The sequence below is a fragment of the Streptomyces sp. NPDC004051 genome, assembly GCF_053604275.1.
Genome location: NZ_JBSGHG010000001.1, coordinates 1 through 54,846, shown reverse-complemented (window position 1 = coordinate 54,846; position 54,846 = coordinate 1). Strand labels below are relative to the sequence as shown.

The following is a 54,846-nucleotide window of genomic DNA, read 5'->3' as shown; positions in this document are numbered from 1 at the left end:
CACCACCGCGCGGGCGATCCCGTCGGCGTCCAGCGCCTGCGGGTCCCGCCCGCACAGGTGCGGCAGCCGTGCCCGCGCGGCCTGGACGTCCCCGGCCGTCAGCGCCCGCCCGATGGCACGGGCCTCCCGGGCCAGCGACGTCCCGCCGACGACGGCCCAGGTGGCGGCGCCGGTCAGGGCGACCGAGGCGGCGGGGGAGGACTGTACGCACCGGGAGGCAAGGCTGCCCAGGGCGACGGCCCCGCCGACGCAGACGGCGGTGTGCAACGCGCCCCGGCCGCGGTCGTCCCGCCACAGCATCTGTTCCACGGCAGCCGCGGCCCGCCCGAAAGCGGCGACCGGATGCCCTCGGCGGGGATCGCCGAGGAGCAGGTCGCCGAGGAGGCCGGCGGCGGCGCCGTACGCGAACTCGCGATCGGCACCCACGGGTTCAGCCGGTGGGGGATCCGGTGGGAACGCCCGCCCCGAGCCGGGACGGGGCGTTGCTGGTCGACCTCGACGGGCAGCCGGGCATGGCGATATGTCCTCACTCAGGGTGTCCACGCCCTGGTTCGACGAGACCGGCGGTGAGAGTTCCTGGCTCCCGGGGTGTGCACCCCGGTGACAGTGGCGGGACCGCGCCGGACTTCCACCGGCTTCCTCTCCTGCCGCCGCATTGGCATCCGGCAGTTCACCACGGCCCGGAAGAACCGTCAACCTGCCTTTGACCTGCGAGGCTGAAGTGTGCTGAGGCCCACAGAGGGGCTCCGGTGGGGGGAACGCGAACGGGCGGTGCGGGGCTTCACACCCCGCACCGCCCGTCGGACGGAGACGACCTCGGTCAGGCCACGATCAGGTAGATCCCGTACGCCACCGCCGCCGTGCAGGCCGCGAAGCAGGCGTAGGCGCCGGCGACCGCCAGGGCCGCGGACTGGCCCTGGGCCACGGCCCGCTCATGGCGGGACAGGCCGACGATGCCGAGGGTGAACAGGGCCACCAGGGCCACGGTGACCACGAGGCTGACGCCGAAGACGGAACCGAGGGCCGCCCAGTCGATCTGCATGGTGCTCTTCTTCCTTCGTCTCTTCCTTCGTGCCGGGACGCGGTCAGACGGTGGTCTTGGCGGGCGGGTCGGCGGGGGCCGGGGCCGGGATGGTGGCCGAGAGATCGCCGGCCGGAGGCGGGGTCACCGCGGCCATGGCGACGGTCACCACGCCGGCGGGCTCCTCGGCGGCGGCGGCCGGGACGTCGGCGTCGTCGTGGTCGTTGACGTTGGTGTGGTCGACGACCTCCCGCCGGGAGATCTTCCAGATCGCCGCGCTGGAGACGACCAGGAAGACGGCGACGACGGCGGTGCCCCAGCTGCCGGCTCGGCAGACCAGTTCGGCGATGGCTCCGACCAGGGCCGCCGCCGGCAGCGTCAGGCCCCAGGCGACGAACATCCGGGTGGCCGTCGACCAGCGGACGACACCGCCCTTGCGGCCCAGGCCCGCACCCATCACGGCACCGGAGACCGAGTGCGTGGTGGAGAGGGAGAAGCCGAGGTGGGAGGAGGCCAGGATGACCGTCGCGGCGCTGGTCTGGGCGGCGAAGCCCTGCTGCGGCTGGAGGTCCGTCAGGCCCTTGCCCATCGTGCGGATGATGCGCCAGCCGCCGAGGTAGGTGCCGAGCGCGATGGCGACGCCCGCGGAGACGATGACCCACATGGGCGGGTCGGAGTCCGGGGCGAGGGCGCCGCCGGCGACCAGGGCCAGGGTGATGATGCCCATCGTCTTCTGCGCGTCGTTGGTGCCGTGGGCCACGGAGACGAGGCCGGCGGAGGCGATCTGACCCGCCCGGTAGCCCTTCTCGGACGCCTTGCCGTCGGCCTTCTTGCCCAGGCGGTAGGTCAGCCGCGTGGCGAACATCGCGGCGACGCCGGCCACCAGCGGCGCGGCGATCGCGGGGATCAGCACCTTGGTGACCAGGACGTCACCGTGCACCGCGCCGAAGCCCGCCGAGGCGACGGTGGCGCCGATCAGGCCGCCCATCAGGGCGTGCGAGGAGCTGGACGGCAGGCCGACCAGCCAGGTCAGGAGGTTCCAGAGGATCGCGCCGACCAGTGCGGCGAAGATGACCTCGGGCCGGATGCCGGCCTCGTCGACGAGGCCTTTGGAGATCGTGTTGGCGACCTCCACGGAGAGGAAGGCGCCCACCAGGTTCAGCACGGCGGACATGGCCACCGCGACCTTGGGCTTGAGAGCACCGGTCGAAATGGTTGTCGCCATCGCGTTCGCGGTGTCGTGGAAACCGTTCGTGAAATCGAACGCGAGTGCGGTTACCACCACAATCGCGAGGATCAGCGAGAAGCTTTCCATTTACCCAGGCAATCGTTCGAAGTCATTGGCGCGTTGAACGTAGGTAACCTGAGTGAACAGAAGATGAACTGGGATGGGCGACGGGATGACCTTGAGGGGTGTGAACGCCCCCTCGGACGGCCCCGCATCCACCATGCCCCACCCGCGGCGGTGCGGCTGAAGGGCTGTGACCCCGTCGGCGGACGTCCACGGCCGGCCGTGGATCCGTTGAAGAGACCTTCGTCACCCGGCAGGATCACGGCATGACCGAACAGCGACGCCGTGCGAGCGAGGAGAAGGCGCGCGCCTGGACCGGCCTCGTCGAGGCCGCCCGCCGGACCGTCTCCGACGGGCTCGTCGTCGGTACCTCCGGAAACGTCTCGGTACGGGTCGGTCCGACCGTACTGGTCACACCGTCGGGGGTGCCCTACGACCGCCTGACCCCGCACGACGTGACCGGTGTCGACCTCACCGGCCGCCAGGTCCTCGGCACCCTGGTCCCGACCAGCGAGCTGCCCATGCACCTCGCGGTGTACCGCGCGACCGGCGCCCGCGCCGTGGTGCACACACACGCCGTGCACGCGACGGCGGTCTCCACGCTCGTCGACGAACTCCCGCTCGTCCACTACATGGCCGCCGCGCTCGGCGGGCCCGTCCGGGTCGCCCCGTACGCGACCTACGGCACCGAGGAGTTGGCCGGACACGTGCTGCGCGCCCTCGACGGCCGCACCGGCTGCCTCCTGAGGAACCACGGCACCCTCACCCACGGCGCCACCCTCGACCAGGCCTACGACCGCACCGCCCAGCTGGAGTGGATGTGCAGGCTCTGGCTGACCGCCTCGTCCGTCCCGGGCCGCTCCCCGGCCCTCCTGTCGGCCGACCAGCTGGCGGAGGTCGCGGACCGCCTGCGGGGCTACGGGCAGCGCGACTGAGAGGTCACCCGGGCAAGACGTCCACTGGCCGGGGGGCCGGTCCGCCGGGACACTGGGTTCCGTGCGCACTGTCAGAGCGACGGCCGCTGCCGTCACCGCCGTGATAGGTGCCGGAGCCGCCGCGGTGGCGGCCGGCCGGCTCGCCAGCGACGCGGCACTCAAGGCGCCGCCGGGCAGACCGCTGCCCACCGAGCCCCGGCTCACCGTGCACGGCACCGCCGCCGGCCAGATCAGCCTCACCCGGGACCTCGCCGCCCTGCGCCCCGGCCGCTACGGCCTCACCGGTGACGACTCCCACGCGGTCGTCGGACCCGTACTGGAAGGCATGTCGGACTCCGCCGACACCGTCGTACGCCGTCTCGAACGCGTCGTGCGGGGCACCCTGAAGCCCGGCGACCGGGCGTGGCTCACCCCGAACCTGTACATAGGCGACCCGGGTGCCGCACTGGGCCTGGACCACACCGACGTCCTCGTCCCCGGCGAACTCGGCCCCCTTCCCGCCTGGTTCGTGCCGGGCGTCCGGGAGACCTGGGTGATCGCGGTGCACGGCCTCGGCACCACCCGGGAACACCCCATGAACCTCATGGAGTTCCTGCACCGCCACCACTTCCCGATGCTCATCCCCTCGTACCGGGGCGATCCGGGCGCGCCGCGCTCGCCCGACGGCCTCAACCACTTCGGCGAGACCGAGTGGCGCGACCTCGACGCGGCGATCCGCCACGCGCTGGACGCCGGTGCCCGACAGGTCGTCCTGCTCGGCTGGTCCACCGGCGCGACCATGGCGCTGCGTGCCGCGGCCCGTTCCACCCTGCGCGACCGCATCGCCGGACTCGTCCTCGACTCCCCGGTGCTCAGCTGGGAATCGACCCTGCGCGCCCTCGCCGCCGCCCGCCGCACCCCGGGCGTGCTGCTGCCGCTGGCGGTCCGCGCCGCCCAGGGCCGCACCGGCCGCTACGGCGACCACCACCCCGGCACGACGGAGGCGGAGCACATCGACGTCCCCACCCTGATCGTCCACGGCCCCGGCGACGTGGTGGCCCCCTGGCGGCTCTCCCACCGCCTGGCCGCATCCCAGCCCAACACAATCACCCTGCTCACGGTCGCAGACGCTCCGCACGGCGCCATGTGGAACGCCGACCAGGACACCTACGAAGAGGCCCTGCGCCGCTTCCTCACCCCGCTCATGTGACCTCCGCACCTCCCGCGGGTGACCCCCGTGCCGGCTCGGCGGTCCCCTCCGGCTCCTCCGGCCGCTCCGGCTCCTCCGGCTTCTCCGCCCCGGCGGGTGGCGGGGGCCGGGCGGACGGGGGAGCGGGGGCCTCGCCGGGGATTCCGCTCGGGGCCGCGGCGCCGGCCTGCCACCGCCCCTCGACCGCCCGTGCGACCCGCTGCGCCGGCCCTCTCCGTCGCCGCCCGTGACATTCCGTTTGGGTTTTCGGACCGTCAACCGCAAGACTGCACCCGTGACGTCCCGTATCCCGCGCGACTCCAGGCTTCGACTTGTCCGCCCGCGACCCCTGGCCGCCGCCCCCAGGGCGATGAACCAGCAGCGCTCGCGCCGTCCTGCGCCGCGCCCTCCGGAAGGCACACCGGCCCCCGCGGAGCTGGCCAGGACGGCACGCTCCGGTCTGGCCGGAGCGGCCCGCGTCGCCCGCTGGGCCGACGCCGCCCTCGGACCCGGCCGGAGCAGCAGCGCCACCGCCGCCGGCAAGGCCATCCTCTCCGACGCGACCGCGCGATGGGCGGCCGACGACCTGGGCCTGACCCCGGCTCAGGTCCGGGCCGACTGGGACACGGCCCGGCTCGCCGGTCTGGTCGAGGTGCACGGCGACACGGCCCGCCCCGGCTGGCGGCTGCGCGCCTGGGACCGCGACGACAGCGCCGTGCTGCGCGGCTGGGTCGCCCTCTTCGACGCCTGGTCGCTGGCCCACCCGGAACCCGAGGGCCACGAATCCGCCACCGTCGGCGAGGTCGTCTCGGCCATGCCGCAGGTGCTCTCCTTCCTCCAGCTCTCGGCCGGGCCCGTCCCCGTGCCCCAGCTCCTCGACCTGCTGCAGCAACGGGTCACCGAACTGCGCACGGAGCGCTGCGAGGTCGACTACACGTCCCCCTCCGCCGACACCGCCCGGCCCACGCCCGTCGAACCGGGCGCCGCCGACGCCCCGCTCGCCCCGCTTCTCGAATGGGCCCTGCGCGCCCTCGCCGCGGTGGGCGCCCTCACCTACGGCGAGGGGCAGGCCACGCTCACCCCGCTCGGCAGCTGGGCGGTCTGGGTCAAGCTGGAGCAGATCTGCGTCGCCGCCCAGAGCCCCGCCGGGAACATCGAGCAGAGCGCCGAGGACATGCTCCGCGGCTGCGCCCAGCTGCGCCCCAACGCGGCCCGCGCCGAGTACCGCGCCTGGCTCGCCGCCCGCCCGGTCGCCGGCGCCGTCGCCGAACTGCTCGCCGCCGCCCGGGGTGAGGACGCCCTGCTGCGCGGCCTCGCCTTCGAGGCGCTGCGCGTGGTCGGCGCCCCCGCCGAACCCGAGGTCCGCGCCGTGCACGACGAGCCGACACTGCGGCCCTACGCCCTGCTGTGGCTGGCCGAGCACGAGGGCGCCGACCCCGAGGACGCCCACCAGGTCCTCACCCGGGAGGAGGCCACCTGGCTGTGGGTGGACACCGCCGCCGCGGTCGCCGACCACGGTGAGGCCCCGCTGCTGGTACGGCACCTGGAGTCCGCGGTCCAGCCGACCGTCCCCGCGCTGCTGGACGAGGTGCGTGCGGTCGGACACCCGCGCACCGTGCAGGTGCTGGTCGCGCTCGCCGCCGCGCACCCCGACCCGGCTCTGGCCAAAGCCGTCCGGCGGGCGGCCTTCCAGGTGCACACCGGAGGCTGACGCCACCGCCACCGCCGCCACCGCCGCCACCACCGTCCCGCGAGATCCCACCGGCCCGGGGCCGGGCTCAGGCCCCGGCCTCGGGCGCGTACGTACCGAAGCTCCAGACGTTGCCCTCGAGGTCCCGGGCCGTGTAGTCCCGCGAGCCGTAGTCCTGGTCGGCCGGGGGCGCCAGGATCTCCGCGCCCTGGGCCACCGCCCGCCGGTGGTGTGCGTCCACGTCGTCCACGACGACGTACACCCCGGCCGGCCCCGCACCCTTCATCGCCGTGTCGAAGACGCCGCCGCGGCCCCGGGAACCCAGCATCACCGCGCCGTTGCCCTGGACCAGCTCGGCGTGCACCACCGAGCCGTCCTCGCCCTCGTACACCGACAGCTCCGTGAAGCCGAAGGCCTCCGTGAGCTGCCGGATCGCCGCCTTCGCGTCCGCGTACAACAGCGTCGGGAAGACGCTCGGACGTCCGCCGCCCGTACCTGCCACGGCCCACTCCTCACCTCCCGCAGCCCAAAACCCGGCAACGGGAAAACCACCGGAAAAACGACCTTCCGGCAGTCTGGCACCGACCACCGACAACGCTCCGTGACCCGGCCGGGAGAGGGGCATCGCACACCCGCACACCGGAAAAGTGGTTGCGCGACCCCGTTAGAATGGCCCGCATGGCCATTCTCCTTGTGCATTAGACGGCGGGAACGCCCTCAGCCGCCCACCGCCGACTTCCCCAGGCTCCGTTCGAGCAGGGGACCCCCAACGCCTGGAGTCTGACCAGTGATCTCCGCCTCCGGCATCGAGCTGCGCGCCGGTGCCCGTGTCCTCATCGAAAGCGCCACCTTCCGCGTCACCAAGGGCGACCGCATCGGCCTGGTCGGCCGCAACGGCGCCGGCAAGACCACGCTCACCAAAGTCCTCGCCGGCCAGGGCATCCCCGCCGCGGGCAGCGTCACCCGCTCCGGCGAGGTCGGCTACCTCCCCCAGGACCCCCGCACCGGCGACCTCGACGTGCTCGCCCGCGACCGCATCCTCTCCGCCCGCGGACTGGACGTCCTGATCCGCAAGATGCGCGAGAACGAGCAGCGCATCGCGAACGGCCAGGGCGCCACCCGGGAGAAGGCGCTCCGGCAGTACGAGCGCCAGGAGACGGAGTTCCTCACCAAGGGCGGATACGCCGCCGAGGCCGAGGCCGCCACCATCGCCGCCGCGCTGAACCTGCCCGACCGGGTCCTGGGCCAGCCGCTGCACACGCTCTCCGGCGGTCAGCGCCGCCGCGTCGAACTGGCCCGCATCCTGTTCTCCGACGCGGACACCCTGCTGCTCGACGAGCCCACCAACCACCTCGACGCCGACTCGATCGTCTGGCTGCGCGACTACCTCAAGACCTACCGCGGCGGCTTCATCGTCATCTCCCACGACGTCGACCTGGTCGAGACGGTCGTCAACAAGGTGTTCTACCTGGACGCCAACCGCTCCACCATCGACATCTACAACATGGGCTGGAAGCTCTACCAGCAGCAGCGCGAGGCCGACGAGAAGCGCCGCAGGCGCGAGCGGCAGAACGCCGAGAAGAAGGCCGCCGCCCTCAACGCCCAGGCCGACAAGATGCGCGCCAAGGCCACCAAGACGGTCGCCGCGCAGAACATGGCCCGCCGCGCGGAGCGCCTGCTGTCCGGCCTCGAGGAGGCCCGCCAGTCGGACAAGGTCGCCAAGCTGCGCTTCCCCGACCCGGCGCCCTGCGGCAAGACCCCGCTGACCGCCGAGGGCCTGTCGAAGTCGTACGGCTCCCTCGAGATCTTCACCGACGTGGGCCTGGCCATCGACAAGGGCTCCCGGGTCGTCATCCTCGGTCTCAACGGCGCGGGCAAGACCACCCTGCTGCGCCTCCTCGCCGGAGTGGAACAGCCCGACACCGGCATGGTCGTGCCCGGCCACGGGCTCAAGGTCGGCTACTACGCCCAGGAGCACGAGACCCTCGACCAGGACCGCACGGTGCTGGAGAACATGCGCTCCGCCGCGCCCGACATGGACCTCGTCGAGGTCCGCAAGGTGCTCGGCTCGTTCCTGTTCTCCGGCGACGACGTGGACAAGCCCGCCGGCGTCCTCTCCGGCGGCGAGAAGACCCGTCTCGCGCTCGCGACCCTCGTGGTCTCCTCGGCGAACGTGCTCCTCCTCGACGAGCCCACCAACAACCTCGACCCGGCCAGCCGCGAGGAGATCCTCGGCGCGCTGCGCACCTACAAGGGCGCGGTCGTCCTGGTCACCCACGACGAGGGCGCCGTCGAGGCGCTCCAGCCGGAGCGGATCATCCTGCTGCCGGACGGGGTCGAGGACCTGTGGGGCGCCGACTACGCGGACCTCGTCGCCCTCGCCTGAGCAGCCCCGGGGCCCCTCGCCCGAGCGGCCCCGGTCCGCCGCGCGCGTGACGGCAGGTGCGACCGCGCAGGTGACTCCTGACATGACCGGCGGCGTGATCCACCGCGTATGGATCATTCGGCCCATCGGTGATCCATCATTCGTGTGAGATCTCCTCGTACCGAGGTGTGTCCTCCACGCGTTTCGCGGCCGAGCCCCTGATCCACCGGGGCTCGGCCGCGACACCTTTCTGACCTGGGACTTCGCGGGGCAACCCGTTCGGGGGTGTCCTCGGCATCCGGTGGAATTCCTTACTCCGTTTGTGGGGACGGGCTCCTGTCGTCACAACCTTGTCGCACGGACCTTGCCGAATGGGTGGCCATCGGGCCCGGGAGGGGTGATCATGAGGAGACCAGAGCGCACTTCCCATGAGGAGGCACGGGTGGCCGAGACTCTGAAGAAGGGCAGCCGGGTGACCGGCGCCGCGCGCGACAAGCTCGCGGCAGACCTGAAGAAAAAGTACGACGCCGGTGCGAGCATCCGGGCGTTGGCCGAGGAAACCGGCCGCTCGTATGGCTTTGTGCACCGCATGCTCAGCGAGTCGGGCGTCACGCTCCGAGGGCGTGGCGGGGCGACACGAGGCAAGAAGGCCCCTTCGGCCTGATTCCGGGCGCCGCCCCTCGATCCCGATGGTGGCCACCCGGTCGGCCGACTGACCGACCGGGTGGTTACTGTGCAGTCACTTGGCTGTGTCGCGGTACGGCTCGACGCCGTCGCGCGGCGCGGAAGACGACCGCACCCATCGGAGGCGCCCCATGGCTTCGTCCGCCCAGGACCTCGGTCCGGTACTCGACAAGGACGGCGTACGGCTCACCGTCGACGACGCGATCGCCACGGTGACGCTGACCAACCCGGCCAAGCGCAACGCGCAGAGCCCCGCTCTGTGGCGCGCGCTGACCGAGGCGGGCCGGCTGCTGCCGGGCTCCGTCCGGGTCGTGGTGCTCCGGGGCGAGGGCAAGTCCTTCTCCGCCGGGCTCGACCGGCAGATGCTCACGCCCGAGGGGATCGAGGGCGAGACCTCCTTCGTCGAGCTCGCACGCAGCGGGGAGGCCGAGCTCGACGCGACCATCGCCGAGTACCAGGAGGCGTTCACCTGGTGGCGGCGCAGCGACCTCGTCTCCGTCGCGGCCGTGCAGGGGCACGCCATCGGAGCCGGTTTCCAGCTGGCCCTCGCCTGTGACCTGCGGATCGTCGCGGACGACGTCCAGTTCGCCATGCGCGAGACCAGCCTGGGGCTGGTACCGGACCTGACCGGCACGCATCCGCTGGTCGGGCTCGTCGGATACGCCCGCGCGCTGGAGATCTGTGCGACCGGGCGGTTCGTCACGGCCGAGGAGGCCGTGCGCACGGGCCTGGCCAACCTCGCCGTGCCGGGCGACGAACTGGATTCGGCGGTGCGCGACCTCGCGGCGGCGCTGCTGGCCGCGCCCCGGGACGCCGTGATCGAGACGAAGGCGCTCCTGAGGGGCGCCCAGGAGCGTACGTACGAGGAGCAGCGGATCGCCGAGCGCGCGGCCCAGGGCCGCAGGCTGCGGGATCTGGCCGGTCTCGGCGAGTGAGGAACCGGCGCCCCGCCGGGGTGAGGAACCGGTGGGGCGCGGGGGAGCCGCGGGAGGGCGTCAGTCGAGCGCCGTGACCAGTACCGCCACCGTCGGGCGGTCCGGCAGGGCGGCCGACACCGCCGTGCGGACCGCCCGGGCCACGTCCACCGTTCGGTGGTCCGCCAGGGCGGCGAGGTCCACGCGCGCGTGACGGCGGGCCAGAGAGGCTCCGTCGGGCTGCCGGTGGGCCGTCAGGTGCACCGGGTGGCCCAGGGTGCCCGTCAGCCGGGACACCCCCGGGACGGCGAGCGCCGCGGCGGCCACCCGGTTCCCGTCGGAGTCACCGGGCTCCGGCGCGCCGGCCGACCCGTCCGTGGGCCCGCCCACCGCGTCCGCCGCCGGAGCCGCGTCCGCCGCCGGACCCGCGGGCGGTCCGGCCTGCGGGTCCAGCAGTTCGGTCACCCGCAGGTCCACCTCCGCCACCACCAGCCCGATCCGCTCCGCCGCGGCCCGCGACAGCACCGCCCGCAGACGGTCCGCCGTCACCGGCAGCGGCTCCGCCGCCGTGGCCGCGAACCCGACCGTCACCCGCAGCGCCCCCGGGGGCAGGGCGCTCGGCGGGGGCGGCACCACCGGCTCGCCGACGTCCTGCGGGTCGGCGAGCGCGATGCGCAGTCCGTCCACGCGCACGCCCGGTTCGTCCCGCACCACCGCGCGCCGCAGCACCTCCCCGGCGGCGGCTTCGGAGATCCACGCGCCGTCCCGCGGTCCGCCCAGAGGCAGAAGTCTGCCCAGTCCCAACTGCTGTCGCACTGCCCGAGTCCACCGGTCCGCCGTCATTCCTCCAGCCTGCCGCATCCACGGCGCGTCATCACGCAACCGCGCATACGGTGGGCATGTGGACGACGACCGGAAGGGACGTGCACCCATGACCGACATGCCGGAGGGCGGCTCGACGAGGGCCACCGACCTCGAGAAGACCGTGCCGGACACCTCTGCGCGCAAGGGGCCGGGCACCCGGCGCGGCGGAGGCGAACCCGCCACCCGCGGCCGCACCACGATCGCCGACGGCGTCGTGGAGAAGATCGCCGGTCTCGCCGCGCGGGACGTGCTCGGCGTGCACACCATGGGCAGCGGCCTGTCCCGGACCTTCGGGGCCGTGCGCGACCGGGTGCCGGGCGGGTCGAAATCGGTGACGCGTGGGGTGAAGGCCGAGGTCGGTGAGGTACAGACCGCGCTGGATCTGGAGATCGTCGTCGAATACGGCGTGTCCATCAGCGAGGTCGCCAAGGACGTGCGGGAGAACGTCGTGGCGGCGGTCGAGCGGATGACCGGCCTCGAGGTGGTCGAGGTCAACATCGCGGTCAGCGACGTGAAGCTGCCCGACGAGGAGGACGAGGAGTCGGAGAGCCGTCTCCAGTGAGGCGTCCCCCGAAGAGCTGACGAGCTGATGAGCTGACGGGCCGAGGAGCCGAGGAGCTGAGGAGCGCATCATGAACATGGCAGTGGTCGGCATGATCGCCGGCATGGCGCTGGGCTTCGCCGGATACTTCGGCGGATTCGGGGCCTTCCTGCTGGTGGCCGCGTTGGGGGCGGTGGGTTTCGTCGCCGGGCGGTTCCTCCAGGGGGACCTGGAGCCCGGTGACTTCTTCCGTCCCCGTGACGATCGTCGGAGGTGACGCCGGTGAGCACGGGGGAAGACGGGGCCGACGGCGTCCGCGTCGTCGTGCCGCCGCGCGAGCGCGGTGCGACCAGGATCGCCGACCGGGTGGTCGCGAAGATCGCCTCCCAGGCGGCCCGCGAGGCGCTCGGACCGCTGCCCCCGGACGCCGAACCGCCGCACGCCATGGTCGTCGTCCACCGCGACGACACCGCGCGGGTCCGCGTCCACGTCGAACTCGGCTACCCCGGCGACATCGGCGGCCGGTGCGGGCGGGTACGCCGCCAGGTGGTCGAACGGGTGTCCGTGCTGGCGGGCATGCAGGTGCCGGAGGTCGTCGTCCAGGTGGAACGGCTGCACCTGGCGGCGGCACCGGGAGCGGCCCGGGTGAGGAGGACCCGATGAGCGGACCCGGAGCCGCCGGGCAGCCCGCGGGCACCGTCCTGGAGAAGACACCGCCACCCGAGCCGGACGGCGCCGCGGCCCCGGGCCCCCGGCGCTTCTGGTCGGCGCGCAAGGTCCCCGCGGGCCTGCTCGCCCTGCTGCTCCTGGTGATCGCGGTGGCGTTCCTGTACGACATCGCCGCGGTGCGCGCCGACCGGCCCGCGATGAGCTGGCGCCGGGAACTCGCCCGCCAACTGGCCGAACGGCCCCTGGACGACATCTGGGTGCTGCTGGGCGCCGGGGTCGCCGCCGCCCTCGGACTCTGGCTGCTCCTGCTGGCGCTCACCCCCGGGCTGCGGGCCCTGCTCCCGATGCGCCGCACCCACCCCGACGTCCGCGCCGGACTCGACCGGGACGCGGCGGCGACGGCACTGCGGGACCGGGCCATGGAGATCGCCGGGGTGCAGACGGCGCGGGTACGGGTGACCCGCGGGCGGGCCGACGTCCGCGCGGTGTCGCACTTCCGTGAACTGGACGAGGTACGGGCCGACCTGGAGGCGGTACTCGCCGAAGCGATCGGGGGCCTGGGGCTGTCCCGGCCGCCCGCCCTGTCGGTACGGGTACGACGTCCCGGCCGGAAGGGGTGAGGCCGGTGATCAGAATCGTCAACCGTGTGCTGCTCGGGATCACCGGCCTGCTCCTGGTGGCCCTCGGCGGGTCCGTGCTGGCCGTCGGACTGGGGGCGCCGGCGCCCTCCTGGTGGCTGCACCAGGGACGGCACGACGTACTGCTGAGCGACGCCGAGCGGACCCGGTGGCGGGACGCGGGCTGGTGGTGGCCCGTCGTGATCGCCGCGCTCGCGGTCCTCGTCCTGCTCCTGCTCTGGTGGCTGGTCGCGGTCCTGCGCCGGCGCCGGTTGGCCGAGGTGTTCGTCGACACCGGCGACGGCGACGGAGCGATCCTGCGCGGCCGGGCCCTGGAGGCCGCACTCGCCGAGGAAGCGGGCCGGGTGGACGGCGTAGACCAGGCCCACGCCCGGCTGACCGGCCGGCGCGGCGCCCCACGGACCCGCGTCCGCCTCCGCCTGGAGCCCCACGTCGACCCCGGCACCGCACTGGACACCCTCACCACCGGGGCCCTCACCCACGCCCGCGAGGCGGCGGGCCTGACCGCCCTCCCGGCCGAGGTCCGCCTGAAAGCGGTCAAGCACCGCGCGGAACGCGTCAGCTGAGCACGGCCCCGCCCCGCGGCCGGACGCGACCCTAGAACCCGTGCCGTACCCCGCCGTCCACCGGGACCATGACGCCGGTGACGTAGGAGGCGGCCGGGGAGAGGAGGAAGGCCGCGGTGCGGCCGAACTCGGCCGGGGTGCCGTAGCGGCGCAGGGGGATGCGCGCTCGGGCCGCCTGACGGGTGGCCTCCGGGTCGGCGGAGAGGGTGTCGAGTTCCCGGACCCGGTCCGTGTCGATCCGCCCGGGGAGCACCCCCACGACGCGGATGCCGCGCGGGCCCAGCTCGTCCGCGAGGGACTTGGCGAAGCCGGCGAGTCCGGGGCGCAGGCCGTTGGAGATGGTCAGACCGGCGAGCGGCTCGTACACCGAGCCGGACAGCACGAAGCCGATGACCCCGCCCTCGCCCAGCTCCGCGGCGGCGGCGCGGGCCAGCCGCACCGCGCCCAGGAACACCGACTCGAACGCCGACCGCCACTGCTCGTCGGTGGCATCGGCGACGAACCCGGGCGGCGGTCCGCCCACGCTGACGAGGATGCCGTCGAAACGGTGGAACCGCTCACGCGCGGTCGCGATCAGCCGCGCCGGCGCCTGGGGGTCGGCGTTGTCGACCGCCACGCCGACCGCGTTCGGCCCGAGACCGGCGACCGCCTCGGCGACGCTCTTCTCCTCCCGGCCCGTGACGATCACCTTCGCACCGTCCGCGACCAGCTCGCGCGCGGTGGCGTTGCCCAGCCCGCGGGTCGCCCCGGTGACGATGTACACCCGGTCCTTCAGTCCAAGATCCATGGCCCTATCCTGCCCTCTGGTCCCCGAACAAGGCGAGAGCGGTGTTCACCAGGCCGATGTGACTGAACGCCTGCGGGAAGTTGCCCAGCAGCCGCCCGCCCACCGCGTCGTACTCCTCCGCCAGCAGACCCACGTCGTTGGCCAGCCCCAGCAGCCGCTCGAACAGCTCGCGCGCCTGATCCGTCCGGCCCGCCATGTGCAGGGCGTCCGCCAGCCAGAACGAGCACACCAGGAACGTGCCCTCCGCACCGGGCAGCCCGTCGACGGGGGCGGCGTCCGGGGTGTAGCGGCGTACGAACCCGTCCTGGCCCAGCTCCGCGCGGATCGCGTCGACGGTGCCGAGCACCCGGGGATCGTCGGCCGGCAGGAAACCCACCCGGGGGATCAGCAGCAGCGCGGCGTCCAGCTCGCGCGAGCCGTAGGACTGCGTGAACGTGTTCCGTTCGGGGTCGTACCCCTTCTCGCACACGTCACGGTGCACCTCCTCGCGCAACGCGCGCCAGCCGTCGAGGTCGCCCTCGAGCTCCGGACTCTCCTCCAGGAGGCGCACCGCGCGGTCCGCGGCCACCCACACCATCACCTTGGAGTGCACGAAGTGGCGGCGGCCGCCGCGCACCTCCCACAGCCCCTCGTCCGGCTGCCGCCAGGCCGTGCGCAGGAAGTCCAGCAGCACGGTCTGCAGGGCCCACACGTCCGGGCGCGGGGACAGGCCCGCACGCCGGGCCAGCGCCAGCGAGTCCACGACCTCGCCGTACACGTCCAGCTGGAACTGGTTCACGGCGTCGTTGCCGACCCGTACCGGGATGGCGCCGCCGAAGCCGGGCAGCCACGGCAGCTCGTACTCGGGCAGCCGCCGCTCGCCCGCCAGCCCGTACATGATCTGCAGATCCGCCGGGTCGCCCGCGACCGCGCGCAGCAGCCAGTCGCGCCAGGCCTCCGCCTCCTCCTGGTACCCGGCCGCCAGCAGCGCGTTCAGGGTCAGCGTGGAGTCGCGCAGCCAGCAGAAGCGGTAGTCCCAGTTGCGCACCCCGCCCGGATCCTCCGGCAGCGAGGTGGTGGGCGCGGCGACGATCCCGCCGGTGGGGGAGTAGGTGAGCGCCTTGAGCGTGATCAGGGAGCGGACCACCGCGTCCCGGTGCGGGCCGGTGTAACGGCACCGGGACGCCCACGCGCGCCAGTCGGCGATGCTGTGCCGCAGCGAGGAGTGCGGGTCGACCAGCGGAGGGCGCGGCTCGTGGGAGGGGTGCCAGGTGAGGACGAACGCGACCCGCTCGCCCGGCCCGACCGTGAACTCGGAGTGCGTGCCGCGGTCCTCGCCCCAGGTGGGGACCTCCGGCACGCTGCGCAGCCACACCGAGTCCGGGCCCGCGACCGCCACCCGGTGGCCGTCGGCCCTGCGCACCCAGGGCACCACCGAGCCGTAGTCGAAACGCAGCCGCAGCGTGCTGCGGACGGTCACCCGGCCGCGTACGCCCTCGACGACGCGCACCAGGTCGGGGGCGAGGTCGCGCTGCGGCATCAGGTCGGTGACGCGCACCGCGCCCTCGTCGGTCTCCCACTCGGTGTCCAGGACGAGGGTGTCCCGGCGGTAGGCGCGGCGCGTGTACCGCTCGGCGCCCGACGGAGCGATGCGCCAGTGACCGTTGTCCTCGTCGCCGAGCAGCCGTGCGAAGCAGGCGCCGGAGTCGAAGCGGGGCAGGCAGAGCCAGTCGACGGACCCGTCCGCGCCCACCAGGGCAGCGGTCTGCTCGTCGCCGATGAGCGCGTAGTCCTCGATACGGTGCACGAGGTGCGGATGCCCGGCCGCCGGGAGCGGCAATCAGGGCGGCGCCGAGCGTGCTCTAGACAGCCGCGGGCTGTTCGCTCTCCTGCGCGCCCGCCGCCCCGGCGGCCGCCTGCTCGGCACGCTCCCGTACCTCGCGGCGGACCAGGACCACCCAGCCGACGGGGACGCCCGCGGCGAACAGCCACCACTGGACGGCGTACGCCATGTGCGGGCCGATCTCGTCGTGCACGGGCTCGGAGATCAGCTGCGGGGTGTCACCGCTCGGCCCGGGCTCCGTCAGATCGACGTAGCCGCCGAGGACCTCCTTGCCGAGCCGCTCGGCCTCCAGCTCGCTGTTGATCAGCATGATCTGCCGGTCGGGCAGGCCCTGGAGGTTCTTGATGCCGCTGTCCTCGGTGGTCTGGTCCTGCATCAGCCGGCCGGTGACGGTGATCTCGCCCCCGGGCGGCGGGGGGATCTCGGGGAACGCGCTCTGGCTCGGACCGTCCGCGGGCACCCAGCCCCGGTTGACCAGCAGGATCCTGCCGTCCTCGAGGACGAACGGGGTGAGCACGTGGTAGCCGACCTCGTCGTCCGCGTTGGTACGGCGGCGCACGACGACCTCGTCGGCGGTGTCGAAGCTCCCCTTCGCCGTCACCCTGCGGTACAGGTGCTCGTGCTCGACCTTCGCTCCGGGCGAGGTCAGGGACTCGGCGGGTACCGGCTCGGCCGCCAGGGAGTTGGCGATCACCTGGTTCAGGGCGACCCGGCGCTCATGGCGGTGCAACTGCCAGAAGCCCAGCTCGACCATCGTCGGGATGAGCACGAGTGCCAGAAGGGTGAGGATCACCCACTGGCGGGACAACAGGAAGCGGTACACCCCACGACCGTACAACCAGGGCCATGGGGTGCATTCAGGCGGGTGCGTCCTCACACCCGGTCGACGATCCCCGCCCTTCCCTCCGCGCGGGCACAGTGGGCGCCGCAGTACCAGTGGCCCTCGGCCTCCACGCCCTGGCCGATGATCTGCACCCGGCAGTGCTCGCAGATCGGGGCCATCCGGTGGATCGCGCAGGAGAAGCAGTCGAAGACGTGCACCGCGCCCTGCGCGTGCACCTCGAAGGTCATTCCGTAGTTGTTGCCGCACACTTCGCATGTCGCCATGCGCCACAGGGTGGGCCCGGCGGTCCGGTGCGGGCGAGCGGGCGGCGGGCGAGTCGCCCGGCAATCACCCGTCCGCACGGTCCTTCGGACCCGGTGGGCGGACGGCGCCCCGCTCGCCGTCGGCGCGGTCAGCCCTCCGACGCGGGTTCGACGTCACCGAGCAGCTGGCCGAAGGCCGCCTCGTCCACGACCGGGGTGCCGTACTGCCGGGCCTTGACCACCTTGGACGTGCCCGAGTCCGGATCGTTGGTGACGAGGAGGCTGGTCAGCCGGGACAGGCTGGTGGCGACGTGCAGACCGGCCTCGGTCGCCCGGTCCTCCAGCAGGTCCCGCTCCACGGAGGTGTCACCGGAGAACGCGACCCGCATGCCCTGCTTGAGCGGCTTGCCCGGCTCGTACCGCCCCGGGTTGGGGTGGGGGCAGGCGGGCCGCTTGCGGGAAGGGCGCCAGCCGGTGGACCGGTGACCGCCGCCGTACCCGGCCTGCCGAGCCGCCCGGGGCCGGTCGGTCCACTCCGTCAGCGGCAGGCACTCGTGCAGCGGCAGCCGCATCCCGCCCATCGCCGCGGCCCGCAGGCTGGGCCGGAACACCTCCGCCAGCACCCGCGCGTCGTCCAGCGCGTGGTGCGCGCGCTGCTGCACCACACCGAAATGCGCGGCGAGCGACTCCAGCTTGTGGTTGGGCAGCGGCAGCCGGAGCTCCTTGGAGAGGACGATCGTGCACAACCGCTGCTTCACCGGCGCCTGCGCGCCGGCACGGGCGTACTCGCGGGCGATCATCTGCCAGTCGAAGACGGCGTTGTGCGCGACGAGCACCCGCCCCTCCAGCCGGCCGGCGAACTCCTCGGCGATGTCACCGAAGAGGGGTGCCCCTTCGAGCGCCTCGCTCGTCAGACCGTGGATCCACACCGGGCCGGGGTCCCGCTCCGGGTTGACCACCGTGTACCAGTGGTCCTCGACCTCACCGCGCGCGTCCAGCCGGTAGACGCCCGCGGAGACGATGCGGTCGTCCCGGGCGAGTCCCGTGGTCTCCACGTCGACCACCGCGTACCCCTGCGGGTACGAGGCCGGCCAGTCGGTGGCGGAGGACGCTGCGGTCGTGAGGTCTTCGAGCATGGTTCATGAGGATACGGGCCGCGACTGACAGCCCGACCCGCCAGGTGCCGCACGGACCTTGCGGCCCGGCCTCACCAGCGGATCGGCACCGGAAGCGCCGTCAGGAGGCCCGACACCGCCACCACCAGGGCCAGCAGGTACGCCTCCGCCCACGCGGGGCCGCGGGCGCTCAGCGGATCGGCCGCGCGGGACAGCCGGACCCGGGCCCACAGGGCGAGGGCCGCGACACCGGCCATCAGGATCACCTTCGCGAGCAGGACACGCCCGTACGAGGTGTCCGTCAGCTGCTCCAGGATCGTCCCCGGCGGCATCCGGCGCAGGGAACTGCACACCCCGGTCGCGGTGATGGCGGCCAGCAGCACGGCCGCCACGCGCGCGTACCGCCTCAGCAGCACGCCACCCGCCTCCGAGCCCCGCCACGCCCGCACGGTGCGCAGCGCGTACAGCAGGCCGCCCACCCAGAGCGAGGCGCAGGTCAGGTGGATCAGCGTCAGACCGGAGCCGAGCAGCGGGGTGTACTCGGTCTTGGGGTGCGCGCGCAGGGCCTCGGCGACGATGATCGCGGCCAGCGGCCAGACCTGTGTGCCCGGACGGCCGGAGGCGGCGCACAGGGCCGCGAGGAGGAAGGCGTTGACCTCCAGGAGGGCCAACTTGCCGTCCCGGGAGTCGTACAGGCCGCCCACGTCGATGGCGGCGAGACTTTCGGGAACCAGGTTGCCGGTGGCCACGACGGAGGCGAGTCCGAGGGCGGCCGCGAAGCCGACGGTGTTCGCGACGGTGAACCAGCTGCCGGGCAGGGCCGGGGGCGCGTCGGGCACGGAACGCAGGAGCCGCTTCACGAACAGTTCGCCGACGGGTATCGCCAGCGCGGCGAACAGCACCGTCCGCAGCAGGGCTATGCCGCCGGTGCCGGGCGCCGGCGCCTCACCGGTTCCGTGCAGGGCGGGGGGCGGACCGAGGAGGGGTATCAGCGCGGCCAGCGCCACCAGCACGAGTACGGCGACGGCCGGGCCGGCGCCGGAGCGCCGCGCACCGCTGTGCGCCCCGGCCGCCCCGGCCTTGGGATTTGTCAGAGTCACCCCAGGATCTTCACAAGCACTCACGAAACGGGCAAGCGTGCGACGAGAGGGCGGGGGGCAGTTCGCGCCAAGGTCGGATTCAACGCCCCGACCGCACGCGTACGGTCCGCCGACCCCGACCCCGACCCCGACCCCGACCCCGACCCCGACCCCGACCCCGACCCCGACCCGGCCCCGGCCCCGACCCGGCCCCGGCCCCGGCCCGTCATCCCCACCGCGCGGTGTCCGCCCCCCACGGCCCGGGCGGCCGGGCCCAGTCACGGGGCCCGCCGGCGAACGACACCGCGGGCCGGACGTACCGCAACCTGCCCCGAGCACTGTCCGCCTCCGTGAGCCAGGCGTCGGCGGCCCCGCCCGCGCCCGGGGCCGAAGCGGCCGCCGTCCCTCCGGTCGCCGTCCCTCTGGTCGCCGTCCCTTCGGTCGTCGCTCCTCCGGTCGCCGTCCCTCTGGTCGCCGTCCCTTCGGTCGTCGCTCCTCCGGTCGCCGCCCCTCCGGTGGGTGCCTCTTCGGTCGGTGCGCCTCCGGTTGGCGCCCCTTGGGTCGGTGCGCCCTCGGCCGCCGTCCCTTCGGCCGGCGCACCCGTGTGCGCGGCTCCTTCCAGCAGCAGGCCCGCCGTCCGCGCCAGCGCCAGCCGCACGAACCGGCCGCCCCCCTCGTCCGCCTGCTCGGTCAGCGCCCGCAGCACCGCCGCCGCCAGCAGATACCCCGTGCCGTGGTCGAGGGCCTGCGCCGGGAGCGCCCCCGGCCGCTCCGGCGACCCCTCGCTCGCCGCGATCCCCGTGGCCACCTGCACCAGGCTGTCGAAGCCGCGCCGCTCACCCCACGGCCCGTACGCCCCCCACGCCGAGAGGTGCGCCACGACCACCCCGGGCCGGCGCTCGGCCAGTGCCTCGGGACTCAGCCCGAGACGGTCCAAGGCCCCCGGCCGGTACCCGGTGACCACCACGTCCGCGGCCGCGAGCAGCTCCTCGAAGACTTCCCGGTCGGCCGTCAGGTCCAGCAGGGCCGAGCGCTTCCCGAACCCCGTGTCGGTGTGCTGGTCGGGGAGTTCGGGCAGCCACGGGGGGTCCAGGCGCAGCACGTCCGCGCCGAGCAGGGCCAGCGTGCGGGTGGCGACCGGCCCCGCGACGACCCGCGTCAGGTCCAGCACCCGCAGCCCCGCCGCGGGCAGCAGCGGATCGCGGTCCGCGGGGGCGAGCACGCGCGCGGGTGCGGCGTCCAGCCGTCCGCGCTCCACCAACGGATGCTCCGCCACCGCCGCGGCCTGCTCGTGCGCCGCCCACTGCGCGGGCGTCCGCAGCGCGACGGCGAGTCCCCCGGCAGCGTACACGGCCTCCTCGACCTCGACGGCCGACCGCTCGGCGAGCGCCGCCGCCACCGCCCGCGGGTCCTCGGGCGTCCCCAGCGCGGCGAGCAACCGGGCCCGGTGGTGCGGGTAGTTGGCGTGCGTACGCACCCAGCCGTCGGCCGTGCGCCAGAAACGCGACAGCGGTGAGAAGGCCACCGGGGCCCGCCCGTCGACCAGCAGATGCCGCTCGCTGGTGAACGCCGCGGCCACCGCTCCGTCGTCCACCCGCACCGCGGGCGTCCCCGAGACTTCGGGACGCCCCGCAGGGGCGCGCACCGAAGGCGTGCGCGCCGCCCGCCGCGCGCCCAGTTCGGCCGCGGCCAGCGCGCACGCGCCCACACAGGCGCGCGCCAGCTCCCTCACCGGCAGCCGCGCGGGAAGGACCTCGGGCCGCTCGACGGTCGACACACGCGTGAGGAGGGCGGGATCGCCGCCGAGCGAGGACCACACGGCCGCGAGGCCGACGGGTGATTCGGTACCGGTCATGGGTGCACTGTGCCGCACCGGCCGCCCGTACGGACCGGAAGGGCCGGGCGGATCGCCCGGCCCTTCCCCTCTCACAGGTCACGCGGCACGACCGCGCGGTACCACTGCTGCCGCTCCTCCGGCTAGCGCTTCACCGCGTCCAGCGCGTCGACGATGCCGAAACCGTAGAAGCCGTTGATCCGCTTGCCGCCCTCGCACGTCGCGTCCTGCACTCCGTCGCCGTCCTGGTCGTAGGAGGCCGGGCAGCCCGGGTTGTCCGCCTGCGCCTTCAGCAGCGCCTGCAGCGCGGCCGGGGTCGCCCACGGGTGCTTGGACTTCAGCAGCGCGGCCACACCGGCGGCGTGCGGTGCGGCCATCGAGGTGCCCTGGAGGAAGCCGTACCCGTTGTTCGGCATGGTGGACAGGATGCGGCCGTTCTTCGACGGCGTGTCCGGCAGCTGGTAACGGCTGTCGCCGCCCGGTGCCGCGACGTCCACCACGCGGTTGCCGTAGGTGGAGTAGAACGACTTGGCGTCGTGCACACCGGTCGCGCTGACCGTGACCACACCCGGCAGCTGGGTCGGCAGGTCCAGGCATTCGGAGGGGTCGATGGTGCGCTCGACCGGCGTGGTGTCGTTCGGGCTGGAGGCGTCGTCGATCGCGTCCGAGGCCAGGTCGTGGTTGGAGTTGCCGGCCGAGGCGACGTGCAGGGTGCCCTTCTTCTGGGCGTACAGCTGGGCCCGGTTGACCGCGTCGACGATCGCCTTCTGGTCGGGGTCGTCCGTGCAGTTGTACAGCCACGGGTCCACGTAGTAGCTGTTGTTCGTGATCTCGACGCCGTGGTCGGCGGCGAACACGAAGGCGCAGACGACGTTCTCCGGGTAGAAGAGGCCGTTGTCCGGGTCGCTCACCTTGATGCTGGAGACCTTCACGCCGGGCGCGACACCGGCGACGCCGATGCCGTTGCGGGCCGCGGCGATCTCACCGGCCACGTGGGTGCCGTGGTAGTCCTCGTCCGTGTACGGACGCCAGGCGCCCTCGCTGGTGTCCGCCGTGCCGCCGACGCAGTTGGCCGACTGGGCGGCGGAGAAGTTCGGGGCGAGGTCGGGGTGGGTGTCGTCGACGCCGGTGTCGATCACGGCGACGGTCACCTTCCGGCTGCCGGGGTTGATCCGCGCGGCCTTGTCGGCGCCGATCGCCCGCAGGTCCCACTGGTCGGCCTCGAGCGGCTCACTGCCGGGGACCTTCTCCGAGGCGGCCTTCGTCCGCGCGGCCTCGGCGGCCGTCATGCGGTCGGCGGCGCCCACGTCGGTCGTCCCGGCCGGAGCCAGCGGCGCGGTGCGGGTGGCCCCGGCGGACTGCACTCCCCGCGCGGCGCGGATCTCCTTGCCGAAGTCCGGGTTGGCCGAGTGGACGACGATCACACCGATCCTGTCGTGCGTGACCACGACGGTCCCGCCGGCCGCGGCGATCGCCTTCTTCACCGACGCGATGGTGCGGTGGTCCGCCTTGGTGTTGACGACATACGCCAAGGCGGGCGCGTCCGTCGCCTGTTTCGCCGTCGGCGCCGCCTGCGGAGCCGCCGAGGCCGCCGCCGGCAGGAAGCCGAGCGAGACGGTCAGGGACAGCGCGACAGGCACGGCGAGGGCGAGACGGCGTCTGGAACGCAGATGAGCCATGGGATCTCCACATCATCCGGAAACAAAACCGCCCGAGGCACAGGTGGTGCTCGGGCAGGGGCATGACGAGTGGTGCAGGGCGAAGTTATCCCGTGCCCTCCGTGAGCAACAACGTTTTGCCGTAACGACTTCGGAAAACGTCCCCCGAAAAGAAAGCGAGGACCGTTGAACCGGTGCTCGCGTGGCGCCGTGACGTTGTGCAGGGAGCACGAGGACACTCGCCCCGTTCCTGCCGTAGCTCCGTAGTTCCGTCGTAACCGCACCCGCAACGCGAGGAGACCCCGTGGCCGCCGAAGCGCCATCCCCCTCAGCAGAGGAACACAAACTCCCCACACCCGAGGAGTTCACCGCGGTGCAGGAGAGCGCTGAGTTCGGTGAACTGCGCCGCTCCCACCGCTCCTTCGCCTTCCCCCTGACCGTCGGCTTCATCCTCTGGTACCTGCTGTACGTGCTGCTCTCGAACTACGCGGGCGGCTTCATGGGCACGGAGCTGTTCGGCAACATCAACGTCGCCCTCGTCTTCGGGGTCCTGCAGTTCGTCACCACGTTCCTCATCGCGTGGCTGTACTCCCGGCACGCCGCCACCAACCTCGACCCCAAGGCCGAGGCCATCAAGACCCGTATGGAGGGCGGCGCATGAGCCCCGCGATCACCCACGTCACCCTTGCCGCGAACGAGGCGAGCGAACACCGCGCGCTGATCATCACACTGTTCGCGCTGTTCGTCGTCGCGACCCTCGGCATCACCGTCTGGGCGGGCCGGCAGACCAAGGACGCCGCCGACTTCTACGCGGGCGGACGGCAGTTCAGCGCCTTCCAGAACGGGCTCGCGGTCTCCGGCGACTACATGTCGGCCGCGTCCTTCCTCGGCATCGCGGGCGCCATCGCCCTCTTCGGCTACGACGGCTTCCTCTACTCCATCGGCTTCCTGGTCGCCTGGCTGGTCGCCCTCCTGCTGGTCGCCGAGCCGCTGCGGAACTCCGGCCGCTACACGATGGGCGACGTCCTCGCCTACCGCATGCGCCAGCGGCCCGTGCGCACCGCGGCCGGCACCTCCACCATCGTGGTGTCGATCTTCTACCTGCTGGCCCAGATGGCGGGCGCCGGCGTCCTGGTCTCGCTGCTGCTCGGCATCACCTCCGACGCCGGCAAGATCCTCATCGTCGCCCTCGTCGGCGTCCTGATGATCGTCTACGTCTCCATCGGCGGCATGAAGGGCACCACCTGGGTGCAGATGATCAAGGCCGTGCTGCTCATCGGCGGCACCGTCCTGATCACCTTCCTGGTGCTGCTGAAGTTCAACTTCAACGTCTCCGACCTGCTGGGCAAGGCCGCCGAGAACAGCGGCGCGGGCGCGGCCTTCCTGGAGCCCGGCCTGCAGTACGGCGCGAGCGGCACCACCAAGCTGGACTTCATCTCCCTCGGCATCGCCCTGGTGCTCGGCACCGCCGGCCTGCCGCACATCCTGATCCGCTTCTACACGGTGCCCAACGCCAAGGCCGCCCGTAAGTCCGTGAACTGGGCCATCGGCATCATCGGCGGCTTCTACCTGATGACCATCGCGCTCGGCTTCGGCGCCGCGGCCCTCATCTCGCGCACCGAGATCATCGAGTCCAACCCGTCCGGCAACACGGCCGCCCCGCTGCTCGCCCTGCACCTGGGCGGCACCGACTCGACCTGGGGCGCGATCCTGCTCGCCACCATCTCGGCGGTCGCCTTCGCCACGATCCTCGCCGTGGTCGCCGGCCTCACCCTCGCCTCGTCCTCCTCCTTCGCGCACGACATCTACGCCAACGTCATCCGCAAGGGGAAGGCCACGGAGAAGGAGGAGATGAGGGCGGCCCGCTGGGCGACCGTCCTCATCGGCGTCGTCTCCATCGCGCTCGGCGCCCTCGCCCGCGACCTGAACGTGGCCGGTCTGGTCGCGCTGGCCTTCGCGGTCGCCGCCTCCGCCAACCTGCCGACGATCCTCTACAGCCTGTTCTGGAAGCGGTTCACCACCCAGGGCGCCCTGTGGTCGATCTACGGCGGTCTCATCGTCGCCGTCGGCCTGGTGCTGTTCTCGCCCGTGGTCTCCGGCGACCCGACCGCGATGTTCCCCGACGTCGACTTCTCCTGGTTCCCGCTGAAGAACCCGGGACTCATCTCCATCCCGTTCGGTTTCCTGATGGGCTGGCTGGGCACCGTCCTGTCCAAGGAGGAGCCGGACGCCAAGAAGTACGCGGAGCTGGAGGTCCGGTCGCTGACCGGCGCCGGCGCCCACTGACCCGCACCGGCGGCCGGGCCGCGCCGCACGGACCTCTCCCGGAGGCCCGTACGGCGCGGCCCTCGCGTGTCCCGCCGCCTCGGACCGCTGTGCTTGTCGGCGTCGTCACGTAGGCTCGCAGACAGCCGGAGTACGCGCGATCCGAGTGATCCGAGTCGAGGGAGGGGGCCACGTGCTCATCGACACGTACGGCCGAGTGGCGACCGACCTGCGGGTGTCACTGACCGACCGGTGCAATCTGCGGTGCACCTACTGCATGCCCGAGGAGGGCCTGCAGTGGCTGGCCAAGCCCGATCTGCTCACGGACGACGAGATCGTCCGCCTCATCGACATCGCCGTCACCTCCCTCGGCATCGAGGAGGTCCGCTTCACCGGCGGTGAACCCCTGCTCCGCCCCGGCCTGGTCGGCATCGTCGAGCGGGTCGCGGCCCTGGAACCCCGCCCCCGGACGTCGCTGACCACCAACGGCATCGGCCTCGGGCGCACCGCGGCGGCCCTGAAGGAGGCGGGCCTGGACCGGGTCAACGTCTCCCTCGACACGCTCCGCCCGGACGTCTTCAAGACCCTCACCCGCCGCAACCGCCACCAGGACGTCATCGACGGCCTGTACGCGGCCCGCGAGGCCGGACTGACCCCGGTGAAGGTCAACTCGGTCCTGATGCCGGGACTCAACGACGACGAGGCCCCCGACCTGCTGGCCTGGGCCGTGGACCACGGCTACGAGCTGCGCTTCATCGAGCAGATGCCCCTGGACGCCCAGCACGGCTGGAAGCGCGACGGCATGATCACCGCCGGCGACATCCTCGCCTCCCTGCGCACCCGCTTCGAGCTGACCCCCGAGGGCGAGGAGGCCCGCGGCTCCGCCCCGGCCGAGCGCTGGCTGGTCGACGGCGGCCCGCACCGCGTCGGCGTCATCGCCTCCGTCACCCGCCCGTTCTGCGCGGCCTGCGACCGCACCCGGCTCACCGCCGACGGACAGATCCGCACCTGCCTGTTCGCCACCGAGGAGACGGACCTGCGCGCGGCCCTGCGCTCCGACGCGCCCGACGAGGAGATCGCCCGGATCTGGCGGCTGGCCATGTGGGGCAAGAAGGCGGGCGCCGGCCTCGACGACCCGGCGTTCGTGCAGCCCGACCGCCCGATGTCCGCCATCGGCGGCTGAAACGGCCGAAGCGGCCGGAGGGCTGGGCTCGCAGGCCGGGGCGGGGCCCGGGACTACGCCCCCTCGGGCGCCCGCCACTCCTCGAAGCGCACCACGTCCTTCAGGAACCCGCGGACGCCGAGGAACTGCGACAGGTGCTCCCGGTGCTCCTCACACGCGAGCCAGGTCTTACGGCGCTCCGGCGTGTGGATCTTCGGGTTGTTCCAGGCGAGCACCCACACGGCGGCGGCACGGCAGCCCTTGGCGGAACAGATCGGCGTCTCGGGATCAGGGTCCATCACACCGCCGACCCTAACCCGGCCGGCTCGGCGGCAACGGCCGGGAGCACCCGCCACACCCGGAACAAAGGCGACGCCGAGCAGCCACGGGGGGAGCTGCCCGGCGTCGGTCCGTCGCTCCGACGGGGGATGCGGAGCGCGTACGAAGTATGTCACGGGCCACCCCGCCCCCGGCACCGGAACAACGTGATTGATCTGAGCTTTTCTTGAGCTTGGCGGGGAAGTGTCCTCCGGTTCCGGCCGGTCACGGCCGTGTTCCGGAGGTCACGACGGCCCGGACCGCTCCGTTCGCGCGCCGGGCGTGGGCCCGGGCGTGGGCGTGGACGCCGCGTCCTCGGCCCCGGGTTCCGACGTGCCGTCGTCCGTCCCCGAAGGCTCGATCATCGGCCGCATCTGCGCCGACAGGTAGGACGACGGAAGCGACGGCGCGTTCTCGCGTCCGGCGTTGGCGATCACCACCGCGATGTACGGCAGCAGCATGCCGAGGACCAGTGCCACGATCGCGACGTGCCGTTCCACGTTCCAGAGCGACGCCGCGAGGATGACCGAGATCGTACGGACGGTCATCGAGATCACGTACCGGCGCTGCCGCGCACGCACATCGTCTTGGAGGCCCGCCCTGGCACCGGTGATCCGGAACACCTGGACGCCGCCGTGCTGCTTCCGCATCACATTCCACCATCCGCCCGTATCGGACTTTTCCCGCCCCTGGCCGTCTCGTGACCGGCCGGGGCACCGGGCCCGCACGAGGACCACGTTACGCCGCGCCCATGCCGCCCACCCTGCCCGAACCGGAGCCCGTGCGGCACGCCCGACATGCGGTGCAAGGGGTCCGGGCCGAAACTGGCCGTAATGCTCGCGTCTAGGCGTACCAGGAGGCAGTCATGGGCTGGTTGTGGGCGATCATCGTGGGATTCGTGCTCGGCCTGATAGCCAAGGCGATCATCCCCGGCAAGCAGCACAGCCCGCTGTGGCTGACCACCATCTGCGGCATCCTCGGCGCCATCGCGGGCAACGCGATCGCGCGCGGCTTCGGTATCGCGGAGACCCCGGGCATCGACTGGGGCCGGCACATCTTCCAGCTGGTGGCGGCGATCGTCATCGTCTTCTTCGTCGACATGCTCTACATGCAGATGCGGGGCCGCAAACAGCAGCGGGTCTGAGGCGCGGGCCCGCCGAGGCGGTCGCCCGGCGCCGCCCGGGGCGCTCGCCCCGGCCGGACACCCGGACGGCCACGTGCCGACGGCTCAGGCGGTCGCGACCTCCACCGCCGCCAGGTTCTTCTTGCCCCGGCGCAGCACCAGCCAGCGCCCGTGCAGCAGGTCCTCCTTCGCGGGGACGGCGTCCTCGGCGGTGACCTTGACGTTGTTCACGTAGGCGCCGCCCTCCTTGACCGTGCGCCGCGCGGCCGACTTGCTCGCCACCAGGCCGACCTCGGCGAACAGGTCGACGACCGGACCGAGCTCGGTCACCTCGACGTGCGGCACCTCGGAGAGGGCCGCCGCCAGCGTGCGGTCGTCCAGCTCCGCCAGCTCGCCCTGGCCGAACAGCGCCTTCGACGCGGCGATCACGGCGGCCGTCTGGCCGGCGCCGTGCACCAGGGTCGTCAGCTCCTCGGCCAGGGCGCGCTGGGCGGCACGGGCCTGCGGACGCTCCGCCGTCTGCCGTTCCAGCTCCTCCAGCTCCTCGCGGGACTTGAAGGACAGGATCCGCATGTAGCCGGAGATGTCCCGGTCGTCCGTGTTCAGCCAGAACTGGTAGAACGCGTACGGCGTGGTCATCTCCGGGTCGAGCCAGACCGCGCCGCCTTCGGTCTTGCCGAACTTGGTGCCGTCCGCCTTCGTCATCAGCGGCGTGGCGTAGGCGTGGACGGGGGCGTCCGGCTCCAGCCGGTGGATCAGGTCCAGGCCCGCCGTGAGGTTGCCCCACTGGTCGCTGCCGCCCTGCTGCATCGTGCAGCCGTGGTGACGGTACAGCTGGAGGAAGTCCATCGCCTGGAGCAGCTGGTAGCTGAACTCCGTGTAGCTGATGCCCTCGGAGGACTCCAGACGCCGGGCGACCGAGTCCTTGGTCAGCATCTTGTTGACGCGGAAGTGCTTGCCGATGTCCCGCAGGAACTCGATGGCGGAGAGGTTCTGCGTCCAGTCGAGGTTGTTGACCATCGTGGCCGCGTTCTCGCCCTCGAAGGACAGGAACGGCTCGATCTGGCTCCGCAGCCGCTCGACCCAGCCGGCGACGGTCTCCGGCGCGTTCAGCGTGCGCTCGGCGGTCGGGCGGGGGTCGCCGATCTGGCCCGTGGCGCCGCCGACCAGCGCCAGCGGCCGGTGACCGGCCTGCTGGAGCCGGCGCAGGGTGAGCACCTGGACCAGGTGCCCCACGTGCAGGGACGACGCGGTCGGGTCGAAGCCGCAATAGAACGTGACGGGACCGTCCGCGAGCGCCTTGCGCAAAGCGTCCTCGTCGGTGGACTGGGCGAACAGCCCGCGCCACTTCAGCTCGTCGACGATGTCCGTCACGGTTCTCGTGTCTCCTCGGTGTTCCTCGGTCCGCCGGTCCTCGGCCGGTCGGGTGACCGCCGAGGGCGAACGCCTACGAGGTTATACGCCCTGGCTGACAGAACTCATATTGAAATCGGGGACGCGCAGCGGCGGCATCGCGGCCCTGGTGAACCAGTCGCCCCACTCCCGGGGCAGCGTCCGCTCCGTACGTCCCGCCTCCGTGGCACGGCCCAGCACGTCCACCGGCGACTCGTTGAACCGGAAGTTGTTGACCTCGCCGACGACCTCGCCGTTCTCGACGAGGTAGACACCGTCCCGGGTCAGACCGGTGAGCAGCAGCGTCGCCGGGTCCACCTCGCGGATGTACCACAGGCAGGTCAGCAGCAGGCCGGGCCCATGATGGCCTGTGGCGGCGACCATCTCCTCCAGGGAGCGGTCCTCGCCCCCGTCGAGGATCAGGTTGTCGATCGCCGGCGCCACCGGCAGCCCGGTCAGGTCCGCGCCGTGCCGGCTGGTGGTCAGACGCGTCAGCTCGCCCTCGCGGATCCACTCCGTGGCCGTCAGCGGCAGCCCGTTGTCGAACACCGACTGGTCGCCCCCGGAGGAGTGCGCGATCACGAAGGGCGCCGACTCCAGCCCCGGCTCGTCCGGATCGCTGCGCAGGGTCAGCGGCAGCCCGGACAGCCGCTCACCGATCCGGGTGCCACCGCCCGGCTTGGAGAAGACCGTGCGGCCCTCGGCCGCGTCCCGGCCCGAGGCCGACCACAGCTGGTAGACCAGCAGGTCCGCGACGGCGGTCGGCGGCAGCAGCGTCTCGTACCGGCCCGCGGGCAGCTCGAGCCGCCGCTCGGCCCAGCCCAGCCGCACGGCCAGCTCGGCGTCGAGCGCCCCCGGATCGACGTCCTTGAAGTCCCGCGTGGCACGGCCCGCCCACGCCGAGCGCGTACGGTCCGGCGACTTGGCGTTCAGCTCCAGCGTCCCGCTCGGCTGGTCGTGCCGCAGCCGCAGCCCCGTGGACGTACCGAGGTAGCTGGAGACCAGCTCGTGCTGGGCGAAGCCGTACAGCTCCCGGCCGCCCGCCCGCGCGCGGGCGAACGCCTCACCGAGGGCCGGTGCGAAGTCGGCGAACACGGCGGAGGAGGTCTCCGCGGGAGCCTCGGCGAAATCGGGGGCCCCGGGGGACCCGGTCGTCCCCTTCGCTCCCGTGACCAGCGGCTGGGCGTCCTCGGCCGGCCCGGCACCCCGCGCGGCGGCCTCGGCGGCCCGCACCAGGGGTTCCAGCTCGTCGAGGGTCACCGCGGACCGGGACACGACGCCGGACGCCGTGCCCTCCCGGCCGTCCACCGTCGCGATGACGGTGAGCGTGCGCCCGCGGGTGACACCGTTCGTGGTGAGCGAGTTGCCCGCCCAGCGCAGATTGGCGGTCGACTGCTCGTCGGCGATCACGACACAGCCGTCGGCCCGGGACAGTTCGAGCGCCCGCTCGACGATCTCGTGCGGTGTGGTGGTGCGCGCGCTCATCGACCCGCCTCCTGAGTGGTGTTGAGAATGCCGACTCCTCTGAAGAGGGCGGACGGGCAGCCGTGCGAGACCGCCGCGACCTGCCCCGGCTGGGCCTTGCCGCAGTTGAAGGCGCCCCCGAGGACGTAGGTCTGCGGACCGCCGACCGCCGTCATGGAGCCCCAGAAGTCGGTGGTCGTCGCCTGGTAGGCGACGTCCCGCAGTTGCCCGGTGAGCCGCCCGTTCTCGATCCGGAAGAAACGCTGCCCGGTGAACTGGAAGTTGTACCGCTGCATGTCGATGCTCCACGACCGGTCACCGACGACGTAGACGCCCCGGTCCACGCTCCCGATCAGGTCCTCGGTCGACAGGCCCGCCGGATCCGGCCGCAACGACACGTTCGCCATCCGCTGCACCGGCACGTGCCCGGGGGAGTCCGCGAACGCGCACCCGTTGGACCGCTCGAACCCGGTCAGCCTCGCGATCCGCCGGTCCAGCTGGTAGCCGACCAGCGTGCCGTCCCTCACCAGGTCCCAGGACTGCGCCGCGACCCCCTCGTCGTCGTACCCCACCGTCGCCAGCCCGTGCTCGGCGGTGCGGTCACCGGTGACGTTCATCAGCTCCGAGCCGTACTTCAGCTTCCCCAGCTGGTCGAAGGTGGCGAACGAGGTGCCCGCGTAGGCCGCCTCATAGCCGAGGGCCCGGTCCAGCTCGGTGGCGTGCCCGATGGACTCGTGGATGGTCAGCCACAGGTTGGACGGGTCGACGACCAGGTCGTACAGGCCCGGCTCCACGCTCGGCGCGCGCATCTTCTCGGCGAGCAGCTCGGGCATCCGCTCCAGCTCGTCGTCCCAGTCCCAGCCGGTGCCCCTCAGGTACTCCCAGCCGCGGCCCACCGGCGGCGCGAGCGTCCGCATGGAGTCGAACTCCCCGCTCGACTCGTCCACCGACACGGCCGTGAAGACCGGGTGCAGCCGTACCCGCTGCTGGGTGGTCGTGGTCCCGCCCGTATCGGCGTAGAACTTGTTCTCGTGCACGGTCAGCAGCGAGGCGTCCACATGGTCCACCCCGCGCGCCGCCAGCAGCCGCGCACTCCACTCGCCCAGCAGCCCGGCCTTCTCCACGTCGGGCACGGCGAACGGATCGACCTCGTACGAGGAGACCCACGTCCGGTCGGCGTACACGGGCTCGTCGGCCAGCTCCACCCTCTCCTTGGACCCGGCCGCCCGGATCACCTGCGCCGACAGCTGCGCCATCGCCACGGCCTGCGAGGCGACCTTGGCGGCGGCGTCGAGGGTGAGGTCCACCCCGGAGGCGAACCCCCACGTCCCGCCGTGCACCACGCGCACCGCGTACCCGAGGTCGGTGGTGTCCGACGACCCGGCCGGCTTGGCGTCCCGGAACCGCCAGGACGCGCTGCGCACCCGCTCCAGACGGAAGTCCGCGTGCTCCGCCCCGAGCGCCCGCGCCCGCGCCAGCGCGGCGTCGGCGAGGGCGCGCAGCGGCAGCGCCAGAAACGACTGATCGACTTCATGGGGCACGAGTGGGGGTTCCCTTCGGGCGCTCGCTGACGGACCGACGAAGGCAGTGAATCATGCGGTCCGCGGGACTCGTCCGCGTCGAGGTGTCCGACACCCACCCGGGGCGTCCCGAGCCGACGGGCCGACCCTCCGCGGACACCGGCGGTGGGAGGGGCCTGCTCCTGGTGGAAGCCGTCGCCGCCCGCTGGGGCGTGGCAGGGTGGCCGGGGCCGGGCAAGACCGTGTGGGCCGAGTGCGCGGTCCACGCCCCGGACGACGAGCCTCCGAAAAGGGAGACGGGCCGGACCGCCGGGCGGTCGCCGGCCGGTGAGCCCGTGGAGCGGTATGCGCACGGGGCGGCGCAGGGGAAGATCAGGCTGAAGCCGTTCACCGCCGCTGGTCGGCACGGCACGCCGCACTGCGAGGTGGCAGAGGACACCGACCCCTCGGTGGTGCTGCCGGCCGAGCGGGCAGAGGGCCGCCGACTGTAGGAACCCGACAGGAGGCCGTGTGCGCCACTGTCGGTGCCCGATCGCTCCGGGGAGCGGGTGGACCGATAGGTTTTCGGTGAAGGCGCCTGCCGCGCGCAGGGGCTCCAGACCGCTATCGAAAGGGTGATCCGTTGAGCCGCTCGGTTCTCGTCACCGGAGGTAACCGGGGGATCGGCCTCGCCATCGCCCGCGCGTTCGCCGATGCCGGTGACAAGGTCGCGATCACGTACCGCTCGGGCGAGCCCCCCACGGGCTTCCTCGCCGTCAAGTGCGACATCACCGACAGCGAGCAGGTGGAGCAGGCCTACAAGGAGATCGAGGAAGCGCACGGTCCCGTGGAGGTGCTGGTCGCCAACGCCGGCATCACCAAGGACCAGCTGCTGATGCGGATGTCGGAGGAGGACTTCACGTCCGTCGTCGACACCAACCTCACCGGCACCTTCCGTGTCGTCAAGCGCGCCAACCGAGGCATGCTGCGGGCCAAGAAGGGCCGCGTCGTGCTCATCTCGTCGGTCGTCGGGCTCCTCGGTTCCGCCGGGCAGGCGAACTACGCCGCCTCCAAGGCCGCGCTGGTCGGCTTCGCGCGTTCCCTCGCCCGTGAGCTGGGCTCGCGCAACATCACCTTCAACGTCGTCGCCCCCGGTTTCGTCGACACCGACATGACCAGGGAGCTCACCGAGGAGCAGCAGGCGAAGATCCTCGCGCAGGTACCGCTCGCCCGGTACGCGCAGTCGGAGGAGATCGCCGCGGCCGTGCGGTTCCTCGCCTCGGACGACGCCTCGTACATCACTGGAGCCGTCATTCCCGTTGACGGCGGACTGGGAATGGGTCACTGAACGACATGAGCGGAATTCTCGAGGGCAAGCGCGTCCTGATCACCGGTGTGCTGATGGAGTCCTCCATCGCCTTCCACACGGCCAAGCTGGCCCAGGAGCAGGGCGCCGAGATCATCCTGACCGCGTTCCCGCGGCCCACCCTGACCGAGCGCATCGCCAAGAAGCTCCCCAAGCCCGCCAAGGTCATCGAGCTCGACGTGACCAACGACGAGCACCTGGGCCGCCTCGCGGACGTCGTGGGCGAGGAGCTCGGCGGCCTCGACGGCCTCGTGCACTCCATCGGCTTCGCGCCGCAGGACGCGCTCGGCGGCAACTTCCTGAACACGCCGTTCGAGTCGGTCTCCACGGCCATGCACGTCTCGGCCTTCTCCCTGAAGTCGCTGACCATGGCCTGCCTGCCGCTGATGCCGAACGGCGGTTCCGTCGTCGGCTTCACCTTCGACGCGCAGTACGCCTGGCCGCAGTACGACTGGATGGGCCCGGCCAAGGCGGCCCTGGAGGCCACCAGCCGTTACGTGGCGCGTGACCTGGGCAAGCAGAACATCCGCTGCAACCTGATCTCGGCGGGCCCGATCGGTTCCATGGCCGCCAAGTCCATCCCGGGCTTCAGCGAGCTGGCCTCCGTGTGGGACACCCGGGCCCCGCTGGAGTGGGACCTGAAGGACCCGGAGCCGGCCGGCCGCGGCGCCGTCGCCCTGCTGAGCGACTGGTTCCCGAAGACCACCGGCGAGATCATCCACGTGGACGGCGGTCTGCACGCCATCGGCGCCTGAGCGCCGCAGGCCCGGCCCGGAACGGCCGACGAGGGCCCGCACCCTTCACGCGAAGGGTGCGGGCCCTCGCCGCGTCACCCGTTCGGCTCAGCAGCGCGGGCGGTGCGCGGTGCCGGCGGGCACTGTGGAGCAACAGGTCACCGTGAGCACGCGGACACCGTGTGGTCCCTGCCTGATCCCCGTTCGATCTCCCTCCCAGCACGGCCGAGGAGGTCCCCCCTTGTGCGCTTTCACCGCCTGCTCTCAGTGACCTTCACCATCGCCGCGGGCATCGCCCTCGTGCCCGCCCTGGCGTACGGGGCGATGCCGTACGAGACGATGTCGCACGCGCGTGTGCGGCCGGCCGAGGCCGGGTCCGGCGGCGCGGAGTCCGCCGATCCGTTCGGAGCCGCCTGCCGGACCGAGGTCGACGGCTCCCGGGTGACCGTGTACTGCCACAACCCCTATCCGGACACCGATCACGTGAGCCTGCACATCGAGTGCCTCCAGTGGTGGGACCTCGACAGCGACAGCGCCCCGGTGGCCGCCGGACCCGCACAGACCGTGCGGCTGACCGGCCGCTGCTGGAAGGAGGTCCGGTCCGCGTGGATCAGCCACCGGAAGGCGGCCTGAACCGCCCCGGACGGCACGCCGGCGAGTGGGCGGCGGCCTCCTCGGCCGCCCTCGTCGCGTCGCCCGCGCGGATCGCGTCCAGCAGCCGCGAGTGGTCCAGGTGGGTCCGCGGGGTCAGCTCCTGGCCGACGTCGTCGCGCAGCCAGTCCCGCAGCACCTCGCTCAGGTCCGCGTACAGCTCGGTCAGCACGTCGTTGTGCGACGCCGCCACGACGGCCAGGTGGAACGTCGTGTCCGCCGCCACGAACCGCTCCGCCGCACCCGACTCCCAGGCCTCCTCACGGCGCAGCAGCAGGGTGTCGAGCTGTTCGAGGTCCTTCTCGGTGCGCCGCTCGGCGGCCAGCCGTGCCGCGGACGACTCCAGGGCGGAGCGCAGTTCCGCGATGTGCCCGGGGTCGGCGTCGGCGAACCGGCGCTGCATCACCCCGGCCAGCTCGCTCGTGGTGACGACATAGGTGCCCGAGCCCTGACGGATGTCGAGCAGCCCGTTGTGCGCCAGCGCTCGCACGGCCTCACGGACTGTGTTGCGCGCCACCCCGAGCTGCTCGACCAGCTCCGGCTCGGTCGGGATGCGGGAGCCGACCGGCCACTCGCCCGAGGTGATCTGGGCGCGCAGAGCGGCGATGACCTGCTCGGACAGCGCGGAACGACGGGGATGGCTCAGGGACATGACACACCTCTGCACGGCAGGGGCGCCGATGCCGGACGGCAGTCTCGGCATGGACAACCAATCATCCCATGATTCTATGATGTATTTCATGGCTGGTGAGGAAACCCGGACGCTCGCGTCCACGACCGTACGCACGGAAGCTCCGTCCGCACCCCGGGAGACCGGGGGCGCCGCCACGCGCGCGTGGACGACCCGGTTGCTCGTCGTCGGCATCGTGCTGGCGGCGCTGAACCTCCGTCCCGCCATCACCAGCCTCGGCGCGCTGCTCGAGGAGGTCCGCACCGACCTCGCCATGAGCGGCAGCGTGGCCGGGCTGCTCACCTCCGTGCCCCCGCTGTGCTTCGCCGTCTTCGGCGTCGCCGCCCCGCGGCTGGCCCGCCGCTTCGGAGCGGGTGCGGTGGTGTGCGCCGGCATGGTCGCCATCGGCGCGGGGCTGCTGATACGCCCGTTCACGGGAGGCACGGCGGGCTTCCTGGCCGCCAGCGCCCTCGCGCTCATGGGCATCGCCGTCAGCAACGTCCTGATGCCGGTCATCGTCAAGCAGTGGTTCCCGGACCGGGTCGGCTCCATGACCGGCTTGTACTCCATGGCCCTTGCCCTGGGCACGGCCGCGGCCGCCGCGGTGACCGTGCCGCTGACCGAGGCGCTGGGCGGGGACTGGCGGTCGGGGCTCGCCCTGTGGGCGGCGCTCGCCGTGGCCGCCGTACTGCCGTGGATCCCGTTCACGGGGAAGCGGGGCGCACCACCGGCCGAGCGGGCCCCCGCGTCCGGCGGGCCGTCGTCGGCGGGTGAGCCGTCGCCCGAGGTGCGCATCACCCGCAGCCGGACCGCCTGGGCGCTGGCCGTCTTCTTCGGGCTCCAGGCGACCGTCGCCTACATCACCATGGGCTGGATGCCGCAGATCTTCCGGGACGCGGGCGTGCCCGCGAGCACGGCCGGACTGCTGCTCGCGTTCATCATGGTGATGGGCGTGCCGCTGGCCTTCGTCATCCCGCGCCTCGCCACGCGCCTGCCCCGGCAGGGACCGATCGTGCTCGTGCTCGGCGTGAGCGGCCTGGTCGGCTACACCGGTCTGTACTTCGCACCGGCCGCCGGCGCCCTGGTCTGGGTGCTGCTGCTGGGCATCGCCAACTGTGCCTTCCCCCTCGCGCTCACCATGGTCGGGATGCGGGCCAGGTCCGGCGCGGGCGTGGCCAAGCTGTCGGCCTTCGCCCAGAGCACCGGCTATCTGATCTCCATTCCGGGCCCCCTCCTGGTGGGCGTGCTCTACCAGCACAGCGGTGGCTGGGGCCTGCCGCTCGCACTCCTGGCCGGCCTGATGATCCCGCAGACGATCGCCGGGGTCCTGGCGGGCCGGGACCGCACGGTGGAGGACGAGGCGGCGGCCCGCTGAGCCCGACCCGGGGCGCGCCGCGGGGCCGGCGGATGCGAGACTTGCCCCATGCCAGTCCTCGACCCGAACCCGCAGAACGGTCAGAAGAAGCTGCTGCTCGTCTTCGGAGCCTTCTTCGCCATCTTCATCGTCATCGGTGTGATCGCGAGCATCCTCGCGCCGTGACACCCCCGGCACCGGCCCCGCCCGAGGGCCGTGGTGGTGCTGGCCCCCCTGTCCCCTAGGGGGCCAGGCTCAGGGGCAAGTGGGTGGGTCACCGGATGGGCCGAGGGCCGGGGAGTACATACCTTCGAGATGTGGCCGCGAGAGGCGGCACGGAACACTCGAAGAGCGGAGGCCCCCCCATGTCGGCGCGCACCCCCACCCGGCCCCACCCGGTCCTCCGGGGCGGCGCCGACAGCCGGCTGCCGTGGTGGGCCCTCGCCCTGCCCGCGCTCGCCTTCGTCATGCTGCTCACGCTGATCCTGGATCCCGCCGACGCGCACGCGGCGACCGCCGAGCCCGGGATCACCCACCTCCTCGAGCGCGCTCAGCAGCTCATCACCCGCTGAGCACCCCGGAAGTGGCCGTCAACTACCCGCGCCCTGTGGCCTGTTTCATGCGAAGCTGGGGCACATGAGCGTCGCAGAACCCCGCAGGATTGTCCTCTTCCGGCATGCGAAGGCCGACTGGCCACCGGTGAACGACCATGAGCGCCCGCTCGCCGAGCGCGGCAGGATGGACGCCGCAGTCGCCGGACGCAAGCTCGCCGACTCCGCCATCGCGTTCGATCTGGCCCTCTGCTCCACCTCGACCAGGACCCGGGAAACGTGGAAACTCGCGGTGCACGAGTTCCCGCAGCGCCCGAAGACGGTCTACGAGGAGCGGATCTACGAAGCCTCGCCCGGTGAGCTGATCGCCCTGCTGAACGAGACCCCCGACGACGCGCAGAACGTGCTCCTGGTCGGCCACAACCCCGGCGTCCAGGGAGCAGCCGAGATCCTCTCCGGGGCGGCCGAGGGGGACGCGGGCGAGCGGATGAGCCGTCGTGGCTATCCCGCCGCCGCCTTCGCCGTGCTGTCCTTCACCGGCTCCTGGAAGTCCCTCGAGCCCGGGGTCGCCACCCTGGTCGACTACTGGGCGCCCAGCGAGTGACCCCCACGCCGTGACGGCGGGGCCCGGCACCGGTCCGGCGCCGGGCCCCGGCTCACCGTGAACCGGATGCCGCGGGCCCGCGTGGCTCAGTCCAGGTCGAGGATGTCCGCCGCCTCGACCTCTTCGCGCGTGATGCCCAGCAGATACAGGACCGTGTCCAGGAAGGGGAAGTTCACCGCGGTGTGGGCCGCCTCGCGCACCACCGGCTTGGCGTTGAACGCGACGCCGAGACCCGCAGAGTTGAGCATGTCCAGGTCATTCGCGCCGTCGCCGATCGCCACGGTCTGCGACAGCGGGACGCCCGCCTCGGCCGCGAACCGGCGCAGCAGCCGCGCCTTGCCCGGCCGGTCCACGATCTCGCCCGTGACCCGGCCGGTCAGCTTTCCGTCGACGATCTCCAGGGTGTTGGCATGGGCGAAGTCCAGCGCCAGCCGATCCTTCAGATCGTCCGTGACCTGGGTGAACCCTCCGGAGACCACACCCACCTGGTAGCCGAGCCGCTTCAGCGTGCGGACCAGGGTGCGGGCACCCGGGGTCAGCCGCACCTCGCTGCGCACCTTGTCCACCACGGAGGCGTCCAGCCCCTCCAGCAACCGCACCCGCGCGTGCAGCGACTCCTCGAAGTCCAGTTCCCCGCGCATCGCCGCCTCGGTCACCTCGGCGACCTTGTCCTCGCAGCCGGCATGGGCGGCGAAGAGCTCGATCACCTCGTCCTGGATGAGGGTGGAGTCCACATCCATGACGACCAGGCGCTGGGCCCGGCGGTGCAGACCGGCCGCGACCACGGCGACATCGACCCCGAGCTTCGACGCGTCGGTCACCAGGGCGGTGCGCAGCGGTTCCGTCTCCACGCCGGAGACCGCGAACTCCACCGCGGTCACCGGGTACTTGGCGAGCCGGAAGACGCGGTCGATGTTGGCGCCGGTCCTCGTGATCCGCGCGGCGATCGCCGCCGCCGTCTCGGCGGTGAGGGGGTGGCCCAGCACGGTGACCAGGGAACGGCCGAGTCCGCGTGGACGGTTGTCGCCGATGCCGGAGATGATCTCCGCCTGCATCTTGAGCGAATCGGCCCAATTGTGGACGGTCGCCCGCAGGCTTCCCTCCAGGGCCTGTGCCGGCTGGGTCACGAGCACACACAGCACGATTCGGCCACGGGTGACCACCTGCTCGATGTCGACCACGTCGACGGAGTAGGCGGCGAGGGTGTCGAGGAGACCGGCGGTGATACCGGGTCGGTCCTTGCCGAAGATCTTGACAAGGAGAGTGGGAACGTCCGAGGTCTGCGATGCGTTCATGGTGTTCTTACCGTATCGGGCACGCAGTGCCCTGCGCGCCCGAGGTCCGTCTGGCGGACAGCGAACTCTCGGCGTCGCCGAGGTGTCTCGGACCTTACGCCCCTCGGCCGCCGTCCGCCTCACCGGCCACCGCCGGGGCGAGGCGGCGGCGGGGGAGGCGGCGGCGGAGGCGGAGGTCCCTCGTCCGGCCACAGCGGCGGACGCTTCCCCGCGGCCGGCCCGGCACCACGCCCGGGTCGGCCACCACCCCCGGGCCGCCTGCGCGGGGTCCTCTCCGGGGGCGGCGGCTCGAGGGGACGGATCACGGTCGGAGCGCCGGAGATGTCGTCGTCCGGCGCGTCCTCGTCCGCTCCGGGCTCGTTCGGGGGCCGTCCGGGCGGCCGCATGTCACCGAGTGCCGCCGGTGGACCGGCCGGTCGCGCTTCATCGGGCTCCGGTGGGGGAGCGTGCCCCGACCGCGCGCCGGGCCACTGCCCCGCACCACCCGGCCGGGCTTCCGGCCGCCCCCTCAGCTCCTCGGGCACCACCAGGTACGGATTCGTCCCCGGATTCGGTGGCCGATACGGCACCCCCGGCGCATACGGCCCGACACCCGCCCCGGCAGGCCGCGGTCCGGCCCCCGGGCCTCCGGCGCCTTCCAGTGCCTCGCCCCCGCTCCCGCCCCCGCCCCCGGCCGCGACCCGCGCCCGCGGCGCAGCCCGTCGCCCCGCGACCCCGCACGCCCGTGCCAGCAGCGCCCCCGCCGCGCCCGCACCCGCGCCCCAGACGGAGCCCAGGAGCAGTGCCACGGCGAGGTGACCGCGCAGCTCGACGCCCGTACCGAACACGTCGAAGCCGAGCACGGACAGCGAGGCGTCCACCGACACCTCCGCCAGCCACACCAGCAGCGACAGAGCCGGCGCCGTCGCGACCCCCAGCCGCAGCGCACAGCGCCCGGCGAAACCCGCGGCGCTCCCTTCCCCTGCGGCACCGGCACCACCGGCGCCCCCGGCGCCCCCAGCCCTCTCCAGCGGTGTCCGCGCCGCCAGCAGCACGCCGGCCAGCAGCATCGTCACCGCGGCCGCCGCCGCCAGCAGCCACACCCGCCCGTCGTACCCGGCCAGCCGGGCCAGGGTGACGGGCCGGCCGGAGTCCACTTGCAGCAGGTCGTCCAGGGGGTGCGGCAGAACGCCGAGCAGCGCCCCCGTCGCCCGCCCCTCCCACGGCACGGACAACCCGACCGAGAGGCCGAGCCACACCCCGTTCGGCGCCCCCAGCAGGGCCGCTCCCGCGATCCGCCGGGGATGGCCGTCGCCGATCGCCGCGTACCCCGCCGCCGCGTACCCCGCCGCCACCGCCACCAGGCCCGCCACGACGAGGGCGGACACCGCGGGCCGTACGACGCGGTGCAGGACGTCCCAGCCGCGCGGCAGCGGAGTGCGCCGGGACGCCAGCAACGCGACGACCAGGACGCCGACCGACCAGCCCAGGCCACCGAGCAGCGTCGGCACGGTGTCGACGCCGAACCCGACCGCGGCCTTCGCGTCGACGAGATCACCGATCCGCTCCGGCAGCAGACCCCCGAGATCGCCCGGTCCCGGGATCTCGATCCCGCCGTGGCCCCCGCCGGAGCCCAACAGCCCGTCCGGACCCAGCACGTCCCCCTCGACGGTGACGACGCCGTGGCCCGCCCACACCAGGCCACCCGCCATCCCCACGAAGAGCGTCACCACCGCGCCGGCGCGTGCGGCGAGTTCGGCCGGGGACAGGACGTCACCCGCAGCCCGCAGCGACCGCAGGAAGACGGACGACAGCAGCAACGCGCCCACCAGGCTCACCCCCAGCGGGGCGACCCCGAAGGCCGTACTCGCCTCCGCGCCCGACAGTCCGAACGCCGACACCTCGATGGACGGCGTGACCGAGCCGCCGACCGCCGACGCCACCACCGCGGCCGTCATCGGCCCCAGCGAACCCGCCGAGTCCGCGTCCAGCAGACGCAGCCCGAGCGCCGCCGTCCCCGCCATCCCGATCAGCGCCCAGCTCACCGCGGCGACCGCGGACATCACGACATCCGCCCACGGCACGCGCGCGCCGTGCCCCGCGGTACCGACCTCCGTGGCAGCGCTCATGGCAGACCCCCCCGATCCGCGGCGCGGCACACGGCGGCCGCGCATGTCCCCCTCGGGTGGATTACCACTCTCCGGCCCGGTTTCAACCCCGCCTGCGGGAGCACGGAAGTCGTCCGAGAACCCCCTTCCCACGGCCCGGCTTCCGGTTCGGCGGCCGAGCCTGAAATAGTTCCCCCCGATGTTCGACATCCCTAGACTCCCTGCGACGGGGGAAATTCGGGGGACAACTCAGTGGGGCATGGAGTGCCGGAACTCGTACTGGAATCAAACGGACGGACCTGGACGCTCGATCCGTCCAGGTCGTACACCCTGGGACGCGATCCGCAGGGGGACGTCGTGATGGACGACGCCAGGGTCTCCTGGCGACACGCCACGATCAGCTTCAACGGCCACAGTTGGGTCGTCGAGGACCACGGCAGCACCAACGGCACGTTCGTGCAGGGACAGCGGATCCGTCATCTGGAGATCGGCTCCGAGACGGCGCTGAACCTGGGCAATGCGACCGACGGGCCGCGGGTGACCCTGTCCGCCGCGGCTTGGGCCGCCTCGCCGCAGCCGTACGCGGCGCAGGAGGCGCAGGGGGCGGTCCCGGGCTGGGTCCAGCAGGGGCAGCAGCAGATGCACCAGCAGCAGTCCGCGCAGGCCGGCTGGCAGCAGCAGGCGCAGCCGCAGCAGCCGGTGCCGCAGCAGCGGTCCGCGCCGTACGTCCCGCAGCAGCAGGGCCCCGGTGGCGCGGCGGGGGCGCCGCCGGTGTACGGCGACCGCAGCCCGACCACGTTCCACCAGTTCTCGTTCGGCCGCGTGATGCGTATCGGCCGTGCCCTGGAGAACGACCTGGTCGTCTCCGACCTGCAGGTCTCCCGCAACCACGCCGAGTTCCACGCGACGCCCGACGGCCGCATGGAGATCCGCGACCTGGGCTCGCACAACGGCACCTACGTCAACGGTGTGCCGATCGCCAAGGGCGGCACGCAACTGCTCGGCCCGGCCGACATCGTGGGCGTCGGCCACTCGACGTTCCGGATCGTCGGCGACCGGCTCGAGGAGTTCGTCGACACCGGTGAGGTGTCCTTCTCGGCCCGCCACCTCACCGTCACGGTCGACGGCGGCAAGCAGATCCTCAAGGACGTCTCCTTCGGCGTCCCGGAGAAGTCGCTGATCGCGGTCATCGGCCCGTCCGGCTCCGGCAAGTCCACCCTGCTCAAGGCGCTCACCGGCTACCGGCCCGCCGACCAGGGCGAGGTCCTCTACGACAACCGGAACCTCTACAAGCAGTTCGCCGAACTGCGCCAGCGCATCGGTCTGGTCCCGCAGGACGACATCCTGCACAAGGAACTGACCGTCAAGAAGGCCCTCGGCTACGCGGCCAAGCTCCGCTTCCCGGCCGACACCACGGCCGCCGAGCGCACCGCCCGCATCGACGAGGTGCTGGGCGAGCTGAAGCTGGACATCCACAAGGACAAGAAGGTCACGTCGCTCTCCGGCGGCCAGCGCAAGCGGGTCTCGGTGGCGCTGGAACTGCTCACCAAGCCGTCGCTGATCTTCCTCGACGAGCCGACCTCGGGCCTCGACCCGGGCATGGACCGCGACGTCATGCAGCTGCTGCGCGGGCTCGCCGACGACGGGCGCACCGTCCTCGTCGTCACCCACTCGGTGGCCGAGCTGGCGATCTGCGACAAGCTCCTGGTGATGGCGCCCGGCGGCTCGGTCGCCTACTTCGGTCCGCCCGAGGAGGCGCTGAACTTCTTCGGCTACGACACCTGGGCCGACGTCTTCTCCGCCTTCGAGAACTACCGCGACTACGACTGGGCGGGCCGCTGGAAGGGCTCGCAGCACTACCAGATGTACGCGGCGGACATCGACGCGGTCGCGCCGCAGTCCGTACAGGTCCCGGCGATGCAGGCGATGAAGCCGCCGAAGCCGCAGAGCTGGATGTCCCAGTTCACCACCCTGGTGCGCCGCTACCTCTCGGTGATCGTCTCCGACAAGGGGTTCCTCGCCCTGACGGTGATCCTGCCGGCCGTCCTCGGCGCGGTCAGCCTGCTCATCGAGTCCGAAAAGGGTCTGCTGCCGAACCCGCCCGACCTGCAGACCGGCCGGCTCATCCCGAACGGAACGGCGACCACGGTCCTGCTGATCCTCGCGGTCGGCGCCTGCTTCGCCGGTGCCGCGAACTCCGTACGTGAGCTGATCAAGGAACGGGTCATCTACGAGCGGGAACGCGCGACCGGCCTGTCCCGCTCGGCGTACCTGATGTCCAAGGTGTTCGTGCTCGGAGCGATCACCGTGCTGCAGGGCCTGATGGTCGGCGTCATCGGCTTCTCCAGCCGGGAGCTCCCCGAGGAGGGGCTGGTGCTCGGTGGCTTCACGCTGCTGGAGCTGTCCATCCCGATCATGGCGCTCGGCTTCACCTCGATGATGTTCGGCCTGATCATCTCCTCGCTGGTGAAGACCGCCGAGAAGACCATGCCGCTGCTGGTGATGTTCGCGATCGTCCAGGTCGTCTTCACCGGCTGCCTGTTCGCGCTGCACGGCTCGATCGGCGTCAACCAGTTCTCGTTCCTGATGCCGTCGCGCTGGGCGGTCGCCGCCGCCGGAGCCACGCTGGACTTCAACAAGATCAGCCCGCCGGAGACCGCGGGTGACCCCGACCCGCTGTGGGAGCACACGGCGGGGGCCTGGCTCATGGACATGGGCGCGCTCATCGCCCTCGGCGTGATCTGCGGCTTCTTCGTGGCCCGCTTCCTGCGCCGCCACGAGCCCGAGGTCATGCGCAAGTGACGCGACCGGCGCGGCCGTTCGCGCGCCGTACGCCCGAAGGGCGGCACCCCGTCAGGAGGGTGCCGCCCTTCGGCGTATCCGGGCGCGTCGGAGCGCGTGAAGAGGTCCGCGCCGACCTCAGTACGCGCTGTAGACGTTGTCCATGGAGCCGTACCGGTCGGCCGCGTAGTTGCAGGCGGCGGTGATGTTCGCGACCGGGTCGTAGATGTCCTTCGGCGTACCCGGGACGTGGTACGCCTCGAACGTCGGCGGGATCACCTGCAGCAGTCCCTTGGACGGGATGCCGTTCTTGGCGTTGATGTCCCAGAGGTTGATGGCCAGCGGGTTGCCGGAGGACTCCCGGATGATGTTGCGGTGGATGCCCTCGTACGAACCCGGGATCCCGTGCTTCTTCATGACGTCCATGGACTCGCGGATCCAGCCGTCCAGGTTGTCGCCGTAGGTCTGCGGGGCGGCCTTGCCGACCTCGGCCCGCTGCGCGGAGCGGTCGGCGGCCTGCTCGGCCTCGCGTTCCTGCACGACCTGCTCCTTCGCGGCCTGCTCCTTCGCGGCAGCCGCGGCGGCCTGCTTCTCGGCGGCGGCGTCGGCCGCGGCCTGCTTCTTCGCCGCGATCTGCTCGGTCTTCACACCGGAGACGGCGAGCCGGTCGGTGACGGTGCCCTTGACGTCCTTGATCGGCTCGGTGCTGTAGGCGACCTGCGCGGTGGGAGCGGCCTCGCTCGTGACGGTCGTCGACGCGTCGCTGGGCGTGGCCGAGAAGGCGATGGCGGCGGCACCGAGGGCGGCGACACCGGCGGTGGCGATCTTGTGGCGGCGGCTCAGAGCGCGAATGTGACCTCGGGCGAGGAAGTTCTTCGACATGGGTGATGGACCTCTTCGAATAGCGCGGAGGTCGCTCGACGTCCGGTGGGGACAGGGATTTCTCCGGCACGAACGCCGCGGACGGAACCCGCGGCGCTGAGCGACGGCAGCCATTCTTAGCGGTCGCAAAATGGCTGGGCAAAGGTGTGACGTACGAAGCCGGGTAGTGGATCAGGGGAGGTCAAAACGGTGCAGAAGGGACTGTGCTCGCCGGTCGGATGACCGTTATACCCCTCCTATCCGTCTTCGTACGTGATGTGCGCCCTATGCCCGGCCTCACACCGGGCCGCCACCGCTCCTACCAGGAGTTGCTGACGCAAGACTCTGTGTGAAGGGCGTGGCGGGGCCCGGTCCGGCTCGCGAAAGGGCCCGGGCCGCTCCGGGAGGACCGGAGGTCCTAGGACCTCGGGCCCGGTCCGCCGCCACCACCGGTCGGATCCGCTGCGCCGGCGCCCGCCGGTACCGTGAGGACATGAACCACGGCCCCCGGTCCGGCCTCGCCGCGGTGAGCACCGCGTTGCTGGCCATGAGCAGGCACCTCGAGGTGCGCGACGTCCTGAAGACGATCGTCGCCTCGGCCCGCGAACTGCTCGACGCCGAGTACGCCGCGCTCGGCGTCCCCGACGACCACGGCGGCTTCGCCCAGTTCGTGGTCGACGGCGTCAGCGACGACCAGTGGAAGGCCATAGGCCCCCTCCCGCGCCAGCACGGCATCCTCGCCGCGATGCTCCGCGAGGACGGGCCCCAGCGCCTCGCCGACGTACGCAAGGACCCCCGCTTCGGGGGCTGGCCCAGTGCCCACCCCGATCTGGTCGACTTCCTGGGCCTGCCCATCCGCGACGGCGACGAGGTCATCGGCGCCCTGTTCCTGGCCAACAAACTGACCCCCGAGGGAGAGGACCCCCAGGACCCCTCCGGCCTCCCGTGCCCCGCACCCGAGGGCACCTGCGGGTTCACCCAGGACGACGAGGACGTGCTGGGCATCCTGGCCCAGCACGCGGCGATCGCCCTCACCAACGCCCGGCTCTACGAGCGCAGCCGCGAACTGACCATCGCCGAGGAACGCTCCCGCCTCGCCCACGAACTGCACGACGCCGTCAGCCAGAAGCTGTTCTCCCTGCGCCTCACCGCCCAGGCGGCCGCCCGCCTCGTGGACCGCGACCCGGCCCGGGCCAAGGGGGAACTCCAGCAGGTGGCCGCCCTGGCGGCCGAGGCCGCCGACGAGCTGCGCGCCGCGGTCGTCGAGCTGCGCCCCGCGGCCCTCGACGAGGACGGCCTCGTCCCCACCCTCCGCACCCAGATCCAGGTCCTCGACCGCGCCCACACCGCGCGGGTGACCTTCACCGGGCACGGTGCGCGCGCCCTGCCCGCCGCGCAGGAGGAGGCCGTGCTGCGCGTCGCCCAGGAGGCGCTGCACAACGCCCTGCGGCACTCGGGGGCGGACCGCGTCGACGTCACCCTGGGCCGCCGCGGCAGCGGCGCCGTGCTGCGGGTCACCGACGACGGCAAGGGCTTCGACCCGCAGATCATCCGCAGCGCCGGACGGCATCTCGGTCTGGTCTCCATGCGGGACCGGGCGAACGGGGTCGGCGGCAGCCTGACCGTGGAATCGGCGCCCGGCAAGGGCACCACGATCGAGATGGAGGTCCCCGGTGGCTGACGCGATCAGGGTGCTGCTCGTCGACGACCACCAGGTGGTCCGCCGGGGGCTGCGCACCTTTCTCGAGGTGCAGGACGACATCGAGGTCGTCGGCGAGGCGGCGGACGGCGCCGAAGGAGTCGCCCTCGCCGGGGAGCTGCGGCCCGACGTGATCCTGATGGACGTCAGGATGCCGGGCATGGACGGTGTGGCGGCCCTGCGCCGGCTCCGCGAACTGGACCATCCCGCGCGCGTGCTGATCGTCACCAGCTTCACCGAGCAGCGCACCGTGGTCCCGGCCCTGCGCGCGGGCGCCGCCGGATACGTGTACAAGGACATCGACCCCGACGCGCTCGCCGGAGCCATCCGCTCGGTGCACGCCGGACACGTCCTCCTCCAGGCCGAGGTCGCCGGCGCCCTGCTGGCACAGGAGGAGACCCACTCCGGCCAGGGCCGGGCCGGTTCGCTCACGGAGCGGGAGCGCGAGGTGCTCGGCCTCATAGCGGACGGCCGCTCCAACCGGGAGATCGCCCGCGCCCTGGTCCTCTCCGAGAAGACCGTGAAGACGCACGTCTCGAACATCCTGATGAAGCTCGACCTGGCGGACCGCACCCAGGCCGCCCTGTGGGCGGTGCGCCACGGCCTGAGCGGCTGAGCACCCGGGCGGGGTGAGCGCGTGAGCCGGGGGAGGCCGCCCCGTGACGTATCGGGCCGGGCGGACGGTTCCCCTCCGGTGCGAGATTCATACCGTAGTGGGAATGTCCCCCGGATGGCGCATCCTTCTTCGGCTTCCCGCCGTTCTCCAGTGCGTACCGCGGCGCCTGCCGCGGTGACCGCGAGGAGGGCTCGGAAAGTGAAGAACCTGAAGAAGGCAGCGGCCGTGACGATGGTGGCCGGCGGTCTGCTCGCCGCCGGTACGGGCATGGCCTCCGCCACCGACGGCGCGCACGCCGGCGGCAAGGCCGTGGGCTCCCCGGGCGTCGTCTCGGGCAACGTCATCCAGGTCCCGGTCGACGTCCCGGTCAACGTGTCCGGCAACAGCGTCAACGTGATCGGCCTGCTGAACCCCGCCTTCGGCAACGTGGCCGTCAACGGCTGACGCCCGTCACCCCACCGGTGACGCTCCCGGCCTCCCGGCCCCACCCGGGAGGCCGCTCGCTCTGCCCGTGCCGGTCACCGCGGAGGACCGGGACTCACCCGAGCCCCCGCTCCCGTTCCTCCACGACGGAGTTGTACGCCGCGACCTGCGCCCGCCGGGCCGTCCGCTCCACCGGCCGCAGGGCCTCCCCGCGCGCCGCCATCTCCGACGCGCTCACCGCGCCCCCGTGCCCGTTCGCACCGGCCAGCGAGACCAGCATGCCCACCCGCCGCGCCAGCTCCAGCACCCGCACCGCTCGCGGCGGGTATCCCGGCGCCAGCACCTCACGGCTCGGCTCCGCCCGGGCCCGGTACGCGTCGATCGCGGCCTCGGCCACCGGACCCGAGCCGGCCACGTCCAGCCGCGTCAGCACCTTGGTCGCCTCCCTCAGCGCCTCCGCCAGCTCCCGCTCCGCCTCGCCGAGCGAGGGCACGTCGGCGGGCGGCGCCTCCCGCACCGCCAGGCAGTGCCAGACGACCTCCACATGCACATCACCCGCGGGCCCGGCCTCCCGTACCCGCGGCACCAGCCCGAAGGCGGCCCCGTGACCGACCACCGCCTCCCCGGCCTCCAGCGCCCGCGCGTTGAACTCCGGCGGCCCGCTCAGCCCCAGCGGATGCCCGGGCGTGGGCAGCGCGACCCTCAGCCCGGTCACCCCGAGCGTCCGCAGCCGCCCCAGCGCCAGCGTGAGACCCACCGGCGCGGACTCACCCGGCACCCCCTCCACCCGGTGCACCGCGTCCTCGCCGACGATGGCGAGCACGGCGTCGTCCGGCGAGACAAGACCGGCAATGAGGGCATTTCCCCAAGAGGCGAGGCGTCCTGAACGTGGTTCCGAGAGCATGCCCCCACCCTAAGGACAGGACCGAGGGGATGTCCGGGCCGACCGGTGGCGTAGATTTCATGGAGGGCCGCGCCCGCGGGCGCGGCGGACCGACCACAGGCGTACGACAGAGCCGAGAACCCGGCCACACTGCAAGGGGAGACAACGCGCTCATGAGCGATGTTCTGGAGCTTCAGGACGTATCCGTGGTCCGCGAGGGCCGGGCTCTGGTGGACCAGGTCTCCTGGACGGTGAAGGAGGGCGAGCGCTGGGTCATCCTCGGTCCCAACGGCGCCGGGAAGACCACCCTGCTGAACATCGCCTCCAGTTACCTGTTCCCGAGCAGGGGCACCGCCACCATCCTCGGCGAGACCCTCGGCACCCCCGGCACCGACGTCTTCGAACTGCGCCCGCGCATCGGCATCGCCGGCAACGGAATGGCCGACAAGCTCCCCAAGAACCAGACGGTCCTGCAGACCGTGCTGACCGCCGCCTACGGGATGACCGCCGGCTGGCAGGAGGAGTACGAGGACATCGACGAACAGCGCGCCCGCGCCTTCCTCGACCGCCTCGGCATGTCCGAATTCGTCGACCGCAGGTTCGGCACCCTCTCCGAGGGCGAGCGCAAGCGCACCCTCATCGCCCGCGCGCTGATGACCGACCCCGAACTGCTGCTCCTCGACGAGCCCGCCGCCGGCCTCGACCTGGGCGGCCGCGAGGACCTCGTGCGCCGCCTCGGCCGCCTGGCCCGCGACCCGATCGCCCCCTCCATGGTCATGGTCACGCACCACGTCGAGGAGATCGCCCCCGGCTTCACCCACGTCCTGATGATCCGCCAGGGCCAGATCCTGGCCGCCGGTCCGCTGGAGCTCGAACTCACCTCCCGCAACCTCTCCCTCTGCTTCGGCCTCCCGCTCGTCGTGGAGCAGGTCGGCGACCGCTGGACCGCGCAGGGCCTCCCGATGGCCTGAACCCGGCCGGTGGGTTCCGTCCACTCAGAAACCGGGCCCGCAAGGCCCCTTCGAATACCCCGGCGCCCTGTCGGTGACCGGGCCCGCGGTTCTACCATGCCCCTGTGGACATCGATGCGTGGCTGTGGTGGCTGATCGGCGCGGCGGTACTCGGCATCGCGCTGGTGATCACCGCGATGCCCGAACTCGGCATGCTCGCGGTGGGCGCCGTCGCCGCGGCGGTGGTCTCCGGAATCTTCGGCGGCGGCGCCGTGGCCCAAGTCGTGGTCTTCGCCGTCGTCTCGACCGCCCTCATCGCCGTCGTACGCCCCATCGCGAACAGACAGCGCGTACAACGCCCCCACCTCGCCAGCGGCGTCGACGCCCTGAAGGGCAGGCAGGCCGTGGTGCTGGAACGGGTCGACGGCTCCGGCGGCCGGATCAAGCTGGCCGGCGAGATCTGGTCGGCACGCTCCCTCGACGCCGCCCGGGTCCACGAAGTGGGCCAGGAAGTGGACGTCGTGGAGATCGAGGGAGCCACGGCGATCGTCATGTGATGCCGCACCAGCGGCTCGGACAGGACAACAACTGAGCGGAACGGCCAACGAGTTGCACGACGGTCTGTCAGACTCGACAGCAAGATCCGCAAGCGGTACAGGATCTGACGAAGACGCCGAGGCGAAGAAGGGTTCGGGAAACCGACGATGCAACCGATCATCATCGTCCTGATCATCCTGGTGGTGCTGGTCTTCATCGCCCTGATCAAGACGATCCAAGTCATCCCGCAGGCCAGCGCAGCCATCGTCGAGCGCTTCGGCCGCTACACGCGGACACTCAACGCGGGCCTGAACATCGTCGTCCCGTTCATCGACACCATCCGCAACCGGATCGACCTGCGCGAACAGGTCGTCCCGTTCCCGCCGCAGCCGGTGATCACCCAGGACAACCTGGTCGTCAACATCGACACCGTCATCTACTACCAGGTGACCGACGCCCGGGCCGCGACCTACGAGGTCGCCAGCTACATCCAGGCGATCGAGCAGCTCACCGTCACCACCCTGCGCAACATCATCGGCGGCATGGACCTCGAGCGCACCCTGACCTCCCGCGAGGAGATCAACGCGGCCCTGCGCGGCGTCCTCGACGAGGCCACCGGCAAGTGGGGCATCCGCGTCAACCGCGTCGAACTCAAGGCGATCGAGCCGCCCACCTCCATCCAGGACTCGATGGAGAAGCAGATGCGCGCCGACCGCGACAAGCGCGCCGCGATCCTCCAGGCCGAAGGTGTCCGGCAGTCCGAGATCCTGCGCGCCGAGGGTGAGAAGCAGTCCCAGATCCTGCGGGCCGAGGGCGAGGCCAAGGCCGCCGCCCTGCGGGCCGAGGGCGAGGCCCAGGCCGTCCGTACGGTCTTCGAGGCGATCCACGCGGGCGACCCCGACCAGAAGCTGCTCTCCTACCAGTACCTCCAGATGCTCCCGAAGATCGCGGAGGGCGACGCCAACAAGCTCTGGATCGTCCCCAGCGAGATCGGCGACGCGCTCAAGGGACTCTCCGGGGCCATGGGCAACTTCGGCGGCCTGGGCGGCAATCAGGGCGGCAACGGCACCTCCGGCGGCGCCTCCGGCGGCGCCACGGAGCGCCGCGAGAAGCCCTCCATCGACTGACGGCGGCTTCCGTTTCGGACAGGTCCCGCACCCCTGCAGGGGTGCGGGACCTGTCCGAAACCGGGACCCCCGCCCCCCCCCACGGAGAAACCCCTACGCCGCGTCCAGCGCCAGCCAGTCCGGCAGCGCCTCGAGGTCGTCTTTCGCCAGCGCGAGCAACATCGCGTCCGCAGGCGTCGGCTCGAACGGCTGCCGCAGCAGCGGCATCCCCGCCTGCTCCGGAGTCCGGTTCGCCTTGCGGTGGTTGTCCTCCGCGCACGAGGCCACCGTGTTCAGCCAGGTGTCCTGCCCGCCGTGCGACCGCGGCACCACGTGGTCGACGGTGGTGGCCCGCCGCCCGCAGTACGCGCACCGGTGCCGGTCCCGCACCAGCACACCCCGCCTCGACCACGGCGCCCGTCTTCGGAACGGCACCCTGACGTATTGGCAGAGCCTGATCACCCGTGGCACCGGTATGTCCACCTCGGCCCCCCGCATCCGCAGTTCGGGGTGGGCCTGCTCGACGACCGCCTTGTCCTGGAGCACCAGAACGACGGCTCGGTTCAGCGTCACCGTCGACAGCGGCTCGAAGCTCGCGTTCAGCACCAGCGTGTCCCGCATACCAGCCCACCTCCCGTGTGCACCGGCCCACCCCTCGGCGGGCTGGGATCAACTCTGGCCGGGCACGCCGGGATGGACAACGCAATATCTGCTGCTTCGACGGGAGGCGACCTCCGCGCTCCCGGCAACAAAAATGCCCGCCCCTGATCAATTCCAAGACCAGGGGCGGGCAAACGTTCCGTGAACGCCGGGATCGGCTCAGGAGCCGGCGGGCACCTCGTACTCACCGATCAGCTGGGCCCGCGCGAGCGTGTGGAACCGCAGGTTGAAGCCCACCACGGCAGGGGACGCGTCCGAGTCCGGACCGAGCTTCTCCTGATCCACGGCGTACACCGTGAACACATACCGGTGCGGTCCGTCCCCAGGAGGCGGCGCGGCCCCGCCGAAGTCCTTGGTGCCGTAGTCGTTGCGCGCCTGAACCGCGCCCTCGGGCAGCCCCTCGAACCCGCCGCTGCCCGCGCCGGCCGGCAGCCCGGTCACCGAGGCGGGGATGTCGAACACCACCCAGTGCCAGAACCCGCTGCCCGTCGGGGCGTCCGGGTCGTAGCAGGTCACGGCGAAGCTCCTGGTCTCCGGCGGGAAGCCGGACCAGCGCAGCTGCGGCGACGTGTTGCCGCCCGCCTGCACCTGGGCGTCCCGGAGCGTCGCGCCCTCCTCGACGTCCTCGCTCGTCACCGTGAACGACGGAACGGGCGGGTGGAAGTCATGGGGGAGCGGACGTCGCTCGAGCTCGGTCACCTCGGTACCTCCTGATCGATTGCGTTCAGTCGGAGCCGAGCCTAGAACCAGTTGCGCTTGCTGCCGACCTCCGACAGCCACTGGTTGAGGTACGCCGCCCAGTCCGTGCCCTGGTAGTCGTGCAGCCCCATCTGGAACGACCGGAACGTGTCGCTGCCCTCGCTGAACAGACCGGGCTTCTTGTCCATCTCCAGCACGACGTCCATCGCCTGCTCGTCGGCCACGAAGGTCAGCTCGACCTGGTGCAGCCCCCGGTACTGCTGCGGCGGGAAGAACTCGATCTCCTGGTAGAACGGCAGCCGCTGACGCGTCCCGCGGACATGCCCGCGCTCCATGTCCGCGCTCTTGAACCGGAAGCCCAGCTGGATGAACGCGTCCAGGATCGCCTTCTGCGCCGGCAGCGGGTGCACGTTGATCGGGTCCAGGTCACCCGAGTCCACGGCCCGCGCGATCGCCAGCTCCGTGGTCACACCGATGTTCATCCCGCGCAGCGACTGCTCGTCGATCATCGTGATCGGCGTCTCCCACGGGATCTCCAGCCCGAACGGCACCGCGTGCACCGCGCCCGCCTGGAGCTCGAAGGCGCCGCCGAGCCGCGACTTGGTGAACTCGATGTTCTGCTTGTACTCCTGGTCGCCGCTCTCCACCTCGACCTTGGCCTGCAGCCCGACCGACAGACCCTCGATCTGCTGGTTCACGGTCCCGCCCTGGATGCGCACCTCACCCTGGACGACCCCACCCGGAACGACGTTGTCCTCGTGCAGCACCGTCTCGACCGAAGCCCCGCCGGCTCCCAGGCTCGCGAGCAGCTTCTTGAACGCCATGTCTCTCCCCTTGTCGTCCTCTACCGCGTCGTTGCCACGCGTGGACCTTCGATCCCTAACAACGCGATCCGGCCCTGGCCGGTTCCGTGTCCGTCACCCCGGCAAGGGCGGTGCCCGGTGACCACCCCGTGGCAGCAGCCGACAGGAGTACGCTCGGACGCCATGATCGCGACCCCTGACCGTACGCCCCCGCCCAGGAAGTCCTCCGACCGCCCTCTCCTCGAGGCCACCCCCGAGCAGGGGGACGTTTACTTCGCCTACGGCATGTCAAGCCGATCAGCATGAACGTTGTGGATCTCGCTCACCCCGCTGAAGAAGTCGCACCCAAGCTGCTCGGTGCCGTCCTCACCCACGAGGCCCCCGAGGGAACCGTGAGCATCACCATCACGGAGACCGAGGCGTACTCCGGTGCGGCCGACCCCGCCTCCCACGCCTACCGGGGCAGGACCCCCCGCAACGCCGTCATGTTCGGGGCCGCGGGACATCTGTACGTCTACCGGTCCCACGGTCTCCATTGGTGCGCCAACATCGTCACCGGAACAGACGGCATCGCCTCGGCCGTCCTCATCCGCGCGGGCAGGGTCGTCGAAGGGGAAGACCTGGCGCGCGAGCGGCGGGGGACGAAGGTCGAGAGCCCACGCCTTGCACGTGGCCCGGGGAACTTCTGCCGGGCGCTCGGCATCACGGCGGAACACAACGGCGCGGCCCTGCTGACGGGCGCCTCGGTCGTGCTGACCGAGGGCGAGCCGGTACCCGTCGCACTCATCCGGGTCGGCCCTCGGGTGGGCGTGAGCAGAGCCCATGACTGGCAGCACCGCTTCTACCTCGCCGACGACCCCACGGTCTCGGCGTACCGGCTGAGCCCGAGAGCCAGGACATCCGGCAGTGCCTGAGCCGCTGTGCTGCACCTCTCCGGCGAGGTTGACTCTCACCTGGGAGACGCGTAACGTGGCCCAAGCCGCTGAACCGGGTACGGCAATCGCCTGCAGCCGGAGCGGCCAACCCACTACTTAAGATCGCCCCTCATCGGGGTCGAATTCGTCATGCTCGCATGTCTGAATTCCGGACCCGGAAGCCCGATCATGAATCGAGCGAGGGAATCGGCTAACGTAGTGAATGTCGAAAGGCCGACGGGCGAAAGCCCCTAAGTCGACGGCAACCCCGCTGACTGGGGGTCAGTTCGAAGAAAAAGATCTGATAGAGTCGGAAACGCAAGACCGAAGGGGAGCGCCCGGAGGAAAACCCGCCAGGGTGAGTACGAAGGAAGCGTCCGTTCCTTGAGAACTCAACAGCGTGCCAAAAGTCAACGCCAGATATGTTGATACCCCGACCATCCGATCCCGGATGGCCGCGGTTCCTTTGAAGAAAAATCACAGCGAGGACGCTGTGTGCGAGGGGACTATTCCTCCCCCCGCACCGCTCCCGTGTGTGACACCGGAGCACCGGTAGACATTCACGGAGAGTTTGATCCTGGCTCAGGACGAACGCTGGCGGCGTGCTTAACACATGCAAGTCGAACGATGAAGCCCCCTCGGGGGCGGATTA

Annotated in this window: 57 protein-coding genes, 1 rRNA gene and 1 riboswitch (1 of these 59 only partly in view); of the genes, 32 read left to right on the top strand and 26 right to left on the bottom strand. The window is 72.2% G+C overall.

Features of this window, described 5'->3' with window-relative positions:
- From ACWEQO_RS00290 to ACWEQO_RS00280, 3 genes are all read right to left on the bottom strand, one after another.
- Nucleotides 1-426 carry the 5' end (the start) of a cobalamin biosynthesis protein gene (locus tag ACWEQO_RS00290; protein WP_452977223.1) on the bottom strand. 561 nt of this gene lie to the left of the window's left edge, so only the first 426 of its 987 coding nucleotides appear in the window; its start codon is at nt 424-426; the stop codon falls past the left edge of the window.
- Between the two features lie 125 nt (nt 427-551).
- Nucleotides 552-690: riboswitch (cobalamin riboswitch) on the bottom strand.
- A 130-nt stretch (nt 691-820) separates the two neighbouring features.
- Nucleotides 821-1,042, bottom strand: coding sequence for a hypothetical protein (locus ACWEQO_RS00285; protein WP_361460718.1), 222 nt, complete (start codon nt 1,040-1,042; stop codon nt 821-823).
- A gap of 43 nt (nt 1,043-1,085) precedes the next feature.
- Nucleotides 1,086-2,336: an anion permease gene (locus ACWEQO_RS00280; RefSeq protein WP_452977220.1), complete on the bottom strand. Its 1,251-nt coding sequence runs from the start codon at nt 2,334-2,336 to the stop codon at nt 1,086-1,088.
- A 242-nt stretch (nt 2,337-2,578) separates the two neighbouring features.
- Between ACWEQO_RS00280 and ACWEQO_RS00275 the strand changes: the two genes are divergently transcribed.
- From ACWEQO_RS00275 to ACWEQO_RS00265, 3 genes are all read left to right on the top strand, one after another.
- Nucleotides 2,579-3,247: a class II aldolase/adducin family protein gene (locus tag ACWEQO_RS00275; RefSeq protein WP_452977217.1), complete on the top strand. Its 669-nt coding sequence runs from the start codon at nt 2,579-2,581 to the stop codon at nt 3,245-3,247.
- A 61-nt stretch (nt 3,248-3,308) separates the two neighbouring features.
- Complete coding sequence (locus ACWEQO_RS00270; protein ID WP_361460714.1) at nt 3,309-4,436, top strand: alpha/beta hydrolase; 1,128 nt, start codon at nt 3,309-3,311, stop codon at nt 4,434-4,436.
- A gap of 274 nt (nt 4,437-4,710) precedes the next feature.
- The gene (locus tag ACWEQO_RS00265) at nt 4,711-6,126 is read left to right on the top strand and encodes a hypothetical protein (protein ID WP_361460713.1); all 1,416 of its coding nucleotides are present in this window, start codon (nt 4,711-4,713) and stop codon (nt 6,124-6,126) included.
- A gap of 67 nt (nt 6,127-6,193) precedes the next feature.
- On the opposite strand, the gene ACWEQO_RS00260 is transcribed toward ACWEQO_RS00265, so the two are convergent.
- A complete protein-coding gene (locus ACWEQO_RS00260) occupies nt 6,194-6,607 on the bottom strand; it encodes a VOC family protein (RefSeq protein ID WP_452977213.1) in 414 nt (137 codons plus the stop codon).
- 285 nt (nt 6,608-6,892) lie between these two features.
- Here ACWEQO_RS00260 and ACWEQO_RS00255 point away from each other — a divergent pair, with 285 nt between their 5' ends.
- The 3 genes from ACWEQO_RS00255 to ACWEQO_RS00245 all read left to right on the top strand — a co-directional run bounded on the left by ACWEQO_RS00255 (nt 6,893) and on the right by ACWEQO_RS00245 (nt 10,089).
- Complete coding sequence (locus tag ACWEQO_RS00255) at nt 6,893-8,491, top strand: ABC-F family ATP-binding cassette domain-containing protein (protein WP_361460711.1); 1,599 nt, start codon at nt 6,893-6,895, stop codon at nt 8,489-8,491.
- Nucleotides 8,492-8,912: 421 nt separating this feature from the next.
- Nucleotides 8,913-9,134: a helix-turn-helix domain-containing protein gene (locus ACWEQO_RS00250; RefSeq protein ID WP_029385158.1), complete on the top strand. Its 222-nt coding sequence runs from the start codon at nt 8,913-8,915 to the stop codon at nt 9,132-9,134.
- A 151-nt stretch (nt 9,135-9,285) separates the two neighbouring features.
- The gene (locus ACWEQO_RS00245; RefSeq protein WP_361460709.1) at nt 9,286-10,089 is read left to right on the top strand and encodes an enoyl-CoA hydratase/isomerase family protein; all 804 of its coding nucleotides are present in this window, start codon (nt 9,286-9,288) and stop codon (nt 10,087-10,089) included.
- A gap of 60 nt (nt 10,090-10,149) precedes the next feature.
- Here the strand turns inward: ACWEQO_RS00245 and ACWEQO_RS00240 are convergent, their stop codons facing one another.
- Nucleotides 10,150-10,911 carry a nucleopolyhedrovirus P10 family protein gene (locus tag ACWEQO_RS00240; protein WP_452977209.1) on the bottom strand — a complete coding sequence of 254 codons (762 nt, stop codon included), beginning with the start codon at nt 10,909-10,911 and terminating at the stop codon, nt 10,150-10,152.
- 88 nt (nt 10,912-10,999) lie between these two features.
- Here ACWEQO_RS00240 and ACWEQO_RS00235 point away from each other — a divergent pair, with 88 nt between their 5' ends.
- The 5 genes from ACWEQO_RS00235 to amaP all read left to right on the top strand — a co-directional run bounded on the left by ACWEQO_RS00235 (nt 11,000) and on the right by amaP (nt 13,346).
- A complete protein-coding gene (locus ACWEQO_RS00235; protein ID WP_361460705.1) occupies nt 11,000-11,494 on the top strand; it encodes an Asp23/Gls24 family envelope stress response protein in 495 nt (164 codons plus the stop codon).
- A 70-nt stretch (nt 11,495-11,564) separates the two neighbouring features.
- On the top strand, nt 11,565-11,750 hold the full coding sequence (locus ACWEQO_RS00230) for a hypothetical protein (RefSeq protein WP_361460704.1): 186 nt from the start codon (nt 11,565-11,567) through the stop codon (nt 11,748-11,750).
- Nucleotides 11,747-12,136 (top strand): hypothetical protein, encoded by a 390-nt coding sequence (locus ACWEQO_RS00225; RefSeq protein WP_452977206.1) that lies wholly within the window; start codon nt 11,747-11,749, stop codon nt 12,134-12,136. The genes ACWEQO_RS00230 and ACWEQO_RS00225 overlap by 4 nt, the downstream gene beginning before the upstream one ends.
- Nucleotides 12,133-12,762, top strand: coding sequence for a DUF6286 domain-containing protein (locus ACWEQO_RS00220; protein WP_361460700.1), 630 nt, complete (start codon nt 12,133-12,135; stop codon nt 12,760-12,762). Before ACWEQO_RS00225 ends, ACWEQO_RS00220 begins: the two co-directional genes overlap by 4 nt.
- A 5-nt stretch (nt 12,763-12,767) precedes the next feature.
- Complete coding sequence (amaP, locus tag ACWEQO_RS00215) at nt 12,768-13,346, top strand: alkaline shock response membrane anchor protein AmaP (RefSeq protein ID WP_452977202.1); 579 nt, start codon at nt 12,768-12,770, stop codon at nt 13,344-13,346.
- Nucleotides 13,347-13,377: 31 nt separating this feature from the next.
- Here the strand turns inward: amaP and ACWEQO_RS00210 are convergent, their stop codons facing one another.
- From ACWEQO_RS00210 to ACWEQO_RS00175, 8 genes are all read right to left on the bottom strand, one after another.
- Nucleotides 13,378-14,133, bottom strand: coding sequence for an SDR family oxidoreductase (locus ACWEQO_RS00210; protein WP_361460696.1), 756 nt, complete (start codon nt 14,131-14,133; stop codon nt 13,378-13,380).
- Between the two features lie 4 nt (nt 14,134-14,137).
- On the bottom strand, nt 14,138-15,919 hold the full coding sequence (locus ACWEQO_RS00205) for a glycoside hydrolase family 15 protein (RefSeq protein ID WP_452977199.1): 1,782 nt from the start codon (nt 15,917-15,919) through the stop codon (nt 14,138-14,140).
- A gap of 55 nt (nt 15,920-15,974) precedes the next feature.
- Entirely contained in the window at nt 15,975-16,778 is an 804-nt protein-coding gene (locus ACWEQO_RS00200; RefSeq protein WP_452977196.1) for an SURF1 family cytochrome oxidase biogenesis protein, read from the bottom strand.
- A gap of 50 nt (nt 16,779-16,828) precedes the next feature.
- The gene (locus tag ACWEQO_RS00195) at nt 16,829-17,062 is read right to left on the bottom strand and encodes a hypothetical protein (protein ID WP_361460690.1); all 234 of its coding nucleotides are present in this window, start codon (nt 17,060-17,062) and stop codon (nt 16,829-16,831) included.
- A 128-nt stretch (nt 17,063-17,190) separates the two neighbouring features.
- The gene (locus ACWEQO_RS00190; protein ID WP_361460688.1) at nt 17,191-18,177 is read right to left on the bottom strand and encodes a DEDDh family exonuclease; all 987 of its coding nucleotides are present in this window, start codon (nt 18,175-18,177) and stop codon (nt 17,191-17,193) included.
- Between the two features lie 71 nt (nt 18,178-18,248).
- Nucleotides 18,249-19,256 (bottom strand): CopD family protein, encoded by a 1,008-nt coding sequence (locus ACWEQO_RS00185; RefSeq protein ID WP_452977193.1) that lies wholly within the window; start codon nt 19,254-19,256, stop codon nt 18,249-18,251.
- A gap of 205 nt (nt 19,257-19,461) precedes the next feature.
- Nucleotides 19,462-21,090 carry a CoA transferase gene (locus ACWEQO_RS00180; RefSeq protein ID WP_452977190.1) on the bottom strand — a complete coding sequence of 543 codons (1,629 nt, stop codon included), beginning with the start codon at nt 21,088-21,090 and terminating at the stop codon, nt 19,462-19,464.
- 122 nt (nt 21,091-21,212) lie between these two features.
- Nucleotides 21,213-22,748 carry a S8 family serine peptidase gene (locus ACWEQO_RS00175; RefSeq protein WP_361460683.1) on the bottom strand — a complete coding sequence of 512 codons (1,536 nt, stop codon included), beginning with the start codon at nt 22,746-22,748 and terminating at the stop codon, nt 21,213-21,215.
- Between the two features lie 283 nt (nt 22,749-23,031).
- Here ACWEQO_RS00175 and ACWEQO_RS00170 point away from each other — a divergent pair, with 283 nt between their 5' ends.
- From ACWEQO_RS00170 to moaA, 3 genes are all read left to right on the top strand, one after another.
- Complete coding sequence (locus ACWEQO_RS00170; RefSeq protein WP_361460681.1) at nt 23,032-23,388, top strand: DUF485 domain-containing protein; 357 nt, start codon at nt 23,032-23,034, stop codon at nt 23,386-23,388.
- Nucleotides 23,385-25,013 (top strand): solute symporter family protein, encoded by a 1,629-nt coding sequence (locus ACWEQO_RS00165; protein WP_452977185.1) that lies wholly within the window; start codon nt 23,385-23,387, stop codon nt 25,011-25,013. The genes ACWEQO_RS00170 and ACWEQO_RS00165 overlap by 4 nt, the downstream gene beginning before the upstream one ends.
- Before the next feature lie 172 nt (nt 25,014-25,185).
- The gene (gene moaA, locus ACWEQO_RS00160) at nt 25,186-26,175 is read left to right on the top strand and encodes a GTP 3',8-cyclase MoaA (protein WP_384200803.1); all 990 of its coding nucleotides are present in this window, start codon (nt 25,186-25,188) and stop codon (nt 26,173-26,175) included.
- 53 nt (nt 26,176-26,228) lie between these two features.
- On the opposite strand, the gene ACWEQO_RS00155 is transcribed toward moaA, so the two are convergent.
- Both ACWEQO_RS00155 and ACWEQO_RS00150 read right to left on the bottom strand, forming a co-directional pair.
- Nucleotides 26,229-26,453 (bottom strand): hypothetical protein, encoded by a 225-nt coding sequence (locus ACWEQO_RS00155; protein ID WP_384200801.1) that lies wholly within the window; start codon nt 26,451-26,453, stop codon nt 26,229-26,231.
- Nucleotides 26,454-26,717: 264 nt separating this feature from the next.
- Complete coding sequence (locus ACWEQO_RS00150; protein ID WP_452977181.1) at nt 26,718-27,122, bottom strand: DUF3099 domain-containing protein; 405 nt, start codon at nt 27,120-27,122, stop codon at nt 26,718-26,720.
- A gap of 215 nt (nt 27,123-27,337) precedes the next feature.
- Here ACWEQO_RS00150 and ACWEQO_RS00145 point away from each other — a divergent pair, with 215 nt between their 5' ends.
- Entirely contained in the window at nt 27,338-27,616 is a 279-nt protein-coding gene (locus ACWEQO_RS00145) for a GlsB/YeaQ/YmgE family stress response membrane protein (RefSeq protein WP_384200798.1), read from the top strand.
- Between the two features lie 84 nt (nt 27,617-27,700).
- Here the strand turns inward: ACWEQO_RS00145 and tyrS are convergent, their stop codons facing one another.
- The 3 genes from tyrS to ACWEQO_RS00130 form a co-directional block, all read right to left on the bottom strand.
- The gene (gene tyrS, locus ACWEQO_RS00140; RefSeq protein ID WP_361462215.1) at nt 27,701-28,969 is read right to left on the bottom strand and encodes a tyrosine--tRNA ligase; all 1,269 of its coding nucleotides are present in this window, start codon (nt 28,967-28,969) and stop codon (nt 27,701-27,703) included.
- A gap of 81 nt (nt 28,970-29,050) precedes the next feature.
- A complete protein-coding gene (locus tag ACWEQO_RS00135) occupies nt 29,051-30,472 on the bottom strand; it encodes a metallopeptidase TldD-related protein (protein ID WP_452977177.1) in 1,422 nt (473 codons plus the stop codon).
- Nucleotides 30,469-31,992: a TldD/PmbA family protein gene (locus tag ACWEQO_RS00130; protein ID WP_361462221.1), complete on the bottom strand. Its 1,524-nt coding sequence runs from the start codon at nt 31,990-31,992 to the stop codon at nt 30,469-30,471. Before ACWEQO_RS00130 ends, ACWEQO_RS00135 begins: the two co-directional genes overlap by 4 nt.
- A gap of 53 nt (nt 31,993-32,045) precedes the next feature.
- Here ACWEQO_RS00130 and ACWEQO_RS00125 point away from each other — a divergent pair, with 53 nt between their 5' ends.
- The 4 genes from ACWEQO_RS00125 to ACWEQO_RS00110 all read left to right on the top strand — a co-directional run bounded on the left by ACWEQO_RS00125 (nt 32,046) and on the right by ACWEQO_RS00110 (nt 34,683).
- Entirely contained in the window at nt 32,046-32,462 is a 417-nt protein-coding gene (locus ACWEQO_RS00125; RefSeq protein WP_452977173.1) for an ATP-binding protein, read from the top strand.
- 131 nt (nt 32,463-32,593) lie between these two features.
- Nucleotides 32,594-33,298, top strand: a complete 705-nt coding sequence (fabG, locus tag ACWEQO_RS00120; RefSeq protein WP_361462224.1) for a 3-oxoacyl-[acyl-carrier-protein] reductase — start codon at nt 32,594-32,596, stop codon at nt 33,296-33,298.
- 5 nt (nt 33,299-33,303) lie between these two features.
- Nucleotides 33,304-34,071 (top strand): enoyl-ACP reductase FabI, encoded by a 768-nt coding sequence (gene fabI / locus ACWEQO_RS00115; protein ID WP_452977169.1) that lies wholly within the window; start codon nt 33,304-33,306, stop codon nt 34,069-34,071.
- A gap of 303 nt (nt 34,072-34,374) precedes the next feature.
- Nucleotides 34,375-34,683: a hypothetical protein gene (locus ACWEQO_RS00110; RefSeq protein WP_452978416.1), complete on the top strand. Its 309-nt coding sequence runs from the start codon at nt 34,375-34,377 to the stop codon at nt 34,681-34,683.
- Here ACWEQO_RS00110 and ACWEQO_RS00105 read toward each other — a convergent pair.
- Nucleotides 34,661-35,353, bottom strand: a complete 693-nt coding sequence (locus tag ACWEQO_RS00105; RefSeq protein WP_361462228.1) for a FadR/GntR family transcriptional regulator — start codon at nt 35,351-35,353, stop codon at nt 34,661-34,663. The two genes, ACWEQO_RS00110 and ACWEQO_RS00105, sit on opposite strands and share 23 nt — an antisense overlap.
- Before the next feature lie 76 nt (nt 35,354-35,429).
- Here ACWEQO_RS00105 and ACWEQO_RS00100 point away from each other — a divergent pair, with 76 nt between their 5' ends.
- The 4 genes from ACWEQO_RS00100 (at nt 35,430) to ACWEQO_RS00085 (ending at nt 37,880) form a co-directional block, all read left to right on the top strand.
- Entirely contained in the window at nt 35,430-36,746 is a 1,317-nt protein-coding gene (locus tag ACWEQO_RS00100; RefSeq protein ID WP_452977165.1) for a CynX/NimT family MFS transporter, read from the top strand.
- 48 nt (nt 36,747-36,794) lie between these two features.
- On the top strand, nt 36,795-36,911 hold the full coding sequence (locus ACWEQO_RS00095) for an SGM_5486 family transporter-associated protein (protein WP_272932931.1): 117 nt from the start codon (nt 36,795-36,797) through the stop codon (nt 36,909-36,911).
- A gap of 179 nt (nt 36,912-37,090) precedes the next feature.
- On the top strand, nt 37,091-37,297 hold the full coding sequence (locus tag ACWEQO_RS00090) for a hypothetical protein (protein WP_361462233.1): 207 nt from the start codon (nt 37,091-37,093) through the stop codon (nt 37,295-37,297).
- A gap of 64 nt (nt 37,298-37,361) precedes the next feature.
- The gene (locus tag ACWEQO_RS00085; RefSeq protein WP_361462235.1) at nt 37,362-37,880 is read left to right on the top strand and encodes a SixA phosphatase family protein; all 519 of its coding nucleotides are present in this window, start codon (nt 37,362-37,364) and stop codon (nt 37,878-37,880) included.
- Between the two features lie 86 nt (nt 37,881-37,966).
- Here the strand turns inward: ACWEQO_RS00085 and serB are convergent, their stop codons facing one another.
- Entirely contained in the window at nt 37,967-39,175 is a 1,209-nt protein-coding gene (serB, locus tag ACWEQO_RS00080; protein ID WP_452977160.1) for a phosphoserine phosphatase SerB, read from the bottom strand.
- Nucleotides 39,176-39,294: 119 nt separating this feature from the next.
- Entirely contained in the window at nt 39,295-41,283 is a 1,989-nt protein-coding gene (locus tag ACWEQO_RS00075) for a streptophobe family protein (protein WP_452977158.1), read from the bottom strand.
- 243 nt (nt 41,284-41,526) lie between these two features.
- On the opposite strand from ACWEQO_RS00075, the gene ACWEQO_RS00070 reads away from it, so the two are divergent.
- Nucleotides 41,527-44,064 (top strand): FHA domain-containing protein, encoded by a 2,538-nt coding sequence (locus ACWEQO_RS00070; RefSeq protein WP_452977155.1) that lies wholly within the window; start codon nt 41,527-41,529, stop codon nt 44,062-44,064.
- Between the two features lie 117 nt (nt 44,065-44,181).
- On the opposite strand, the gene ACWEQO_RS00065 is transcribed toward ACWEQO_RS00070, so the two are convergent.
- Entirely contained in the window at nt 44,182-44,925 is a 744-nt protein-coding gene (locus tag ACWEQO_RS00065; RefSeq protein WP_452977152.1) for a transglycosylase SLT domain-containing protein, read from the bottom strand.
- A gap of 472 nt (nt 44,926-45,397) precedes the next feature.
- Here ACWEQO_RS00065 and ACWEQO_RS00060 point away from each other — a divergent pair, with 472 nt between their 5' ends.
- The 3 genes from ACWEQO_RS00060 (at nt 45,398) to ACWEQO_RS00050 (ending at nt 47,663) form a co-directional block, all read left to right on the top strand.
- On the top strand, nt 45,398-46,585 hold the full coding sequence (locus ACWEQO_RS00060; RefSeq protein ID WP_361462244.1) for a GAF domain-containing sensor histidine kinase: 1,188 nt from the start codon (nt 45,398-45,400) through the stop codon (nt 46,583-46,585).
- Nucleotides 46,578-47,219 carry a response regulator transcription factor gene (locus ACWEQO_RS00055; RefSeq protein ID WP_361462246.1) on the top strand — a complete coding sequence of 214 codons (642 nt, stop codon included), beginning with the start codon at nt 46,578-46,580 and terminating at the stop codon, nt 47,217-47,219. Before ACWEQO_RS00060 ends, ACWEQO_RS00055 begins: the two co-directional genes overlap by 8 nt.
- Before the next feature lie 198 nt (nt 47,220-47,417).
- Nucleotides 47,418-47,663 (top strand): chaplin, encoded by a 246-nt coding sequence (locus ACWEQO_RS00050; protein ID WP_109383206.1) that lies wholly within the window; start codon nt 47,418-47,420, stop codon nt 47,661-47,663.
- Between the two features lie 94 nt (nt 47,664-47,757).
- Here the strand turns inward: ACWEQO_RS00050 and ACWEQO_RS00045 are convergent, their stop codons facing one another.
- Nucleotides 47,758-48,546, bottom strand: coding sequence for a hypothetical protein (locus ACWEQO_RS00045; RefSeq protein ID WP_452977147.1), 789 nt, complete (start codon nt 48,544-48,546; stop codon nt 47,758-47,760).
- 152 nt (nt 48,547-48,698) lie between these two features.
- Between ACWEQO_RS00045 and ACWEQO_RS00040 the strand changes: the two genes are divergently transcribed.
- The 3 genes from ACWEQO_RS00040 (at nt 48,699) to ACWEQO_RS00030 (ending at nt 51,139) form a co-directional block, all read left to right on the top strand.
- A complete protein-coding gene (locus ACWEQO_RS00040) occupies nt 48,699-49,496 on the top strand; it encodes an ABC transporter ATP-binding protein (RefSeq protein WP_361462252.1) in 798 nt (265 codons plus the stop codon).
- A gap of 104 nt (nt 49,497-49,600) precedes the next feature.
- On the top strand, nt 49,601-50,032 hold the full coding sequence (locus ACWEQO_RS00035) for an NfeD family protein (protein ID WP_361462255.1): 432 nt from the start codon (nt 49,601-49,603) through the stop codon (nt 50,030-50,032).
- Nucleotides 50,033-50,179: 147 nt separating this feature from the next.
- Nucleotides 50,180-51,139: an SPFH domain-containing protein gene (locus ACWEQO_RS00030; RefSeq protein WP_452977142.1), complete on the top strand. Its 960-nt coding sequence runs from the start codon at nt 50,180-50,182 to the stop codon at nt 51,137-51,139.
- 93 nt (nt 51,140-51,232) lie between these two features.
- On the opposite strand, the gene ACWEQO_RS00025 is transcribed toward ACWEQO_RS00030, so the two are convergent.
- The 3 genes from ACWEQO_RS00025 to ACWEQO_RS00015 all read right to left on the bottom strand — a co-directional run bounded on the left by ACWEQO_RS00025 (nt 51,233) and on the right by ACWEQO_RS00015 (nt 53,301).
- Entirely contained in the window at nt 51,233-51,739 is a 507-nt protein-coding gene (locus ACWEQO_RS00025) for an HNH endonuclease (protein ID WP_361463054.1), read from the bottom strand.
- A gap of 198 nt (nt 51,740-51,937) precedes the next feature.
- On the bottom strand, nt 51,938-52,477 hold the full coding sequence (locus ACWEQO_RS00020) for a YbhB/YbcL family Raf kinase inhibitor-like protein (RefSeq protein WP_452977139.1): 540 nt from the start codon (nt 52,475-52,477) through the stop codon (nt 51,938-51,940).
- Between the two features lie 41 nt (nt 52,478-52,518).
- Nucleotides 52,519-53,301, bottom strand: coding sequence for a sporulation protein (locus ACWEQO_RS00015; RefSeq protein WP_452977136.1), 783 nt, complete (start codon nt 53,299-53,301; stop codon nt 52,519-52,521).
- Nucleotides 53,302-53,582: 281 nt separating this feature from the next.
- Between ACWEQO_RS00015 and ACWEQO_RS00010 the strand changes: the two genes are divergently transcribed.
- Entirely contained in the window at nt 53,583-54,194 is a 612-nt protein-coding gene (locus ACWEQO_RS00010; RefSeq protein WP_452977133.1) for a DNA-3-methyladenine glycosylase, read from the top strand.
- A 559-nt stretch (nt 54,195-54,753) separates the two neighbouring features.
- Nucleotides 54,754-54,846: ribosomal RNA gene (locus tag ACWEQO_RS00005) — 16S ribosomal RNA — on the top strand; the annotation flags it as partial.

What these genes read in the sequence shown, in the direction of transcription:
- fabI (WP_452977169.1), top strand. Translation starts at nt 33,304, where the DNA reads ATGAGCGGAATTCTCGAGGGCAAGCGCGTCCTGATCACCGGTGTGCTG.
- ACWEQO_RS00190 (WP_361460688.1), bottom strand. Translation starts at nt 18,177, where the DNA reads ATGCTCGAAGACCTCACGACCGCAGCGTCCTCCGCCACCGACTGGCCG.
- ACWEQO_RS00040 (WP_361462252.1), top strand. Translation starts at nt 48,699, where the DNA reads ATGAGCGATGTTCTGGAGCTTCAGGACGTATCCGTGGTCCGCGAGGGC.
- ACWEQO_RS00105 (WP_361462228.1), bottom strand. Translation starts at nt 35,353, where the DNA reads ATGTCCCTGAGCCATCCCCGTCGTTCCGCGCTGTCCGAGCAGGTCATC.
- ACWEQO_RS00230 (WP_361460704.1), top strand. Translation starts at nt 11,565, where the DNA reads ATGAACATGGCAGTGGTCGGCATGATCGCCGGCATGGCGCTGGGCTTC.
- ACWEQO_RS00275 (WP_452977217.1), top strand. Translation starts at nt 2,579, where the DNA reads ATGACCGAACAGCGACGCCGTGCGAGCGAGGAGAAGGCGCGCGCCTGG.
- ACWEQO_RS00135 (WP_452977177.1), bottom strand. Translation starts at nt 30,472, where the DNA reads ATGAGCGCGCGCACCACCACACCGCACGAGATCGTCGAGCGGGCGCTC.
- ACWEQO_RS00060 (WP_361462244.1), top strand. Translation starts at nt 45,398, where the DNA reads ATGAACCACGGCCCCCGGTCCGGCCTCGCCGCGGTGAGCACCGCGTTG.
- ACWEQO_RS00210 (WP_361460696.1), bottom strand. Translation starts at nt 14,133, where the DNA reads ATGGATCTTGGACTGAAGGACCGGGTGTACATCGTCACCGGGGCGACC.
- ACWEQO_RS00030 (WP_452977142.1), top strand. Translation starts at nt 50,180, where the DNA reads ATGCAACCGATCATCATCGTCCTGATCATCCTGGTGGTGCTGGTCTTC.
- ACWEQO_RS00090 (WP_361462233.1), top strand. Translation starts at nt 37,091, where the DNA reads ATGTCGGCGCGCACCCCCACCCGGCCCCACCCGGTCCTCCGGGGCGGC.
- ACWEQO_RS00100 (WP_452977165.1), top strand. Translation starts at nt 35,430, where the DNA reads ATGATGTATTTCATGGCTGGTGAGGAAACCCGGACGCTCGCGTCCACG.
- ACWEQO_RS00245 (WP_361460709.1), top strand. Translation starts at nt 9,286, where the DNA reads ATGGCTTCGTCCGCCCAGGACCTCGGTCCGGTACTCGACAAGGACGGC.
- ACWEQO_RS00010 (WP_452977133.1), top strand. Translation starts at nt 53,583, where the DNA reads ATGAACGTTGTGGATCTCGCTCACCCCGCTGAAGAAGTCGCACCCAAG.
- ACWEQO_RS00095 (WP_272932931.1), top strand. Translation starts at nt 36,795, where the DNA reads ATGCCAGTCCTCGACCCGAACCCGCAGAACGGTCAGAAGAAGCTGCTG.
- ACWEQO_RS00045 (WP_452977147.1), bottom strand. Translation starts at nt 48,546, where the DNA reads ATGCTCTCGGAACCACGTTCAGGACGCCTCGCCTCTTGGGGAAATGCC.
- ACWEQO_RS00240 (WP_452977209.1), bottom strand. Translation starts at nt 10,911, where the DNA reads ATGACGGCGGACCGGTGGACTCGGGCAGTGCGACAGCAGTTGGGACTG.
- ACWEQO_RS00155 (WP_384200801.1), bottom strand. Translation starts at nt 26,453, where the DNA reads ATGGACCCTGATCCCGAGACGCCGATCTGTTCCGCCAAGGGCTGCCGT.
- ACWEQO_RS00065 (WP_452977152.1), bottom strand. Translation starts at nt 44,925, where the DNA reads ATGTCGAAGAACTTCCTCGCCCGAGGTCACATTCGCGCTCTGAGCCGC.
- ACWEQO_RS00150 (WP_452977181.1), bottom strand. Translation starts at nt 27,122, where the DNA reads ATGCGGAAGCAGCACGGCGGCGTCCAGGTGTTCCGGATCACCGGTGCC.
- ACWEQO_RS00085 (WP_361462235.1), top strand. Translation starts at nt 37,362, where the DNA reads ATGAGCGTCGCAGAACCCCGCAGGATTGTCCTCTTCCGGCATGCGAAG.
- ACWEQO_RS00075 (WP_452977158.1), bottom strand. Translation starts at nt 41,283, where the DNA reads ATGAGCGCTGCCACGGAGGTCGGTACCGCGGGGCACGGCGCGCGCGTG.
- ACWEQO_RS00110 (WP_452978416.1), top strand. Translation starts at nt 34,375, where the DNA reads ATGCCGTACGAGACGATGTCGCACGCGCGTGTGCGGCCGGCCGAGGCC.
- ACWEQO_RS00280 (WP_452977220.1), bottom strand. Translation starts at nt 2,336, where the DNA reads ATGGAAAGCTTCTCGCTGATCCTCGCGATTGTGGTGGTAACCGCACTC.
- ACWEQO_RS00165 (WP_452977185.1), top strand. Translation starts at nt 23,385, where the DNA reads ATGAGCCCCGCGATCACCCACGTCACCCTTGCCGCGAACGAGGCGAGC.
- ACWEQO_RS00145 (WP_384200798.1), top strand. Translation starts at nt 27,338, where the DNA reads ATGGGCTGGTTGTGGGCGATCATCGTGGGATTCGTGCTCGGCCTGATA.
- serB (WP_452977160.1), bottom strand. Translation starts at nt 39,175, where the DNA reads ATGAACGCATCGCAGACCTCGGACGTTCCCACTCTCCTTGTCAAGATC.
- ACWEQO_RS00195 (WP_361460690.1), bottom strand. Translation starts at nt 17,062, where the DNA reads ATGGCGACATGCGAAGTGTGCGGCAACAACTACGGAATGACCTTCGAG.
- ACWEQO_RS00220 (WP_361460700.1), top strand. Translation starts at nt 12,133, where the DNA reads ATGAGCGGACCCGGAGCCGCCGGGCAGCCCGCGGGCACCGTCCTGGAG.
- ACWEQO_RS00235 (WP_361460705.1), top strand. Translation starts at nt 11,000, where the DNA reads ATGACCGACATGCCGGAGGGCGGCTCGACGAGGGCCACCGACCTCGAG.
- ACWEQO_RS00015 (WP_452977136.1), bottom strand. Translation starts at nt 53,301, where the DNA reads ATGGCGTTCAAGAAGCTGCTCGCGAGCCTGGGAGCCGGCGGGGCTTCG.
- ACWEQO_RS00025 (WP_361463054.1), bottom strand. Translation starts at nt 51,739, where the DNA reads ATGCGGGACACGCTGGTGCTGAACGCGAGCTTCGAGCCGCTGTCGACG.
- ACWEQO_RS00285 (WP_361460718.1), bottom strand. Translation starts at nt 1,042, where the DNA reads ATGCAGATCGACTGGGCGGCCCTCGGTTCCGTCTTCGGCGTCAGCCTC.
- ACWEQO_RS00175 (WP_361460683.1), bottom strand. Translation starts at nt 22,748, where the DNA reads ATGGCTCATCTGCGTTCCAGACGCCGTCTCGCCCTCGCCGTGCCTGTC.
- ACWEQO_RS00180 (WP_452977190.1), bottom strand. Translation starts at nt 21,090, where the DNA reads ATGACCGGTACCGAATCACCCGTCGGCCTCGCGGCCGTGTGGTCCTCG.
- ACWEQO_RS00125 (WP_452977173.1), top strand. Translation starts at nt 32,046, where the DNA reads ATGCGGTCCGCGGGACTCGTCCGCGTCGAGGTGTCCGACACCCACCCG.